Origin of the sequence: Comamonas faecalis, from assembly GCF_039538025.1 — a bacterium.
Taxonomy (GTDB): Bacteria; Pseudomonadota; Gammaproteobacteria; order Burkholderiales; family Burkholderiaceae_C; genus Comamonas_C; species Comamonas_C faecalis.
This window is the reverse complement of record NZ_BAABBP010000005.1, coordinates 1-57040: the sequence shown is the minus strand read 5'-3', so window position 1 is coordinate 57040 and position 57040 is coordinate 1. Positions and strand designations below refer to the sequence as shown.

Annotated in this window: 49 protein-coding genes (1 of these 49 cut by a window edge); 32 read left to right on the top strand and 17 right to left on the bottom strand. The window is 67.7% G+C overall.

Features of this window, described 5'->3' with window-relative positions; genetic code table 11:
• The 3 genes from mltA to gap all read left to right on the top strand — a co-directional run.
• Positions 1–401, top strand: the end of a protein-coding gene (gene mltA / locus ABD767_RS04240) for a murein transglycosylase A (RefSeq protein ID WP_344868485.1). It extends 811 nt beyond the left edge of the window; 401 of the gene's 1212 nt are visible here — the last part of the coding sequence; its start codon lies beyond the left edge, outside the window; its stop codon occupies positions 399–401.
• A 70-nt stretch (positions 402–471) separates the two neighbouring features.
• Positions 472–2511, top strand: coding sequence for a transketolase (tkt, locus tag ABD767_RS04235; protein ID WP_103044340.1), 2040 nt, complete (start codon positions 472–474; stop codon positions 2509–2511).
• A 42-nt stretch (positions 2512–2553) separates the two neighbouring features.
• The gene (gap, locus tag ABD767_RS04230; RefSeq protein WP_103044339.1) at positions 2554–3555 is read left to right on the top strand and encodes a type I glyceraldehyde-3-phosphate dehydrogenase; all 1002 of its coding nucleotides are present in this window, start codon (positions 2554–2556) and stop codon (positions 3553–3555) included.
• A 62-nt stretch (positions 3556–3617) separates the two neighbouring features.
• On the opposite strand, the gene ABD767_RS04225 is transcribed toward gap, so the two are convergent.
• A complete protein-coding gene (locus tag ABD767_RS04225) occupies positions 3618–5603 on the bottom strand; it encodes a monovalent cation:proton antiporter-2 (CPA2) family protein (RefSeq protein ID WP_103044338.1) in 1986 nt (661 codons plus the stop codon).
• Between the two features lie 96 nt (positions 5604–5699).
• Between ABD767_RS04225 and ABD767_RS04220 the strand changes: the two genes are divergently transcribed.
• From ABD767_RS04220 to ABD767_RS04205, 4 genes are read left to right on the top strand one after another with little or no spacing between them, the layout of a single operon-like run.
• Entirely contained in the window at positions 5700–6701 is a 1002-nt protein-coding gene (locus tag ABD767_RS04220) for a KpsF/GutQ family sugar-phosphate isomerase (RefSeq protein ID WP_103044337.1), read from the top strand.
• Complete coding sequence (locus ABD767_RS04215; RefSeq protein ID WP_103044336.1) at positions 6701–7267, top strand: HAD hydrolase family protein; 567 nt, start codon at positions 6701–6703, stop codon at positions 7265–7267. Before ABD767_RS04220 ends, ABD767_RS04215 begins: the two co-directional genes overlap by 1 nt.
• Positions 7264–7905 (top strand): LPS export ABC transporter periplasmic protein LptC, encoded by a 642-nt coding sequence (lptC, locus tag ABD767_RS04210; protein WP_103044335.1) that lies wholly within the window; start codon positions 7264–7266, stop codon positions 7903–7905. Before ABD767_RS04215 ends, lptC begins: the two co-directional genes overlap by 4 nt.
• A gap of 1 nt (position 7906) precedes the next feature.
• Positions 7907–8728 (top strand): SDR family oxidoreductase, encoded by an 822-nt coding sequence (locus ABD767_RS04205; protein ID WP_103044334.1) that lies wholly within the window; start codon positions 7907–7909, stop codon positions 8726–8728.
• A 73-nt stretch (positions 8729–8801) separates the two neighbouring features.
• Here the strand turns inward: ABD767_RS04205 and ABD767_RS04200 are convergent, their stop codons facing one another.
• Positions 8802–9149: an HPF/RaiA family ribosome-associated protein gene (locus tag ABD767_RS04200; RefSeq protein WP_103044333.1), complete on the bottom strand. Its 348-nt coding sequence runs from the start codon at positions 9147–9149 to the stop codon at positions 8802–8804.
• 177 nt (positions 9150–9326) lie between these two features.
• Between ABD767_RS04200 and ABD767_RS04195 the strand changes: the two genes are divergently transcribed.
• Positions 9327–10202 (top strand): gamma-glutamyl-gamma-aminobutyrate hydrolase family protein, encoded by an 876-nt coding sequence (locus ABD767_RS04195; RefSeq protein WP_103044332.1) that lies wholly within the window; start codon positions 9327–9329, stop codon positions 10200–10202.
• Positions 10203–10314: 112 nt separating this feature from the next.
• Here the strand turns inward: ABD767_RS04195 and ABD767_RS04190 are convergent, their stop codons facing one another.
• Together ABD767_RS04190 and ABD767_RS04185 are read right to left on the bottom strand one after the other, a co-directional pair.
• Positions 10315–10785: a peptidylprolyl isomerase gene (locus ABD767_RS04190; RefSeq protein ID WP_103044331.1), complete on the bottom strand. Its 471-nt coding sequence runs from the start codon at positions 10783–10785 to the stop codon at positions 10315–10317.
• Between the two features lie 21 nt (positions 10786–10806).
• A complete protein-coding gene (locus tag ABD767_RS04185) occupies positions 10807–11904 on the bottom strand; it encodes a hypothetical protein (RefSeq protein ID WP_103044330.1) in 1098 nt (365 codons plus the stop codon).
• Positions 11905–12026: 122 nt separating this feature from the next.
• Here ABD767_RS04185 and ABD767_RS04180 point away from each other — a divergent pair, with 122 nt between their 5' ends.
• Positions 12027–12584 (top strand): adenine phosphoribosyltransferase, encoded by a 558-nt coding sequence (locus tag ABD767_RS04180; RefSeq protein ID WP_103044329.1) that lies wholly within the window; start codon positions 12027–12029, stop codon positions 12582–12584.
• Between the two features lie 212 nt (positions 12585–12796).
• On the opposite strand, the gene ABD767_RS04175 is transcribed toward ABD767_RS04180, so the two are convergent.
• The 7 genes from ABD767_RS04175 to rpmH form a co-directional block, all read right to left on the bottom strand.
• Positions 12797–13591: a hypothetical protein gene (locus tag ABD767_RS04175; protein ID WP_103044328.1), complete on the bottom strand. Its 795-nt coding sequence runs from the start codon at positions 13589–13591 to the stop codon at positions 12797–12799.
• Positions 13592–13704: 113 nt separating this feature from the next.
• On the bottom strand, positions 13705–15108 hold the full coding sequence (gene mnmE / locus ABD767_RS04170; RefSeq protein WP_103044327.1) for a tRNA uridine-5-carboxymethylaminomethyl(34) synthesis GTPase MnmE: 1404 nt from the start codon (positions 15106–15108) through the stop codon (positions 13705–13707).
• Positions 15109–15194: 86 nt separating this feature from the next.
• Positions 15195–16790 carry an ABC transporter substrate-binding protein gene (locus ABD767_RS04165; RefSeq protein WP_103044326.1) on the bottom strand — a complete coding sequence of 532 codons (1596 nt, stop codon included), beginning with the start codon at positions 16788–16790 and terminating at the stop codon, positions 15195–15197.
• A gap of 103 nt (positions 16791–16893) precedes the next feature.
• Complete coding sequence (gene yidC, locus ABD767_RS04160; protein ID WP_103044325.1) at positions 16894–18606, bottom strand: membrane protein insertase YidC; 1713 nt, start codon at positions 18604–18606, stop codon at positions 16894–16896.
• Complete coding sequence (gene yidD, locus ABD767_RS04155; protein ID WP_103044324.1) at positions 18603–18887, bottom strand: membrane protein insertion efficiency factor YidD; 285 nt, start codon at positions 18885–18887, stop codon at positions 18603–18605. Before yidD ends, yidC begins: the two co-directional genes overlap by 4 nt.
• Positions 18884–19342 carry a ribonuclease P protein component gene (locus tag ABD767_RS04150; protein WP_344868388.1) on the bottom strand — a complete coding sequence of 153 codons (459 nt, stop codon included), beginning with the start codon at positions 19340–19342 and terminating at the stop codon, positions 18884–18886. The genes yidD and ABD767_RS04150 overlap by 4 nt, the downstream gene beginning before the upstream one ends.
• Positions 19343–19368: 26 nt before the next feature.
• Positions 19369–19503, bottom strand: a complete 135-nt coding sequence (rpmH, locus tag ABD767_RS04145; protein ID WP_005798102.1) for a 50S ribosomal protein L34 — start codon at positions 19501–19503, stop codon at positions 19369–19371.
• Between the two features lie 328 nt (positions 19504–19831).
• Between rpmH and dnaA the strand changes: the two genes are divergently transcribed.
• From dnaA to ABD767_RS04120, 5 genes are all read left to right on the top strand, one after another.
• Entirely contained in the window at positions 19832–21265 is a 1434-nt protein-coding gene (gene dnaA / locus ABD767_RS04140; protein ID WP_344868385.1) for a chromosomal replication initiator protein DnaA, read from the top strand.
• 118 nt (positions 21266–21383) lie between these two features.
• Positions 21384–22490: a DNA polymerase III subunit beta gene (dnaN, locus tag ABD767_RS04135; protein WP_103044321.1), complete on the top strand. Its 1107-nt coding sequence runs from the start codon at positions 21384–21386 to the stop codon at positions 22488–22490.
• 112 nt (positions 22491–22602) lie between these two features.
• The gene (gene gyrB, locus ABD767_RS04130; protein ID WP_103044320.1) at positions 22603–25191 is read left to right on the top strand and encodes a DNA topoisomerase (ATP-hydrolyzing) subunit B; all 2589 of its coding nucleotides are present in this window, start codon (positions 22603–22605) and stop codon (positions 25189–25191) included.
• A 156-nt stretch (positions 25192–25347) separates the two neighbouring features.
• Entirely contained in the window at positions 25348–25848 is a 501-nt protein-coding gene (locus ABD767_RS04125; RefSeq protein ID WP_103044319.1) for an SRPBCC domain-containing protein, read from the top strand.
• Positions 25849–25870: 22 nt separating this feature from the next.
• Complete coding sequence (locus tag ABD767_RS04120; RefSeq protein WP_103044318.1) at positions 25871–26467, top strand: redoxin domain-containing protein; 597 nt, start codon at positions 25871–25873, stop codon at positions 26465–26467.
• A gap of 61 nt (positions 26468–26528) precedes the next feature.
• On the opposite strand, the gene ABD767_RS04115 is transcribed toward ABD767_RS04120, so the two are convergent.
• Complete coding sequence (locus ABD767_RS04115; RefSeq protein WP_103044317.1) at positions 26529–27749, bottom strand: YbfB/YjiJ family MFS transporter; 1221 nt, start codon at positions 27747–27749, stop codon at positions 26529–26531.
• A gap of 45 nt (positions 27750–27794) precedes the next feature.
• On the opposite strand from ABD767_RS04115, the gene ABD767_RS04110 reads away from it, so the two are divergent.
• The 4 genes from ABD767_RS04110 (at position 27795) to ABD767_RS04095 (ending at position 34714) form a co-directional block, all read left to right on the top strand.
• Complete coding sequence (locus ABD767_RS04110) at positions 27795–28706, top strand: LysR substrate-binding domain-containing protein (RefSeq protein ID WP_103044316.1); 912 nt, start codon at positions 27795–27797, stop codon at positions 28704–28706.
• 5 nt (positions 28707–28711) lie between these two features.
• Complete coding sequence (locus tag ABD767_RS04105; protein ID WP_103044342.1) at positions 28712–29767, top strand: nitronate monooxygenase; 1056 nt, start codon at positions 28712–28714, stop codon at positions 29765–29767.
• A gap of 223 nt (positions 29768–29990) precedes the next feature.
• Positions 29991–33722 carry an MHYT domain-containing protein gene (locus ABD767_RS04100; protein WP_103044315.1) on the top strand — a complete coding sequence of 1244 codons (3732 nt, stop codon included), beginning with the start codon at positions 29991–29993 and terminating at the stop codon, positions 33720–33722.
• A complete protein-coding gene (locus ABD767_RS04095) occupies positions 33719–34714 on the top strand; it encodes an HD domain-containing phosphohydrolase (RefSeq protein WP_103044314.1) in 996 nt (331 codons plus the stop codon). The genes ABD767_RS04100 and ABD767_RS04095 overlap by 4 nt, the downstream gene beginning before the upstream one ends.
• Before the next feature lie 49 nt (positions 34715–34763).
• Here ABD767_RS04095 and ABD767_RS04090 read toward each other — a convergent pair whose 3' ends face one another.
• Positions 34764–35552: an alpha/beta fold hydrolase gene (locus ABD767_RS04090; RefSeq protein WP_103044313.1), complete on the bottom strand. Its 789-nt coding sequence runs from the start codon at positions 35550–35552 to the stop codon at positions 34764–34766.
• Between the two features lie 372 nt (positions 35553–35924).
• Here ABD767_RS04090 and ABD767_RS04085 point away from each other — a divergent pair, with 372 nt between their 5' ends.
• The 8 genes from ABD767_RS04085 to ABD767_RS04050 all read left to right on the top strand — a co-directional run bounded on the left by ABD767_RS04085 (position 35925) and on the right by ABD767_RS04050 (position 48398).
• Positions 35925–37397: a TolC family outer membrane protein gene (locus ABD767_RS04085; RefSeq protein WP_103044312.1), complete on the top strand. Its 1473-nt coding sequence runs from the start codon at positions 35925–35927 to the stop codon at positions 37395–37397.
• 13 nt (positions 37398–37410) lie between these two features.
• Positions 37411–37659, top strand: a complete 249-nt coding sequence (locus ABD767_RS04080) for a hypothetical protein (protein ID WP_103044311.1) — start codon at positions 37411–37413, stop codon at positions 37657–37659.
• 31 nt (positions 37660–37690) lie between these two features.
• Positions 37691–39883, top strand: coding sequence for a type I secretion system permease/ATPase (locus ABD767_RS04075; protein ID WP_103044310.1), 2193 nt, complete (start codon positions 37691–37693; stop codon positions 39881–39883).
• Positions 39883–41193, top strand: coding sequence for an HlyD family type I secretion periplasmic adaptor subunit (locus tag ABD767_RS04070; RefSeq protein ID WP_103044309.1), 1311 nt, complete (start codon positions 39883–39885; stop codon positions 41191–41193). The genes ABD767_RS04075 and ABD767_RS04070 overlap by 1 nt, the downstream gene beginning before the upstream one ends.
• A 25-nt stretch (positions 41194–41218) precedes the next feature.
• Positions 41219–41857, top strand: a complete 639-nt coding sequence (locus ABD767_RS04065) for a LuxR C-terminal-related transcriptional regulator (RefSeq protein WP_103044308.1) — start codon at positions 41219–41221, stop codon at positions 41855–41857.
• Positions 41858–42089: 232 nt separating this feature from the next.
• Positions 42090–45539 carry a retention module-containing protein gene (locus tag ABD767_RS04060; RefSeq protein WP_344868374.1) on the top strand — a complete coding sequence of 1150 codons (3450 nt, stop codon included), beginning with the start codon at positions 42090–42092 and terminating at the stop codon, positions 45537–45539.
• 74 nt (positions 45540–45613) lie between these two features.
• Positions 45614–46363 (top strand): transglutaminase-like cysteine peptidase, encoded by a 750-nt coding sequence (locus ABD767_RS04055; protein WP_103046588.1) that lies wholly within the window; start codon positions 45614–45616, stop codon positions 46361–46363.
• Between the two features lie 58 nt (positions 46364–46421).
• The gene (locus ABD767_RS04050; protein ID WP_103046587.1) at positions 46422–48398 is read left to right on the top strand and encodes a LapD/MoxY N-terminal periplasmic domain-containing protein; all 1977 of its coding nucleotides are present in this window, start codon (positions 46422–46424) and stop codon (positions 48396–48398) included.
• A 149-nt stretch (positions 48399–48547) separates the two neighbouring features.
• Here the strand turns inward: ABD767_RS04050 and ABD767_RS04045 are convergent, their stop codons facing one another.
• From ABD767_RS04045 to ABD767_RS04035, 3 genes are all read right to left on the bottom strand, one after another.
• Positions 48548–49762 carry an ATP-binding protein gene (locus tag ABD767_RS04045; RefSeq protein ID WP_103046477.1) on the bottom strand — a complete coding sequence of 405 codons (1215 nt, stop codon included), beginning with the start codon at positions 49760–49762 and terminating at the stop codon, positions 48548–48550.
• A gap of 24 nt (positions 49763–49786) precedes the next feature.
• Positions 49787–50503 carry a response regulator gene (locus ABD767_RS04040; protein WP_103046476.1) on the bottom strand — a complete coding sequence of 239 codons (717 nt, stop codon included), beginning with the start codon at positions 50501–50503 and terminating at the stop codon, positions 49787–49789.
• 131 nt (positions 50504–50634) lie between these two features.
• Positions 50635–51975: an AmpG family muropeptide MFS transporter gene (locus ABD767_RS04035; protein ID WP_103046475.1), complete on the bottom strand. Its 1341-nt coding sequence runs from the start codon at positions 51973–51975 to the stop codon at positions 50635–50637.
• Positions 51976–52178: 203 nt separating this feature from the next.
• Here ABD767_RS04035 and ABD767_RS04030 point away from each other — a divergent pair, with 203 nt between their 5' ends.
• From ABD767_RS04030 to ABD767_RS04005, 6 genes are all read left to right on the top strand, one after another.
• Positions 52179–52658, top strand: a complete 480-nt coding sequence (locus tag ABD767_RS04030; RefSeq protein ID WP_103046474.1) for a glycerate kinase — start codon at positions 52179–52181, stop codon at positions 52656–52658.
• A gap of 9 nt (positions 52659–52667) precedes the next feature.
• Positions 52668–53606, top strand: a complete 939-nt coding sequence (locus tag ABD767_RS04025; RefSeq protein WP_103046473.1) for a branched-chain amino acid transaminase — start codon at positions 52668–52670, stop codon at positions 53604–53606.
• A gap of 5 nt (positions 53607–53611) precedes the next feature.
• Positions 53612–53815 carry a zinc-finger domain-containing protein gene (locus tag ABD767_RS04020; protein WP_103046472.1) on the top strand — a complete coding sequence of 68 codons (204 nt, stop codon included), beginning with the start codon at positions 53612–53614 and terminating at the stop codon, positions 53813–53815.
• 78 nt (positions 53816–53893) lie between these two features.
• Positions 53894–54688, top strand: a complete 795-nt coding sequence (locus ABD767_RS04015) for a glycosyltransferase (RefSeq protein ID WP_103046471.1) — start codon at positions 53894–53896, stop codon at positions 54686–54688.
• Positions 54685–55977, top strand: a complete 1293-nt coding sequence (locus ABD767_RS04010; protein WP_344868364.1) for an O-antigen ligase family protein — start codon at positions 54685–54687, stop codon at positions 55975–55977. The genes ABD767_RS04015 and ABD767_RS04010 overlap by 4 nt, the downstream gene beginning before the upstream one ends.
• Positions 55978–56115: 138 nt before the next feature.
• Positions 56116–56388, top strand: a complete 273-nt coding sequence (locus ABD767_RS04005) for a hypothetical protein (RefSeq protein WP_344868362.1) — start codon at positions 56116–56118, stop codon at positions 56386–56388.
• Between the two features lie 22 nt (positions 56389–56410).
• Here ABD767_RS04005 and ABD767_RS04000 read toward each other — a convergent pair.
• Positions 56411–57040 (bottom strand): transposase (locus ABD767_RS04000; RefSeq protein ID WP_344868360.1); only part of this gene is annotated, 630 nt, incomplete at its 5' end.

Below are 57040 nucleotides of genomic sequence, written 5' to 3'. Positions count from 1 at the left end.
TGCGCGACGCCACCTGGCCCGGGATCAGCGCCTGGGTGGCCGCCAACCCGCAGCGCGTGCAGGAGATGCTGTGGTCCAACCCGCGCTACGTGTTCTTTCGCGAGGAGCCGCTAGACGACCTGGACGCCAGCTTCGGCCCGCGCGGCGCGCAGGGCGTGGCGCTCACCCCTGGACGCTCGATCGCGGTCGATCGCCTGAGCATTCCCTACGGCACGCCGGTGTGGCTGGCGTCGACCGGTCCGGCCACGCAGTTGGCGCGCCTGGTGATGGCGCAGGACACGGGCAGCGCCATCGTCGGCGCGGTGCGGGCCGATTTTTTCACCGGCTGGGACGACGCGGCGGCCGACCTGGCCGGGCGCCTGAAGCAGGGATTGCGCCTGTGGGCACTGTGGCCTAAGTGAGCGCATTGGGCTTTGCCGGGCGAGCTCGGTAAAATCCCTGGTTTACCTGCAATCTCCGGAGCCGCCTTTCATGGCCAACCCTCAGAACATGGCGAACGCCATCCGCGCACTTGCAATGGATGCGGTGCAACAAGCCAATTCCGGCCACCCCGGCGCGCCAATGGGCATGGCCGACATGGCCGTCGCCCTGTGGGGCCGCCACCTGGCCCACAACCCGGCCAATCCGCACTGGGCCAACCGCGACCGCTTCGTGCTCTCCAACGGCCACGGCTCGATGCTGATCTATGCATTGCTGCACCTGACGGGTTATGACCTGCCCATGCAGGAGCTCAAGAACTTTCGCCAGCTGCACAGCAAGACCGCAGGCCACCCCGAAGTGGGCGTGACCCCGGGCGTCGAGACGACGACCGGCCCGCTGGGCCAGGGCCTGACCAACGCCGTCGGCATGGCGCTGGCCGAAAAACTGCTGGCCAGCGAGTTCAACCGTGACGGCCACGCCATCGTCGACCACCACACTTACGTCTTCCTGGGCGACGGCTGCCTGATGGAAGGCATCAGCCACGAGGCCTGCGCGCTGGCCGGCGCCTGGAAGCTCGACAAGCTGATCGCGCTGTACGACGACAACGGCATCAGCATCGACGGCCAGGTTGCGCCCTGGTACGTGGACGACGTGGCCCAGCGCTTCAACGCCTACCAGTGGAACGTAATCGGCCCGATCGACGGCCATGACCCCGACAAGGTCGACCGCGCCATTGCCCAGGCCAAGGCATCGCAGGACGGGCGCCCCACGCTCATCATCTGCAAGACGCACATCGGCAAGGGCAGCCCCAACCGTGTGAACACCGCCAAGGCCCACGGCGAGCCGCTGGGCTTTGATGAGATTGCGCTGACGCGCGCCGCGCTGGGCTGGGAGTACGGCCCATTCGAGATTCCGGCCGAGGTCTACGCCGACTGGGACGCCAAGGCCGCGGGCGCCGAGCGCGAGGCCGCGTGGGACGAGCGCTTTGCCGCCTACACCGCCGCCCACCCCGAACTGGCCGCGGAATTTACCCGCCGCATGACCGGCGACCTGCCCAGGCACTTTGCCCAGGTGGCCGTGGACACCGTCGTCGCCGCGCACACCAAGGCAGAGACCGTGGCCAGCCGCAAGGCCAGCCAGCTGGCGCTGGAAGAATTCACCGCCAAATTGCCCGAGCTGCTGGGCGGCAGCGCCGACCTGACCGGCTCCAACCTCACCAACACCAAGAGCACGTCCAACCTGCGCTTCGACCGCCAGGGCGCCGTGGTCAAGAACGAGGACGGCGTCGGCGGGCGCCACATCAACTACGGCGTGCGCGAGTTCGGCATGGCCGCCATCATGAATGGCATTGCGCTGCACGGCGGCTTCATCCCCTACGGCGGCACCTTCATGACGTTCAGCGACTACAGCCGCAACGCCATCCGCATGGCCGCGCTGATGAAGCAGCGCGTGATCCATGTCTTCACGCACGACTCCATCGGCCTGGGCGAGGACGGCCCGACGCACCAGCCCGTCGAGCACGCGGCCAGCCTGCGCCTGATCCCGGGCCTGGACGTCTGGCGCCCGGCCGACACCGCCGAGACGGCCGTTGCCTGGAGCGTGGCGCTGTCCAACCGCACCATGCCCACGGCGCTGCTGCTGTCGCGCCAGGGCCTGCCCTACGCACCCAAGCGCGACCTGGGCGACATCTCGCGCGGCGCCTACATCCTGTCCGAGCCGGCCGACGTTGGTATGAGGAAAAAGGCGCAGGCGGTCATCATCGCCACTGGCTCCGAAGTGGCGTTGGCGCTGACCGCGCAAAAGCAGCTGGCCGAGAAAAAAATCGCGGTGCGCGTGGTCTCCATGCCCAGCACGACGACCTTTGACCGCGAGGACGTGAAGTACAAGAAGCTGGTGCTGCCCGCCGGCCTGCCGCGCATCGCGGTCGAAATGGGCGTCACCGACTTCTGGTGGAAATACGGCTGCGCCGCCGTCGTCGGCATCGACAGCTTCGGCGAGTCGGCCCCGGCCGGCGTGCTGTTCAAGCACTTTGGCTTCACCGCCGAGAACGTGGCCGACACGGTGCGCATGGCACTTTCGCGCAAGCGCTGAAGCCATCCGATTTTCTTTGCAACCATCCCAAGAGGCTCAACCATGACCATCAAGATTGGCATCAACGGCTTCGGCCGCATCGGCCGCAACGTGCTGCGCTCGGCGCTGCAGAACTTCTCCGACATCGAAGTCGTTGCGATCAACGACCTGCTGGAGCCCGACTATCTGGCCTATATGCTGCGCTACGACAGCGTGCACGGCCGCTTCCGTGGAGAGGTGTCGGTCGACGGCAACACGCTGATCGTCAACGGCAAGAAGATCCGCCTGACGCAGGAGCGCGACCCGGCCAACCTGAAGTGGAACGAGGTCGGCGCCGACATCGTGATCGAGTCCACCGGCCTGTTCCTGACCAAGGAAGCCGCCGAGAAGCACATTGCCGCTGGCGCCAAGAAGGTGATGATGTCGGCACCGTCGAAGGACGACACGCCGATGTTCGTCTTTGGCGTGAACCACAAGACCTACGCCGGCCAGCCCATCATCAGCAATGCGTCGTGCACCACCAACTGCCTGGCGCCCGTGGCCAAGGTGCTGCATGACAAGTGGGGCATCAAGCGCGGCCTGATGACCACCGTGCACGCCGCCACCGCCACGCAAAAGACCGTCGACGGCCCTTCCAACAAGGACTGGCGCGGCGGCCGCGGCATTCTGGAGAACATCATTCCCAGCAGCACCGGCGCCGCCAAGGCCGTGGGCGTGGTGATCCCCGAGCTGAACAAGAAGCTGACCGGCATGTCGTTCCGCGTGCCGACGTCGGACGTGTCGGTCGTCGACCTGACAGTTGAGCTGGAAAAGGAAGCCAGCTACGACGAGATCAAGGCCGAGATGAAGGCCCAGTCGCAGGGCGCGCTCAAGGGCGTGCTGGCTTACACCGAGGACAAGGTCGTCGCCACCGACTTCGTCGGCGAGACGCATACCTCGGTGTTCGACGCCGACGCCGGCATCGCGCTGGACAAGACCTTCGTCAAGGTCGTCGCCTGGTACGACAACGAGTGGGGCTACTCCAACAAGTGCCTGGAGATGGTGCGCGTGATGGCCGGTCAATAAACGGCGGCTTTATCTCTCCTTCAAAAACGCGCCTTTCGGCGCGTTTTGCTTTGAATACGTTCTTACCCCCGCAGCAGCTTCTCCCGCGCCAGCTCCAGCGCCTGCGGATGGGCGCGCAGTACCAGGGTGTCGCCCTCGGCCAGCGGCATGGGGTCGTCGGGCTCGGACAGCCTGCCGCCGGCGCGGCGCACGTGGATCAGGTGCACGCCCATGGCCGGCAGCGTCAGCGAGTCGATGCTGCGGCCGATCGTCGCCGCGTCGGGCGCCAGCGTGATCGAGGCCAGGCGCTCCTGGTCGCGTTCGCTGGCGGTGTCGTCGTCGGCGCCGTGAAAGTAGCCGCGCAGCAGGCCGTAGCGCGCGCTGCGCTGCTCCTGCACCATGCGCACCACGCGGCGCACCGGCACGCCCACCAGTGCCAGCGCCTGGCTGGCCAGCATCAGCGAGCCCTCGATGGCCTGGGGCACGACCTCGGTGGCGCCCGCGGCCTGCAGGCGCTCCAGGTGGGTGTCGTCCTGCGTGCGCACCAGCACCGGCACCTGTGGCGCATGCGCGCGCGCCAGCGCCAGCACCTTGAGTGCGGCGGGCGTGTCCAGCGGCGTGATGACGACGGCCGCCGCGCGCGCCAGGCCCGCGGCCATCAGCGCCTGCAGCCGCGTGGCGTCGCCAAACACCACCGAGTTGCCGGCCGCCGCCGCCTGGCGCACGCGGTCGGGATCCAGATCCAGCGCCAGGTAGCCAATGCCCTCGTGCTCCAGCAGCCGCGCCAGGTTCTGGCCGCAGCGCCCGTAGCCGCAGATCAGCACATGGCCGCTGGTGTTGATGGACTGGCGCGCGATCTGCGTGACCTGCAGCGACTGCTGCAGCCAGTCGCTGGCGACCAGCCGGGTGACGATGGCGTTGCTGTACTGGATGAGAAAGGGCGTGGCCAGCATCGACAGCACCATGGCCGCCAGCAGCGGGTTCATCAGCGCCGGCGCGATCAGCTCGTGCATGTTCATCAGCGCCAGCAGCACGAAGCCGAACTCGCCCGCCTGCGCCACATACAGGCCGGTGCGCAGCGATACACCGGCGCTGCCCCCGCGCCCGTAGGACAGCACAAAGATGATGGCCGTCTTCAGCAGCAGCGGCCCGAGCAGCAGCACCAGCACCATGGCCCAGCGCTCCAGCAGGATGTGCCAGTCCAGCATCATCCCCACGGTGATGAAGAACAGGCCCAGCAGCACGTCGTGGAAGGGACGGATGTCGGTGTCCACCTGGTGGCGGAATTCGGTCTCGGCCACCAGCACGCCGGCAATGAAGGCGCCCAGCGCCAGCGACAGGCCGGCCAGCTCGGTCAGCCAGGCCAGGCCCAGCGTGACCAGCAGCAGGTTGAGCATGAACAGCTCCTCGCTCTTGCGCCGCGCCACCAGCGTCAGCCACCAGCGCATCACGCGCTGGCCGCCGGCCAGCAGCACCGTGACCAGCAGCGTGGCCTTGAGCAGCGCCAGGCCCAGCGCCAGCAGCAGCGCGTCGGGCTCCGAGCCCAGCGCCGGAATCAGCACCAGCAGCGGCACGACGGCCAGGTCTTGGAACAGCAGAATGCCCAGCACGCGCCGCCCGTGCTCGCTCTCCAGCTCGGCGCGCTCGGTCAGCAGCTTGACGACGATGGCCGTGCTGCTCATCGCCAGCAGCCCGCCCAGCGCCAGCGCGCTCTGCCAGCCCATGTCCCACACGCCGCCCACCCAGCGCGACAGCAGCAGCGCCAGCGTGGTGAACGCCGCCATCGACCCCACCACCTGCAGCAGTCCCAGGCCGAACACGAAGCGGCGCATCGCGCGCAGCTTGGGCAGGCTGAATTCCAGACCGATGGCGAACATCAGAAACACCACGCCGAACTCGCCCAGGTGGCGCACGCCCTCGGAGTTGCTGGCCAGCGCCAGCGCGTGCGGGCCGATCAGAATGCCCGCGGCCAGGTAACCCATCATCGGCGGCAGGCGCAGCATGCGACAGGCCACGACGCCGAGCACTGCGGACAGCAGATAGAGCAGGGTCAGGGCCAGCGATGACATGACCGGTGATGGTAAAGGCTGCATGGGCTGTGCCGGTACGGGCCATCGGGGCGGGCCGGCCGTGCGGTCATGCGCGCGCCGATAAAATCCCCTCCCATGCTCACCGCCTCTGCCGCTGCCACCGCCTTTGACGCCGACCAGGCCCTGCGCCTGGGGCGCGAAACCTTCGAGATCGAGGCCCACGCGCTCTCCGACCTGGCCGCGCGCCTGGACGACGCCTTCGTGCAGGCCGTGCAGCTGCTGCTGGGCGTGCGTGCGCGCGTCGTCGTGATGGGCATGGGCAAGAGCGGCCACGTCGGGCGCAAGATCGCCGCGACGCTCGCCTCCACCGGCACGCCCGCCTTCTTCGTTCACCCGGCCGAGGCCAGCCACGGCGACCTGGGCATGGTCACGCCGCAGGATGTGGTGCTGGCCATCTCCAACAGCGGCGAGAGCCACGAGCTCACCGTGCTGCTGCCCGTGCTCAAGCGCCAGGGCGTGCCGCTGCTGGCGCTCACGGGCAAGCCCCAGTCCACGCTGGCGCGCCATGCCGACGTGGTGCTCGACTGCAGCGTCACGCGCGAGGCCTGCCCGCTGAACCTGGCGCCCACGACCAGCACCACCGCGCAGCTGGCCATGGGCGACGCGCTGGCCGTCGCGCTGCTGGACGCGCGCGGCTTTCGCGCCGAGGACTTTGCCCGCTCCCACCCTGGCGGCGCGCTGGGCCGGCGCCTGCTCACCCATGTGCGCGACGTGATGCGCACCGGCGACGACGTGCCGCGCGTCGCGCCCCAGGCCGACTTCAGCACGCTGATGCGCGAGATGAGCGCCAAGTGCGTGGGCGCGGCGGCCATCGTCGACGCCGCAGGCCACCCCATCGGCATCTTCACCGACGGCGACCTGCGCCGGCGCATCGAGTCGGGCGCCGACGTGCGCGCGATGGACGCGCAGGCGCTGATGCACGCCCACCCGCGCACCCTGGCCGCCGACGCGCTGGCCGCCGACGCCGCGCTGGTGATGGAGCGCCACGCCATCACCAGCGTGCTCGTCACCGACGCGGCCGGCGTGCTGGTCGGCATCGTGCACATCGGCGACCTGATGCGCGCCAAGGTAATCTGATGGCCACGCCCCTGCCCGAGCTGCAGCCCGCGCTGCACTTCTCCCCCGAGCTGCTGCTGCGCGCCCAGGACGTGCGCGTGGCCTTCTTCGACGTCGACGGCGTGCTCACCGACGGCGGGCTGTATTTCTCCGAGTCCGGCGAGGCGCTCAAGCGCTTTCACACGCTGGACGGCCACGGCATCAAGCTGCTGGCGCGCGCCGGCATCACGCCGGCCGTGGTCACTGGACGCGACAGCGCCGCGCTGCGACTGCGCCTGTCGGCGCTGGGCGTGGTGCACGCGCGCTTTGGCACCGAAGACAAGCGCCCCGCGGCCGAGTCCATCCTGGCCGAGCTGGGCCTGGGCTGGCACCAGGCCGCGGCCATGGGCGACGACTGGCCTGACCTGCCCATGCTGCGCCGCGCGCAGCTCGCCTGCGTGCCGCCCGCCGCCCACGCCGAGGTGCGCGCCGTCGCCCACTACACGACGTGCGCCGCAGGCGGCCAGGGCGCGGCGCGCGAGTTCTGCGACCTGCTGCTGGTGGCCAGCGGCCGCTACCGCCAGCTGCTGCAGGATTACGCGCAATGACGTCGCGCCGCGCCGCCGACCGCCTGGGCGCCTACCTGCCCATCGCGCTGATGGGCGTGCTGGCGCTGGGCACCTGGTGGCTGGTGCGCAACGCCCCGCAGCCGCAGCCGGTAGCCGCGCCCAAGCCGCCCGCGCATGTGCCCGACTACACGATGCACGGCTTTTCCGTCAAAAGCTTTGATGCCAGCGGCCGCCAGACCAGCGACGTGCGCGGCACGCTGGCCAGCCACTACCCCGACACCGACACCACCGAGATCGAGCAGGTGCAGCTGCGTTCGGTGCACGAGGACGGCAGCGTGCTGACGGCGACCGCCAAGCGCGCGCTGAGCAACGCCGACGGCTCCGAGGTACAGCTGCTGGACGACGCCGTCGTCACGCGCACGCCCGCGCCGGCGGCCACGGCCAGCGCAGCGCGCCAGAAGCCGGTCATGCAGTTTCGCGGCGATTTCCTGCATGTCTGGGTCAACGAGGAGCGCGTGCGCTCGCACCTGCCGGTCACGCTGATTCGCGGCAAGGATCGCTTCACCGCCGACGCGATGGACTACGACGACCTGGCCCAGGTGCTGCAGTTGCACGGCCAGGTGCGCGGCGAACTGGCGCCCCAGTCCCCGGCGGCCGCGCCGGCGCGCGCCCGCTGACATGAATCACGCTGGCGCGCCCCTGGCCTACATCACCGGCGCGTCCAGCGGCATCGGCCAGGCGCTGGCGCAGCGCTACCTCGACGCCGGCTGGCGCCTTGCGCTGTCGGCGCGCCGCGCCGACCTGCTGCACGACTGGGCGCGGCAACAGGGCGTGGACGATGACCGCATCGGCATCTACCCGGCCGACGTCAGCGACAGCGCCCAGGCCATGGCTGCCGGGCGGCAATGCCTGCAGCAGCAGGGCCTGCCCGACGTGGTGATCGCCAACGCCGGCATCAGCGTTGGCGTGGACACGTCGATTGCCGCCGACCTGGCCGTGATGCAGCGCGTGCTGGCCACCAACGTGACCGGGCTTGCCGCCACCTTCCAGCCCTTCATCACGCCGATGGCCGCGCGCGGCAGCGGCCGCCTGGTGGGCGTGGCCAGCGTGGCCGGCGTGCGCGGCCTGCCGGGCCATGGGGCGTACTGCGCCAGCAAAGCGGCGGCGATTGCCTATTGCGAGAGCCTGCGCGGCGAGCTGCGCGCCAGCGGCGTGCGCGTGGTGACGCTGGCGCCCGGCTATGTCGACACGCCGCTGACCCGTGCCAATCGCTACGCCATGCCGTTTTTGATGCAGCCCGAGGACTTTGCCGCGCGCGCGGTGCGCGCGATCGACGCGGGCGACTCCTGGCGCGTCATTCCCTGGCAGATGGGCGTGGCCGCAGCGGTGTTGCGCCAGCTGCCCAACGCCTGGTTCGACCGGCTGCTGGTTGGGCGCGCGCGCAAGCACCGCGACGGCGGCCCGGGCGCGGCGCCAGACGAACCGGGCGGGCGCCCATGAAAAACGGCGGCTGCCGTCAGGGCAGTCGCCGTCGTCGATTCCGTTGGTGAGGCTGCGGCTCAGCCGTGCAGCATCACTCCTCGCTGGTGCGGATCGTGTCGCGCCCGCTCTTGTCGCGCACGCGGCCCATGTCGGCGTCCAGTGCGCGCACCAGCTTGTCGCAGGCGCCGGTGAAGGCGTCGGCCAGCTTGTCGGCGTCGGCGGTCACCGAGACGGGCTGGCGGCCCGCCGGGCGCGCCTCCAGGCGGCAGCGCTTGTCGTTGGCGCCCGATTTGCTGGCGTCCTCGTCGGACAGAAAGACCTCGACGCGCGTCACCCATTCGCGAAAACGCGCCAGGCGGGCCAGCGTCTCTTGCTGCACCCATTGGGCCAGCGACTCACCACCCTGGATCTTCTTGTCGGTATGCACTTGAACTTGCATGGTCTTCCTTTCTCAGCGTCGCGCCGGCCGGTAACCGGCAATTCCTTGAATGTTGACGTCTACATCATCCCAGATTTCCCATCGCATTTTCACAAGCGCTTGCGCGGCGCCCCCACCGGCGGCGCATGCGTGCGCGCCCGCGCTGCGCGACCCTGCATTCGGTGCTACAACCGCCGCATGACTGCGCAACAACGTCTGAAAATCGGCCTGTCGGCCTGCTTCTCGCACGCCGACCCGCAGCGCCCGCTGTTCACCGGCAAGACGCTGCAGTACGTGGAGCAGTCGGTGGCGCACTGGATCATGTCGGCCGGCGCGCTGGTGGTGATGGTGCCCTGCCCGACGGGCGAGACCGCGCGCGGCGACGTGACGCTGACGCACTATGCGCAGTGGCTGGACGGCGTCGTCATGCATGGCGGCTCCGACGTCTGGCCCGGCAGCTACGGCGAGCAACCGCTGCGCCCCGACTGGATGGGTGACCGCGTGCGCGACCTGTACGACCTGGCCGTCGTCGAGGCCTTCGAACAGCAGGGCAAGCCCATCTTCGGCATCTGCCGCGGCCTGCAGCTGATCAACGTCGCGTTTGGCGGAACGCTGTACCAGGACATCGAGATGCAGCACCCGGGCGCGCACCGCCACCGCGACCCCGTCACCTACGACCAGCACTTCCACGGCGTCGACATCGTGCCCGGCACGCGCATGGCGCGGCTGTATCCGGGGCAGGGCCGCGTCACGGTCAACAGCATCCACCACCAGGGCGTCAAGAACCTGGCGCCAGGTTTTGACGTCGAGGCCTGGAGCTGGCCCGACGCCGTGCCCGAGGCCATCCGGCGCAACCCCAGCCAGGGCGGCGGCTATGTGGCCGCGACGCAGTGGCACCCCGAGTTCGGCGCCAAGACCGGAGCCATCCTGGACGCCACGCCGCTCTTGAACGACTTCCTGTCCGCCTGCCAGCGCGCCCGCGAGCGTCCCCGCCCGGGCGCCAGCCCGCTGCAGGTGCGCGACCGCGCCGCGCGCCTGCTGCGCCAGGCGCTGCTGCGGCTGGAGGCGCGGTAGGAGAGCAGGACTGCTGCGGCGCGCCGTGGTCGCCCGGCCCGGCCTCGTCGATGGCCTGTTATCCAGGCGCCAGACGCAGGCGCTTCAGCCTAGAACCGTTTCTAGGTTCAATTCAATGGTGGTGGCCGTGGCCGCCGTGCACGTGGCGGTGGGCGACTTCTTCGGCCGTCGCGGAGCGCACCTCGGTCACCTTGCAGGCGAAGCGCAGCGCCTGGCCGGCCAGCGGGTGGTTGCCGTCCAGGTGCACCTCGGCCCCCTTGATCTTGACCACGCGGTACATCTGCGGCTGGCCGTCCGGCCCCGGGCCTTGCAGTTGGCCGCCCACCTTGACGCCCGGCGGAAAGTCGCTCTTGGCGATGGTGCGCACCAGCGCCTCGTCGCGCTCGCCAAAAGCGTCCTGCACCGACAGGTCGATCGTCGTGGCAAAGCCCGGCTCCTGGCCTTCAAGGGCGGCCTCGACTTTGGGGAACAGGTTGTCGTAGCCGCCGTGCAGGTAGGCGGTGTGGCCGCTGTCCAGCGGCTTGCCCTGGGGGCTGGTGACCTTGTAGCTGAGGGTGACGGCGGTGTCCTGGGTGATTTTCATGATGGGGAATCGGTGTGGTGGTCAGTCAAAGTCGCTGGTCTGCGGCTGGTCGAAGTAGCGGCTGGGTGGTTGCGGGTGTTCGGCGTCGCCCGCCGTGGGGCGGGCCGGTATCTGCTTGGACAGGTCGCCAGCCTTCTTGCGGTAGGCGCGGATGAAGAAGGGGTGGAATTTGAGCGGGTGGGCGTCGGTCGGGGCATCGCCAAACCCGACCGATTCGCTGCCCTGCGTCCTGGGGCGCCAGCCGGCCCAGGGCGTACCGTCGAACAGGCCGATGGCCTGCTCGGTGCGAATGCCGATCAGCTGGTCGATGCGACGGTAGTCGGCAAACGGCAGGCCCGAGCGGTTGAGCGGCTGGCCCAGCGGGAAAAAGTTGCCGGCCACGCGGCTGTGGCCCATGCCTGCGGCGCGTGCGTGCGCGATCAATCCGTCCGTATAGCGGCGGGACAGGGCCGAGAACGCCTGCGCCTGCGGGCCCAGCGTCCAGCCCGTCGGGGCCACGCCATCAAGGGCCAGGCCGGGCGTACCGGGGCTGGCCACGACGGTGTAGGGCATGGTGGCGGCCAGATTGGTGACGATGATGAACACGGTCGCGCCAAAGCCGCGCGCGCCTTCGCAGGGCTGGTCGTCCTCGTCGTACTGGCGTGCATGCAGTTCGGTCTCGAAGCGCAGCGCCAGGCGGTCGGCAATGTCGATGGTCGGCACGAAATAGACCAGCAGCCGCTCGGGCTGATCCAGAAAGCCGCTGCACAGCTGCTCCCAGTATTCGGCGCGCTCTTCGTCGAACGGCGACGCCGACCAGATCCACAGCTCGCGGTGCTGGGCAAACAGTTGCGCGGGGCTGCAGCGGTCGCCGGTCGCTGGCACGGCGACGGTCAGCGCCAAGCCCAGCCGCTGGCTGGCAAAGGCACGCAGCCGCTCGGCCACGGCCAGGCTGCGCGCGCTGCCAATGGCCAGCAGTGTGCGGTGCAGCGTGCGCAGGGTGTGCGAGTCCTGGGCGAGGGCATTCAGATCGATGGCTTCGTCGCCGGGCGATGCGCCGCGCAGCGTGGCCAGTTCGGCGGCCGTGAGATCCAGCGCCGTGAGCAGCTCGTGTGCCATGGGCGCCTGGTGGGTAAGCATGGAGGGTGTTGTTCTTGTCAGCAAAGGGTCAGATTTTAGAGGCTGGCCGCAAACCTGCAGCAAGTGGCGCGCTTGGCTTGCCTTACCATCCGAGGTTTGCCCCCAGTTGCACTGCACCCGCCATGCCCCATCTGTTCAGCGCCAACGACTATCTGCGCCAGCACATTCGCACCGTGCCCGACTGGCCGGCGCCGGGCGTGCAGTTTCGCGACATCACGCCGCTGCTGCAAAACCCCAAAGTGTTTCGCGTGATGATCGACGCCTTCGTGCACCGCTACATGGATGACGGCATGCGCCCCGACGTGGTGGCCGGGCTGGACGCGCGCGGCTTCATCCTGGGCGCGGTACTCGCGTACGAGCTCAACGTCGGCTTCGTGCCGATCCGCAAGAAAGGCAAGCTGCCGTTCACCACGGTGGAGGAAACCTACGAATTGGAATACGGCAGCGCCACGGTGGAACTGCACAGCGACGCGGTGCGCCCGGGCGACAAGGTGCTGCTGGTCGACGACCTGATCGCTACCGGCGGCACGATGATGGCGGGCAAGAAGCTGCTGGAGAAACTGGGCGCACAGGTCATGGAGGGCGCGGCCATCGTCGACCTGCCCGAGCTGGGTGGCTCCGAGCGCCTGCGCGCTGCGGGCCTGCCGCTATTCACCTTGGTGGCGTTCGACGGGCACTGAAATGGCTTGAAGCCGCGCGTGGCCTAGTCTTGGCGCGTGTTTACGATTTCTGTTTGACCATTCTTTCTCGTCATGCCGGCGAAAGCCGGTATCCAGCCCTCGCTGTGAAGGAGGTGTCGCCGCTGGATTGCGGCTTTCGCTGCAATGACGGAGCAGGGAGTCCTGCCTTTGGTGGATAGAAAGCGAGCTGCGGAAAGATCGTAAACACGCTCTTAGCGCGGCTCGCCGTACATCGTGCTGCTGAGGGCGTCGGGGCGCTGGCGCTCTTGCACGTCGGGCATGACGGTGTCGGCAAACCCGCTGTCGGGTGTTTCGGCGCTGGTCGCAGAAGGTGGCAGCCTGGTGGCGCGGGCCTCGCTGGCGCGGGCTCTGGCCTTGGCCAGGGCTTGCCGGAACGCCGCCATTTCCGTCGCGTCGATCGGGTCGAATGCCGCTGCGTCGGTGCGGCCGTCCAGAGGCACGACTTTTTTCCGAGGCGCTGGCGGCGCCAGTGGTGCTGGTGCGCTCGCTGGTGTGGCCGTCAGGGGGGCGGGTGACGAGGTCAGCGCAGCGGGGCCGGAGGCCAGCGGCGCGGGCGTGGACACGGGCGCGCCCTGTGCGCCGGCGCTGTACCGCAGCCGGGGATTGACGCGCCAGTACACCGACTTGACCTCGATGCCCAGGCGGATCTGGGCCGAGCGGGTGATCCACGCCTCGGTGTCGCTCCACAGACCCACGTTGGCGCTGTATTCCTTGGCCACGTCGAGCATGACGATGAAGCGCTCGCCCTGTGTGTCCAGCATCAGCACCTTGAACGCGTAGTCGGCCGACAGCACGCCTGCGCGCGCCATGGCCTCGCGCACGACGCCGTAGAGCTGCTCACGCCGCTGCAGCCGGGCGGCCTGGTGGGTGGGAGGGCCGCTTTGGCTGGCGCGCGCAGACCGGCCGCGCACCGGAGTGACCGTCAGGGGCCCGGGTGCGCGCTGGTTGATTTTTGCGGTGGGAAACAGCCAGCCAAACAAGGACATGAAGAAAAATCGGGCCCAATAATCGTCAAAAGTGCGACCAAGTGTATCTGTGCCTCGCCGCTGCGGCGATAGGGCATTCGGCGCAGCGTTTGCTGCTTTTGCCGGTGTTGTGATTACTTCCCGATGCAGAAGCTGGAAAAAATCACGCCCAGCAGGTCGTCGGCGCCGAACTCGCCGGTGATGGTGTTGAGCGCGTTCTGCGCCAGGCGCAGTTCCTCGGCCAGCAGATCCAGCGCGGGGGCGGGGAGTTGCAGCAGTGCGGTGGCCTGCTCCACATGAGCGTCGACCTCGCGCAGCGCGGCGATGTGGCGCGCGCGGGCAATGTGCACGCCTTCGGCCGCGGGTTGCCAGCCGGCCAGCGTCAGCAGTTGCTGGCGCAGTGCGTCCAGGCCCTGGCCGGTGTGCGCCGATAGGCGCAGCTGCAGATGGTCGGTGGCGCTGGGCAGCAGTGCACCGGGTTCACCCTCGGCGTCGCACTTGTTCCACACATCGATCACCGGCACGCCTGCGGGCAGGCGGTCTTGCAGGGTTTCGGTGATCACCGCGTCGTTGGCGCGGTAGTCGGCGTCGTGCTGGCGCGTCAGGTCGTGCAGCAGCAGCACCGCGTCGGCGCGTTCGATCTCCTCCCAGGCGCGCGCGATGCCGATGCGCTCGACCTCATCGTTGCTTTCGCGCAGGCCGGCGGTGTCGATGACGTGCAGCGGCACGCCCTTGATCTGGATGGTTTGCTGCACCTTGTCGCGCGTGGTGCCGGCGATCGGCGTGACGATGGCCAGCTCGGCCCCCGCCAGCGCGTTGAGCAGCGAGCTTTTGCCCGCGTTGGGCTGGCCGGCGATCACCACGGTGATGCCGTCGCGCAGCAGTGCACCCTGGCGCGCGCGCTGCATCACCTGGGCGAGGTGTTGTTGCAACCGTATCAGTTGCCCCTGGGCGTCGCTGGCGCGCAGGAAGTCGATGTCTTCCTCGGGAAAGTCCAGCGTTGCCTCGACCAGCATGCGCAGGTGCACCAGCGCGTCGCGCAGCGCGTGGATTTCCTGCGAAAACGCGCCCGACAGCGAGCGCCCGGCGCTGCGTGCTGCGGCCTCGGTGCTGGCGTCGATCAGGTCGGCAATCGCCTCGGCCTGCGCCAGGTCGACCTTGTCGTTGAGGAACGCGCGCTCGGTGAACTCGCCCGGCTCGGCCAGGCGCAGGCGCGGCAGCGCGTCCTGCGCCACCTCCAGGCAGCGCGCCTGCAGCAGTTGCAACACCACCGGGCCGCCGTGGGCCTGCAGTTCCAGCACGTCCTCGCCGGTGTAGCTGTGCGGCGCGGGAAAAAACAGCGCCAGTCCCTGATCGATGGGCTGGCCCTGCGCGTCGGCAAACGGCAGGTAGTGCGCGTGGCGTGGTGTCAGGCTGCGGCCGAAGAAGGCCTGGACGAAGGGTTCGAGCGCCCGCCCCGAGATGCGCACCATGCCCACCGCGCCGCGCCCGGGAGCGGTGGCGATGGCGGCAATGGGGTCGAGGTGGCGTGCGTGCATGGCGGGATTATTGCCGCGCCTGGGTAGCGCATCAAAAAGGCCCGCGATGCGGGCCTGGGGGTGGAAGGGCTGATCAGGAAATGGAATTACTTGATCGTCGTCCAGTTGGGCATGGGCCGGTCGTCTGCGCGGTGCACGGTCTCGACGCCCTTGCGCATGGCCCAGGGACGGATCTGGTGGTGCAGCGGGATGTAGTAGTACTCGTCCTTGATGCGTTGCAGCGCGTCGTGGATGAGCTGGTCGCGCTTGGCAGAATCCATCTCGACCTTGATCTGGGCGATCATGCCGTCGAGCGCCGCGTCGCTGAAGCGCCCGCCGTTGTAGGTGCCAAGGCCTGCCTTCTCGTCCTTGGTGGCGGCCAGTGAATCGAGCGAGTACAGCGCGTCGAAGGTGGCGACGCCCCAGCCCAGCATGTAGGCGTTGGTCTCGCTGTTGAGCATGCGCGAGATGTACTGCGCCATCGGCGCGGCGGCCAGCGACGCCTTGACGCCGATGCGCGTCCACATGGCGGTGACGGCCTGGCAGATCGCCTCGTCGTTGACGTAGCGGTCGTTGGGGCATTCGAGCTTGATGGCAAAGCCGTTGGGGTAGCCGGCGTCGGCCAGCAGCTTCTTGGCGGCTTCGACGTCGTACTTGGACGCGCGCTCGTCCAGCTGCTTGGTCCAGCCATGCACCATGGGCGCGATCATCGTGCCGGCGTTGACCGACAGGCCGCGCATGGTGCTGCGGTGGATGGCGCCGATGTCGATGGCCTGGTACAGCGCCTGGCGCACGCGCTTGTCCTTGAGCGGGTTCTTGCCCGGCGTGCCGGCGCCGGGCAGCTCGTCGCGGTATTGGTCCAGGCCCAGGAACATGGTGCGGTTCTCGGCGCCTTCGATCAGCTTGAGCGCGCTGTCGGCCTTCATGCGGCCCAGGTCTTGCGGCGGCGGGTCGGGCACGAAGTCGACCTGGCCCGAGATCAGCGCCGCGGTGCGCGTGGCGGCCGACTTGATCGGCGTGAAGACCACTTCGTCGACGTTGCCCTTGGGCTTGTCCCACCAGTCGGCGTTTTTCTTGAGCACGACCTTCACGTCGGGTTGCCAGCTCTCCAGGACGAAGGGGCCGGTGCCGTTGGCGTTGCGCGAGGCGTAGTTCTCCTCCTTGCCCGCGTAGTCCTGCGACTTGGTCGCATTGTGCTTTTCGGCCCAGGCCTTGTTCATGATGCGCGCCTCGGTGATCTCGCGCAGCAGGATGGGGTTGGGGCCCTTGAGGATGAGGTCGACCGTGTGGTCGTCCACCTTCTTGACTTCCTTGACGCTTTGCGCGGCCACCATCATGTTGGACGGCGGTGTCATCACGCGGGTGAAGGAGAACACCACGTCGTCGGCAGTGAACGGCGAGCCGTCGTGGAATTTGACGCCTTCGCGCAGCGTGAAGCGCACCTGCGTGGGGCTGATCTGCTCCCATTTGGTGGCCAGCGCGGGCTCGATCTGGAACTTGTCGTTGTAGCGCACCAGGCTCTCGTAGACCTGCTGCAAAAAGGCGTGCGTGGTCTGGTGGTTCTGCGCGTGCGGGTCGGTGGTCAGGATGTCGTTGGCGCCTGCCCAGCGCAGCGTGGCGGCCTGGGCGGCAGTGGTGGCGCCCAGGGCGAGCAGGGCGGCCGCGGCCAGCGTGGCCAGGCGCAGGCGTGTGCGTGTGTGCATTCGGAAAATCTCCTTGTTGGTTATCGATGCAAGCCTGCCATCCTACCCAAAACGACCACGGCCGCATATGCGGCCGTGGTGGGGTTTGCGTGCGCTGGCGCGGTCAGCGGAACTTGGGCAGGTTGAACTGCGGCGGCACGCCCATGCGCGTATTGATGAGCCACTGCTGCGCAATCGACAGCAGGTTGTTGGTCAGCCAGTACAGCACCAGGCCGGCCGGGAACATGAAGAACATCACGCTGAACATCAGCGGCATGATCCACATCATCTTGGCCTGCATCGGGTCGGGCGGCGCGGGGTTGAGCGCGGTCTGCAAGAGCGTGGACAGCGTCATCAGCAGCGGCAGGATGAAGTACGGATCCTTGGTCGACAGGTCATGGATCCAGCCGATCCACGGCGCCTGGCGCATCTCCACGGTGGACAGCAGCACCCAGTACAGCGCGATGAACACCGGGATCTGGATCATGATGGGCAGGCAGCCGCCCAGCGGATTGACCTTCTCCTCGCGGTAGATGCGCATCATCTCCTGCTGCATCTGCTGGGGCTTGTCCTTCAGGCGCGTGCGCATGTCCTGGATGCGCGGATTCAGCGCCTTCATCTTGGCCATGCTCGAATACGCCTTGGCGTTGAGCCAGTAGAAGGCGATCTTGAGCAGCAGCACCAGGCCGACGATGGACCAGCCCCAGTTGCCCAGCAGGCTGTGGATCTTGTCGAGCAGCCAGTACAGCGGCTTGGCCAGAATGGTCAGCCAGCCGTAGTCCTTGACCAGCTCCAGGCCGGGGGCCAGCGCCTCCAGCGTCTTCTCCAGCTGCGGGCCGGTGAACAGGCGCGCCTCCACCGCCTTGGTCTGGCCGGGGGCGATCTCGCCCAGAGGGGCGATGGCCTGCACGCGGTAGCAGCAGTCGGGGGCGCTGGCGCCAATGTCGGCCGCGTCCACGCGCAGCGCGCGGCGCATGCCCTCGGGCAGCAGCCAGGCACTGGTGAAGTAGTGTTGCACCATGGCGATGTAGCCGGTGGTGCTCTCCGCCGGAATGTCGACCTTGCCGGCCTTGATGTCCTTGAAGGTGAGCTTCTGGTACTTCTTCTCGTCGGTGTAGACCGCCGGGCCGGTGAAGGTGGAATAGAACGGCGTGGTGCCAGCCGGCTCGTTGCCGTCGCGCACCAACTGCAGGTACAGCTGTGGGCTGACCGGCGCGCTGCCGGTGTTGACCACCTCGTGGCGCACGCCGATGTCGTAGGCGCCGCGCTTGAGCGTGAAGGTCTTGACCAGCTTGATGCCGCCCAGGTCGGGCGACTCCAGGCGCAGCTGCACCTCGTTGTCGCCGTCGGCAAGCGCACGCGCGCCGGGCACCACATGCATGACAGTCTTGTGCGTCGGGAAGTTGCCGCCGATCAGGCCAGTCTGTGCCAGGTAGACGTGGCTGGCGCTGTCGTCCATCAGCACCAGCGGCTCGGTGTCGCCCTGGTGCTCGGTGTAGCGCAGCAGTTCGCTCTTGATCAGCGATCCGCCTTCGCTGTCGAACGTCAGCCGCAGCACGTCGTTGCTGACCGTGACGCGTTCGCGCGGCGCGGTGGGTGCGTCCGGTGCCGTGGGTGTGTCGACTTGCGTCAGCGCGGCGGCTGCGTCCTGCGGTGCGTCGGGTACGGCCGCGGGCAGTTCCTGCGATGCGGCAGGCGCACCGCTTCCGGCCGTCTGCGTTTGCGGTGCCGGGAAGAAGGTGGCCTTGTGCCCGTTATGAACCTGCCATTTGTCCCACAGCATGACCAGCGAGAAGGCAAAGATCACCCACAAAATGGTGCGGCGAATGTCGTTCATGGATTCTTCTTCGGTGAGGAATGGGGGGCTTGCGGTGCCATCCAGCGGGTGAAAAGCCGGGGGCGCTCCTGCGGCACGGGGTCGCAGCCGCCGTCGCACCAGGGCTGGCAGCGTGCCAGGCGTTTGAGCGTCAGATAGCTGCCCGCGGCAGCTCCATGTCGCTCCAGCGCCTGCAGCGCGTAGGCGGAACAGGTGGGCTCAAAGCGGCAGCTCGACCCCAGCCAGGGACTGAGCAGCAGCCGGTAGGCGCGCACCAGCGCCATCAGCGGCCGGCGCATCATGGCGCGGTGCCGCCGCGGCGTGCCGCCGCGGCAAACAGCTGCTGCAACTCGCCGCGCACCGCCAGGCGCAGCGGCTCGGACCAGGCGCTGGGGTAGCGCTTGCGGTCAAAGCCCGCGCGCAGGCGCACCACATGCGCGGCGCCGGGCAGCGGCAGGCCTGCGGTCAGTGCGTAAATCTGGCGCTTGATGGCGTTGCGCGTGACGGCGCGGCGCGCCCAGCGCTTGGGCACCATGGCGCCCATCCATGGCGCCGCAAGCTGAGCTGCCCCTGCAACGCCGAACAGGGCCTGCGGCTCCTGGCGTTGTGCCGGGGAGTCGGGCCCTGTATCGGGGTGGCAGGTGGCTGCGAGCATGGCGTCCAGCGCAAGGCGGTGCAAGGCGAAATGCGCCGTTCGTGCAACCGTGCCGGCGGCCAGGACTGCCTGGAACTGGGGGCGCGTCTTCAGCCGATGCATTGCAGCAGCGGCCTGCGGCGGCGCACTCAGACGGCCAGGCGCTTGCGGCCCTTGGCGCGGCGCGCGTTGATGACGGCGCGGCCACCGCGCGTCTTCATGCGCACGAGAAAGCCGTGGGTGCGGGCGCGGCGGGTCTTGGAAGGCTGGTAAGTACGTTTCATGGTCGTTCCTTGAGGGTCAATGTCCGAAGATGACTGCGATCGGCCATCTTCAGTGGCGCGGCGCGCCGCCCATCTGCATCCACCCTGGACGGCCTGCTGCCATGCCGGGTGGGCAGGGCAGGAGGTGCGCCGCCCATCTGTGTTCGCCCATCGGCGTCATGCGCCTTCTAGGGAAACCTGCAATTATTGCAATTTTTATGAGGTGTTGCAATGGCCTGGCGCGGGCGAGCCGCTTGCGGTCGCTGGCCGAGATTGTGGATAAGGTCTGGAAAAGCTACAATCGCAGCCTCCTGAACGTTCCTCCTGTCCACAAATACAACGATTCCCAATGCACGAGGAACCGATCACTTTTCTCTCCTCCCAAGACGATGCCGACCCGGGCCAGAGCCTGTGGCAGGCGTGCACCGAGCAACTGGCGCGCGAGATGCCCGAGCAGTTGCTCAACACCTGGATCAAGCCTTTGAGCGCGCAGGCCGCGCCCGACCTGTCGCGCCTGACACTGACGGTGCCCAACCGTTTCAAGCTCAACTGGGTGCGCTCGCAGTACGCCGGGCGCATTGCGCAGCTGCTCGAACAGCTGTGCGGCCAGCCAGTGGTTCTGGAGTTAGCGGTCACTCAGCGTGAAAATCCCGCCAGAACTCATATTCGTTCAGAATCTGTCGCCTCCGCCTCGCCTGTGAACGTGGGCCGTATGGCCGATCCGGCAGCGCCCGCCGAGCCTCAGGCCCAACCCCAGGAGCAGCGCTCGCGGCTCAATCCGGCTCTGACCTTCGAGACCCTGGTCGAGGGCACGGCCAACCGCATGGCGCGCTCGGCCGCGATGCACGTGGCCGGCTCCCCCGGGCAGATGTACAACCCGCTGTTCATCTACGGCGGCGTCGGCCTGGGCAAGACCCACCTGGTGCATGCAGTGGGCAACCAGCTGCTGGCCGACCGGCCCGACGCCAAGGTTCTCTACATCCATGCGGAGCAGTTCGTCTCGGATGTGGTCAAGTCGTACCAAAGGCGCACCTTCGACGAGTTCAAGGCGCGCTACCACTCGCTTGATCTGCTGTTGATCGACGACGTGCAGTTCTTTGCCAACAAGGATCGCACGCAGGAGGAGTTCTTCAACGCCTTCGAGGCGTTGCTGGCCAAGAAGAGCCATTTGGTGATGACCAGCGACACCTATCCCAAGGGTCTGGCAAACATCCATGAGCGCCTGGTCTCGCGCTTCGACTCGGGCCTGACGGTGGCGATCGAGCCGCCAGAGCTTGAGATGCGCGTTGCCATTTTGATCAACAAGGCGCGCGCCGAAGGCGCCGAGATGCCCGAGGAGGTGGCCTTCTTCGTCGCCAAGAACGTGCGCTCCAACGTGCGCGAGCTCGAAGGCGCGCTACGCAAAATCCTGGCCTATAGCCGCTTCAACCTCAAGCCCGTGTCCATCCAGCTGGCGCGCGAGGCGTTGCGCGACCTGCTGTCCATCCAGAACCGCCAGATCAGCGTCGAGAACATCCAGAAAACGGTGGCCGATTACTACAAGATCAAGGTGGCCGACATGTATAGCAAAAAGCGTCCGGCCAGCATTGCCCGCCCGCGCCAGATCGCCATGTACCTGGCCAAGGAGCTGACGCAAAAAAGCCTGCCCGAGATTGGCGAGCTGTTTGGCGGACGCGACCATACGACGGTGTTGCACGCGGTGCGCAAGATCGGCGGCGAACGCCAGCAGCTCACCGAGCTGAACCAGCAGCTGCACGTGCTGGAGCAGACGCTCAAGGGCTGATGCCCGACGGGCAGCGACAGATGCCAGGCATGGTGGTGCAGCATTCGCAGGCACAATGTCAGGTTGGGCGGGAGAGCGCCCGCCCCCCTATCGTCACATCATTCAAGGTTCATACCCCATGATCGTCCTGAAGGCTCCTCAAGAGAAAGTCATTGCCGTGCTGCAAGCGGTGTCGGGCATCGTCGAGCGCCGCCACACCGTGCCCATTCTTGCCAACGTACTGATTCGCAAGACCGGCAACGCACTGCAGTTCACGACGAGCGACCAGGAGATCCAGATTCGCACCGTGGCCGAGCTGGGCGGCGACGTGGGCGACTTCACGACCACCGTCGGCGCGCGCAAGCTCATCGACATCCTGAAGACCATGCCCGGCGACCAGACGGTGAGCCTGGAGAGCAGCCAGTCCAAGCTGATCTTGAAGGGCGGCAAGAGCCGGTTCACGCTGCAAACGCTGCCGGCAGAGGACTTCCCGCTGGTGCAGGAGTCGGCGCAGTTCGGCCCCGCGTTCAGCGTGCCGCAGAAGACGCTCAAGACGCTGCTGGCGCAGGTCTCGTTCGCCATGGCGGTGCAGGACATCCGCTACTACCTCAACGGCATCCTGTTCGTTGCCGAGGGCAAGACGCTGTCGCTGGTGGCCACCGACGGCCACCGCCTGGCGTTTGCCAGCAGCGAGCTGGACGTCGAAGTGCCCAAGCAGGAGGTAATCCTGCCGCGCAAGACCGTGCTTGAGCTGCAACGCCTGCTGTCGGATGCCGAGGGCGCCATCGAGATGCAGTTCGCCAGCAACCAGGCCAAGTTCCGTTTTGGCGGCATGGAGTTCGTCACCAAGCTGATCGAGGGCAAGTTCCCCGACTACAACCGCGTAATCCCCACCACGCACCGCAACAGCGTCACGCTGGGGCGCGCGCCGTTGCTGGCCAGCCTGCAGCGCACCGCCATCATGACCAGCGACAAATTCAAGGGCGTGCGCCTGAACATCGAGCCCGGCTCGCTGCGCGTGGCGGCCAACAACGCCGAGCAGGAAGAGGCCGTCGACGAGCTCGACATCGACTACGGCGGCGACGAGATCGAGATCGGCTTCAACGTCACCTACCTGATCGACGCGCTTGGCAGCATGCACCAGGACATGGTGCGCATCGACATGGCCGACGGCAACAGCTCGGCCCTGTTCATGATCCCCGAGGACGCCAACTTCAAATACGTCGTGATGCCAATGCGCATCTGACCCTGACCCAGACCCTGGGCGCGCGGCCACAAGCCGGCGCCCGGGGCTTTTTACCGATTGAACGGCTGCGGCGCACCGACCCGGAACCCGCCGCAGCGCCCAAGGCTTTTGCATGACCGTCGACCACCAGCCCGATTCCCCCGCACCCGCACCCCAGCCCGACGCTGGCGGCTACGGCGCCGGCGCCATCCAGATCCTTGAAGGCCTGGAGGCAGTGCGCAAGCGCCCGGGCATGTACATCGGCGACACGTCCGACGGCACCGGCCTGCACCACCTGGTCTTCGAGGTGGTCGACAACTCCATCGACGAGGCGCTGGCCGGCTACTGCGACGACATCGTCGTCACCATCCACGGCGACAACGCGCTGTCCGTCAAGGACAACGGCCGCGGCATTCCCGTCGGCGTCAAGCTGGACGACAAGCACGAGCCCAAGCGCTCGGCCGCCGAGATCGCGCTCACCGAGCTGCACGCCGGCGGCAAGTTCAACCAGAACAGCTACAAGGTCTCGGGCGGCCTGCACGGCGTGGGCGTGTCCTGCGTCAACGCGCTGTCCAAAACGCTGCGCCTGACGGTGCGCCGCGGAGGCAAGGTGTACCAGCTCGACTTCTCGCGCGGCGTGGTGCAAGACCGGCTGATCGAATTGGTGGACGGCGAGGAGACCTCGCCGATGAAGGTCGTCGGCGACACCCAGGAGCGCGGCACCGAGGTGCGCTTTCTGCCCGACACCGAGATCTTCAAGGAAAACCACGTCTTCCAGTACGAGGTGCTGGCCAAGCGCTTGCGCGAGCTCTCGTTTTTGAACAACGGCGTGCGCATTCGACTGGTCGACGAGCGCACCGGCCGCGAGGACGACTTCTCGGGCGCTGGCGGCGTGCTCGGCTTCGTCAAGTTCGTCAACGCCAACAAGCGCGTGCTGCACCCCACGGCCTTCTACGCCAGCGGCTCGCGCCCGGCAGAAACCTATGGCGGGATTCCCGGCACCGAGATCGGCGTCGAAGTGGCCATGCAGTGGAACGACGGCTACAACGAGCAGGTGCTCTGCTTCACCAACAACATCCCGCAGCGCGATGGCGGCACCCACCTGACCGGCCTGCGCGCGGCGATGACGCGCGTCATCGGCAAATACATTGCCGACAACGAGCTGGCCAAAAAGGCCAAGGTGGACGTGACCGGCGACGACATGCGCGAAGGCCTGTGCTGCGTGCTCTCGGTCAAGGTGCCCGAGCCCAAGTTCAGCAGCCAGACCAAGGACAAGCTGGTCTCCAGCGAAGTGCGCGCGCCGGTCGAAGACATCGTCGGCAAGCTGCTGGCCGACTACCTGGAAGAGAAACCCAACGACGCCAAGATTCTGTGCGGCAAGATCGTCGAAGCCGCCCGCGCCCGAGAAGCCGCGCGCAAGGCCCGTGAGATGACGCGCAGGAAGGGCGTGCTCGACGGCATGGGCCTGCCCGGCAAACTGGCCGACTGCCAGGAAAAAGACCCGGCGCTGTGCGAGATCTACATCGTCGAGGGCGACTCCGCCGGCGGCTCCGCCAAGCAGGGGCGCGACCGCAAGTTCCAGGCCATCCTGCCGCTGCGCGGCAAGATCCTGAACGTCGAAAAAGCGCGCTATGAAAAACTGCTGTCCAGCCAGGAAATCATCACGCTGATCACGGCGCTTGGCACCGGCATCGGCAAGACCAGCATCGACGAAGGCAGCGGCAACGGCAAAAGTGGCGCCGACGACTTCGACGCCGCCAAGCTGCGCTACCACCGCATCATCATCATGACCGACGCCGACGTCGACGGCGCCCACATCCGCACGCTGCTGCTCACGTTCTTCTACCGCCAGATGCCCGAACTGGTCGAGCGCGGCCACATCTACATTGCCCAGCCGCCGCTGTACAAGGTCAAAAACGGCAAGGAAGAGCTGTACCTGAAGGACGGCCCGGCGCTGGATCAATACCTGCTGCGCATCGCGCTCAACCATGCCAGCGTCATCACCGGCGGCGACAACCCGCAAACGCTCACCGGCGACACGCTGGCCGAGCTTGCGCGCAAGCACCAGGCGGCCGAGGCCATCATCGAGCGCCTGTCCGCCTATCTCGACCAGGAGGCGCTGCGCGCCATCGCCGACGGCGTGCCGGTGCAGTTGGACAGCATCGAGCAGGCCCGGCACAGCGCCGACCAGATGCAGGCGCGCCTGCGCGCCATACACACCAAGGGCGTGGCCGCCGAGGTGAGCGCCGAGATCGACCCGCGCAGTGAAAAACCCATTCTGCGCATCAGCCGCCACCATCACGGCAACATCAAGAGCAGCCTGCTGACGCAGGACTTCGTCGCCAGCGAAGACTACGCCGCGCTGGCCGAGGCGGCGCAAACCTTCCACGGCCTGCTGGGCGAAGGCGCCAAGGCCGTGCGCGGCGAGGGCGACAAGGCCAAGGAAGAAAAAGTGGCCGACTTCCGCTCCGCCATGCAATGGCTGATCCGCGAGGCCGAGCGCACCACCAGCCGCCAGCGCTACAAGGGCCTGGGCGAAATGAACCCTGAGCAGCTGTGGGAAACCACCATGGATCCGGCCGTGCGCCGCCTGCTGCGCGTGCAGATCGACGACGCCATCGAAGCCGACCGCGTGTTCACCATGCTGATGGGCGACGAAGTGGAGCCGCGCCGGGACTTCATCGAAACCAACGCGCTGCGGGCGGGCAATATCGACGTGTGATGGCAGTCGTCGATGGATCCATGAAGTGAGAAAGAATATAAAAAGACCGTGAGCCGGCCGGCAGCCACAATGTCCATGCTGTCTTTGCGCGGGCCGCGGCGGTGCATCTGCTACAACAGGGCGATCGACGTTTCTCATACACGACAAGGACAGACCATGACTGCACCCGCCGCCGACGTCGGCACGCTCAAGCGCACCACTGACGGCTTTGAAGGCGTTCTCACGCGCCAGTTCGACCATGACGGCGCCGCCGTCTGGCGCATGCTCACCGACCCGCCATCGATGGCGCAGTGGCTGGCGTCCGGCAGCATCGAGCTGCGCGAGGGTGGCGCGGTGCGCATCGATTTCGCCGACAGCGGCATCCTGATCGACAGCCGCGTCACCGCATTCGAAGACCAGCGCGTGCTGGCCTACTCCTGGAGCAGCGGCAGCGAGCCCGAGCGCCCGCTGCGCTTCGAGCTCGTCCCCCAGGACGGCGGTACGCAGCTGACGCTGACGGTGCGCGTGCCCGCCAGCGAAGACGCGGCCAAGGCCTGCGCCGGCTTCGAGGGCCACCTGGACATGCTGGCTGCCGCGCTGGAGGGCGTGCCGATCAAGTTCCCGTTCGAGCGCTTTCTACAGGCACGCGCCGCCTACAAGGAACAGCTGGGCGCCTGAAACACTCCCAGCCGCGCACGCCATGGCCAGCACCACCTACCACCCCGGCGCGCCGCCCCTGCAGGTGGCGCAGTGGTTCAACACGCGCGAGCCGTTGACGCTGGAGGATCTGCGCGGGCGCGTGGTACTGCTGCACGCCTTCCAGATGCTGTGCCCGGGCTGCGTCGAGCACGGCATCCCGCAGGCGCGGCGCGTGCATGAGGCCTTTCCCAGCGCCGACGTCGTGGTCATCGGCCTGCACAGCGTGTTCGAGCACCACGCGGTGCAGGGCACACCCGAGGCGCTGCAAGCCTTCATCCACGAATACCGGCTGCGCTTTCCGATCGCGCTGGATCGCCACGAGGGCGACGGCTCCATCCCTCTGACGATGCGCAGTCTGTCGCTCAGCGGCACGCCCAGTCTGGTGCTGCTGGATCGCCAGGGGCGCATCCGCCTGCACCATTTCGGCCACCTGGACGACCTGCGCGTGGGTGCAGTGCTGGGCCAGCTCTTGACCGAACCGACGCCTGAACCGCTGCCCGATGCTGCGGCTGGCACCAGTGCGGCGCCCAGCGGGCCAGCTGGCTGCGACGCCAACGGCTGCCCACTGCCAGACGACACCCCGGACGCAATGCACTGATCGTTTCTTTCCACCGTCATTCCGGTGGAATGACGGCGTGCAGGGGAATAGCCAGGCCGCCCTACCGCCAGCGCAACGCTGCAAACGCATACATCAGCGCCCCGGCCACCAGCGCCGCTGCGGCCAGCGACAACCCCCAGGCAAAGCCCTCGGCCTGCGTGCCGCGCCCCAGCAGCCAGGCGACCATCGGTGGGCCGATGATCTGGCCCAGACCGTAGACCGCGGTGATCAGGCTGGTGTTGCTGTCGGCCGAGCTCGGCCAGATGCGGCGCGCCTCCTGCAGCCCGTAGAAGGTGATTGCGGTGAACGGCAGGCCCAGCAGCAGGCTGCTTGCCGCAAAGCCCGCGGGCGTGGGCCACCACAGGCCCACGCCAATGCCCAGCGCCTGCATCAGATAGGCCAGCATCAGCAGCCAGCGCCTGTCCCAGGCCATCGGTGCACGCGTGCTCAGCGCCGCACCCACGGCCACGCCGGCGCCAAAGATCGGCCAGAACAGGTCGGGCCAGGGCGACCCGGCGGGCAGAGCGGTGCGCGCGATCACCGGCAAGAACGTGGCCGTGACGATGTAGCCCAGCCCGGCCAGCCCGTAGGCCAGCGCATGCAGCGCGCGCGCTGGCACGCTGGCATCCTCGCTCGCCCCCTGGGCATGGCGCGCCGGCGCGGTGGGCAGCGTCTTGGCGGCTCGTCCCTGAACCACGGGCCAGACCAACAGGCACAGCAGCACCGACAGCACGCCGAACACCGCCCAGGCCGTTGCCGCGCGCCAGTCAAGCGCCACCATGGCGCTGGCCGCCAGGCCGGTCAGCACGATGCCCACGCCCGGCCCGCTGAAAATCAACCCGCCCAGCGCCGGCTGGCCCAGCACCGTGAGCCTCACCATGCACCAGGACGCCACGTTCAGCAGCACCACGGCGCTGGCCACGCCCGCGGCAAAGCGCAGCGTGGGCCAGGTGGCCTGCAGCGGCGCGGCCATGGCCACTGTCAGCACCACCGTGGCCACCAGGCCAACGCGCGCCAGCCGCGCCGGGTGCCAGCACCGGTACAGCGCCGGCGCCACCCAGGGAAACGCCATGCAGGCCAGCGCCCCCACCAGATAGCCGATGTAGTTGGCCGTGGCCAGCCAGCTGCCGCTGGTGAGCGTGACCACGCCGTCGTCCATCATCATCGGCAGCAACGGCGTGAAGGCGAAACGCCCCACGCCCATGGCGACGGCCAGTGCCAGCATGCCGGCCAGCGCCACGGCATACGGGCGGTCTCCCCAGGACTGGGTGTGCGATGTCATAATCAGTATTGAAGATTGTTATTTACAAAATCATCGCATAAACAGATGATTACCGACCTGGTTGCACTCGATATTTTTCGCACCGTCGCGCAAGAGGGCAGCGTCACACGCGCGGCCGAGCGGCTGGGCCGCGCGCAGTCGGGCGTGACCACGCGCATTCAGCAGCTCGAAGAACAGCTGGGCTGCACGCTGTTCGTGCGCGAAGGCCGGCGCCTGGCACTCAGCCCCGCCGGCAGCACGCTGCTCACCTATGCCGAGCAGCTGCTCGCGCTGGCCGAGCAGGCCCGCCAGGCGCTGCATCCAAGCCAGCCCCAGGGGCGGCTGCGCCTGGGCGCGATGGAGAGCACCGCCGCCGCGCGCCTGCCCCAGCCGCTGGCGCAGCTGCATGCGCGCTGGCCGCAGCTGGTCATCGAGCTGCGCACCGCGCCGTCGGCCCCACTGGTCGAGCAGGTGCTGGCGCACCAACTGGACGCCGCGCTGGTCGCGTGGCCGCCGCCCGGCCTGGACGACGACGCCGGCCTGGTGCGCACACCCGTTTTCGACGAAGAGCTGCTGCTGGCGCTGCCCGCGACCCACGCGCCGCTGCGCCGCCCGGGCGACCTGCAGCTGGACACGCTGGCCGCCTTCAGCCACGGCTGCACCTACCGCCGCCTGGGCGAGGACTGGATGCGCCAGGCGCGCGGCGCGCCGCCCCAGGTGCTGGAGCTGGCCTCCTACCCCGCCATCCTGGCCTGCGTGGCCGCCGGGCGCTGTGCCGGCGTGGTGCCGCGCGCCATGGTCGAGCAGTTGCGCGAGCCGCCCGCGCTGCAGTGGGTGGCGCTGGGGCGCTGCACCACCGAACTGGTGGCCCGCGCGGGCCACGACACCCCGGCGCTTCAGGCGCTGCGCGCCGCGCTGCTGGCGCTGGCGGGCAGCGTAGGCGCGCCGGCTTCTTTGACCGACGACGACAGGACTTGACCACCATGACGACCACCAACCTGCTGCAACGCCTGGGCATCGCGCTGCCCATCTTCCAGGCACCGATGACCGGCTCGGACACGCCGGCGCTGGCCGCTGCCGTCTCGGCCGCCGGGGGCCTGGGGCAGCTGGGCTGCGGCATGCGCAGCCCGCAGGCCATGCGTGATGCCGCCGCCGCGCTGCGTGCCGCCACCGACAAGCCGTTCGGCATGAATCTCTTCGTGCTCTCCACGCCCGCGCCAGACGACGCCACCGTGCAAGCGGCGCTGGCGCGGCTGGCGCCGCTGTACCAGTATTTCAATCTGCCGCTACAGCCACCCGCGCGCTGGTGCGAGGACTTCGACGCGCAGTTCCAGGCGCTGCTTGAGCTGCGCCCGGCGCTGGCCAGCTTCACCTTCGGCATCTTGAGCCGCGGCCAGGTCGCGCAGTTGCACGCCGCCGGCTGCCTGGTCATGGGCACTGCGACGACGGTGGCCGAGGCGCTGGCCTGGCAGGGCGTGGGCGCCGACGTCGTCTGCGCCAGCGGCGTCGAGGGCGGCGGCCACCGCGGCACCTTTCTGAGCGACTGGGAGGCCAGCCACATCGGCACGCTGGCGCTGGTGAGCGCCTGCGCCGACGCGCTCACCATCCCCGTCGTCGCGGCCGGCGCCATCATGGACGGGCGCGGCATTGCCGCGGTGCGGACGCTGGGCGCACAGGCCGCGCAGCTGGGCACGGCCTTTCTGGTCTGCCCGGAGTCGGCCATCGGCCCCGCCTACCGCGCCGCGCTGGCACGCGCCGGCGGCAGCGACACGCGGCTCACGCGCAGCTTCTCCGGGCGGTGGGCGCGCGGCATCGACAACGCCATGATGCGCACGCTGGCGCCGTTGCAGGACGCGATTCCCGCCTACCCCATCCAGAACGCGCTGATGGGCCCGGTGCGCCGCGCCGCCGCCCAGGCGGGCGACGCCGAGCACATCGCGCTGTGGGCCGGCCAGGGCGTGGGCGCGGCGCGCGCGCTTCCTGCCGCGCAGCTGGTGCAGGTGCTGGCACAGGAATGGCGCGCCGCACGCGCGGCCTGAAGACCGGGGCGCCAGGCCACGCGAGGGCGGCGCTGGCAGGCGGCGCCATCCGTTCGGGCTATTGGCAGCCACTTTTTGAAGCAACGTGTCACAATTTGCGACGTTCTTGTAACTTTTGTGGCGTCGCCGTGACTTCCTGCCCGCTCGCCATCGTCCTGCCCCCACCGTTGCCGGCCGCCATGCCCTGCGGCCGCGCTGCGAGCTGACACCGCCGCACCACGCCATGTTCGATCACTTATTCGTCTCCCACCTGGCCGCCGACCCCCTGCTGTGGCGGGAACACAACCCCTGGCTGGTGGCGCTGTCGCTGCTGGTGTCGGTGGGTGCGGCGGCGGTGGCGCTGCACATGGCGCAGTTGGCCGCCAGCGCCACGGCGGCGCGCACGCGCCAGATGGCACTGGGCTCTGGCGCGCTGGCGTTGGGCAGCGGCATCTGGACCATGCACTACATCGGCATGCTGGCCTTCTCGGTCTGCGGCCAGTCGGGCTTCAACCCGTGGATGACGCTGGCCTCGGTCATACCTGCCCTTGGCGCGTCGTGGGTGGCGCTGCAGTTGCTGGCGCGCCCGCAGGTGGGCGCTGCTCGGCTGCTCGGCTCGGGCCTGCTCGTGGGCGGGGGCATTGGCGCGATGCATTACCTGGGCATGGCCGCGTCCGACCTGGCGCCGCAGATGCGCTATGACCTGCGCGGCTTCGTGCTGTCCATCGTCGTGGCCGTGGCGCTGGCGGTACTGGCGCTGTGGATCCGCTACGGCCTGCGCAGCCTGCTGCGCCTGGGTGCAACCGCCAACACACTGCTGGCCGGCGCGGTGATGGGCCTGGCCATTGCCGGCATGCACTACACCGGCATGGCGGCGCTGCGCTTTGACACCGCGCTCGACGCGCTGCCGCGCACGGGCGGCACGGTGCCGGTGCAGACCACGGTGTCGCTGGCCATTGCCGTCGTCACCGTGGCGCTCACGCTGCTGCTTCTGGCCGTCAACGCCAGCCTGCGCGCGCGCCGCCTGCTCGACCAGGTGCAGCGCAGCGAGTCGCTGCAGCGCGCGATGCGCGACACCGCGGTCGACGCCATCATCACCATCGACGGCAAGGGCGTGGTGCAGTCGGCCAACCCGGCCACCGAGCGCCTTTTCGGCCGCCCGGCGGCGCGCATCGTCGGGCGCAGCATCACGCGCCTGATTCCCGGCCCTGGCCACTTGCAGCACGACGCCGAGCTGTACCACCTGCTGACCACCGGCCAATCGCCCGCGCTCGGCCAGGGGCGCCAGACCAGCGGCCTGCACAAGAGCGGCGCCGTCGTGCCGCTGCGCATGGCCATCAGCGGCGTGGACCGGCCGGGCGCGCCACTGTTCATGTGCTTCATCACCGACCTGTCGCACTACAAGGCGCTGGAGGCCGAGCGCGAGCGCGGCGAGCAGATGCTGCGCTCGCTGGTCTCCAACCTGCCGGGCATTGCGTTTCGCTGCGGCACCGAGCCGCCCTGGCCCATGGCCTTCATCAGCGATACCGCGCGCCAGATCACGGGCTGGAATGCCGCCGACTTCCTGGAAGGCCGGGTGAACTTCGGCGAGCTGATCCACACCGAGGACGCCTCGCAGATCGAGCCCGAGATCGACTACGCGCTCAAGCACGGCCTGCCCTACCACGTCGAGTACCGTATCACCACGCGCGACGGGCGCACGCGCTGGATGTCCGAATACGGGCGCGGCGCGCCGGCCGAGGACGGCCGCGTGCGCTGGCTCGACGGCGTGATCCTGGACATCACACAGTCGAAGGAGCGCAACGCCGAATTCGCCGGCACGCTGGCCGCGCTCGATCGCTCGCAGGCCATGGCCGAATTCAACCTGCAGGGCCACCTGGTGCATGCCAACGCCAACTTCCTGGCGATGATGGGCTACACGCTGGACGACGTGATCGGCCGCCATCACAGCTTTTTCTGTCAGCCGCAGACGGCCGCGAGCGCCGCATACCGGGCGTTCTGGAAGGCGCTCGCTGACGGCCAGGTGCAGTCGGACGAATACCTGCGCCTGGGCCGGGACGGGCGCGAGATCTGGCTGCTGGCCACCTACAACCCCATTTTTGGCGCCGACGGCAAGGTCATCAAGATCGTCGAGCTGGCCTCCGACCTGAGCCAGCGCCGCGCGATGGAGCAGCAGCTGCGCCACGCCAAGGACGACGCCGAGAAGGCGGCCGCCGCGCGCGCGAGCTTTCTGGCCAACATGAGCCACGAGATCCGCACGCCGATGAACGCCATCATCGGCTTCTCGGAGGCGCTGGCCGACTCGCCGCTGGAGGCCGCGCAGCGGCGCCAGATCACGCTGGTGCAGCGCGCCGGCCAGACGCTGCTGCGCCTGCTCAACGACATCCTGGACACGGCCAAGCTCGACCGCGGCGCCATGGAGCTGGAGGAGCGCGACTTCTCGCTGCGCGAGCTGTGCCAGCAGGTGCTCGACTCGATGCAGGTTGGCGCCACCCAGAAGAAACTTGCGCTGGTGCTGGACTATCCCGAAAGCGTGCCCAGCTTCATGCGCGGTGACGCGCTGCGCGTGCAGCAAATCCTGGTCAACCTGGTGAGCAACGCGATCAAGTTCACCGAGCGCGGCCAGGTGCAGCTGCGCGTGGCCTACGCCGACGGCCAGCTGCTGCTGCAGGTGCGCGACACCGGCATCGGCATGGACGCGGCGCAGCTGGCGCGCATCTTCGAGCCGTTCACCCAGGCCGATGCATCGACCACGCGCCGCTTCGGCGGCACCGGACTGGGCACGACCATCGCACGCCAGCTCGCCGAGCTGATGCGCGGGCGCATCGAAGCACAGAGCACCCCGGGCCAGGGCAGCACCTTCAGCGTGCACCTGCCGCTGCCCGTCGGCAGTGCGCCGGCGCCCGGCGTCCAGCCCGCGGCCGCGATGCTGGCGCCGCTGCGCATCCTGGCCGTCGACGACATGGAGCACAACCTGGAGCTGCTGCAGGTCACGCTCTCACGCGCCGGCCATCGCCTGGTGCTGGCGCGCGGCGGCGAGGCGGCGGTGCAGCAATCCCAGGCGCAGGCCTTCGACCTGGTGCTGATGGACTTGCAGATGCCCGACGTCGACGGCTGCGAGGCCACGCGCCGCATCCGCGCCGACGAGCAGGCCAGCGGCCGCGCCAGCGTGCCCATCATCGCGCTGTCGGCCAGTGTGCTGGCCGAGGATCAGCGCCGCGCGCTGGCCGCGGGTATGAACGGCTTTGCCAACAAGCCGCTGGACCTGGCGCAGCTCAACACCGAAATCGCCCGCGTGCTGGGCCTGCCGGGCGGTGCCACATCCGCGCCGGATCCAGCTGCCGCGCCACCGGCGGCGCCCCCGCCGCCCCAGGCGCGCAGCGCCCCGGCCATCGACTGGGCGCGCGGCACCGCGCTGTGGGGCAGCCAGGGCCGGCTGCACGACACCATTGCGCGCTGGACGGGCGAGAACGTCACGCTGATCTCGCGCCTGCGCACGCTGCACGCCCAGGGCCAGAGCGAGCCACTCGCCGCGCTGGCGCACAAGAGCGCCGGCGTAGCCGGCAACATGGCGCTGCCCACACTGCACGCGCTGCTGCAGCGCATCGACCTGGGCGCGCGCGAGGGTGATTCGCCAGCCGTGGCCACGGCGCTGCAGGCCCTGCCCGCCGCCTGGAGCGCAGTGGCGCTGGCGCTGCAGGTGCACGCGCGCAAAACAGCGGGCGCGCCCGTGGCCAGCGCAGTGCGCCGGCGCCTGGACGGCCCACGGCGCGCGCGCGCGCTGCAGGCCATGGCCCACGCGCGCCAGACCCTGGCACAGGGCGAGCTGCCCGACACCGCCATGGGCCAGCTCGACACGCTGCTGCCGCCCGAAACGCTGGCGCCGCTGCGCGCGACGCTGGAGGAATTCGCCTTTGACCGCGCCCTGCAGCAGCTCGACGCGCTGCAGGCGCAAATCGACCTGTCCGCCCCATGAGCACCGCCCTGCAAGACCTGCGCCCGCGCCTGCTGCTGGTCGATGATGAGCCGCTGAACCTGCAGGTGCTGCGCCAGGTGCTGCAGCAGCAGTGGCGCCTGCTGTTCGCCACCGACGGAGAGCGTGCGCTGCAGCTGGCGCGCCAGGAAAAGCCCGACCTGATCCTGCTGGACGTGATGATGCCCGGCATGGACGGCTACGCCGTCTGCACCGCGCTCAAGGCCGACGCGCAGACCGCCGCCATCCCGGTGATCTTCGTCACCGCGCTGTCGGACACCCAGGACGAGACGCGCGGCTTCGACGTGGGCGGAGTGGACTACATCACCAAGCCCATCAGCGCGCCGGTGGTGCGCGCGCGTGTGCGCACCCATTTGTCGCTGGTGCGCGTCGACGAGCTGGTCGAGACGCGCCTGCAGATCGTGCAGCGCCTGGGGCGCGCCGCCGAGTTCAAGGACGACGAGACCGGCATGCACGTCATTCGCATGAGCCATTTCGCGCGCCTGCTGGCGCTGGCGGCTGGCAGCGGCGACGACTGGGCCGACGACCTGTTTCACGCCGCGCCGATGCACGACGTGGGCAAGATCGGCATCCCCGACGCCATCCTGCAAAAGCCGGGCAAACTCACTCCCGACGAGTGGGCCACCATGCAGCGCCACCCGGTGATCGGCGCCCAGATCATCGGCGAGCATGCCGCCGGCATGCTGAAAATGGCGCACACCGTCGCGCTGGGCCACCACGAGAAATGGAACGGCCAGGGCTACCCTGCCGGCCTGGCCGGCACCGCCATCGCGCTGGAGGCGCGCATCGTCGCCCTGGCCGACGTGTTCGACGCGCTCACCAGCGTGCGCCCCTACAAGCGTGCCTGGGATCCGCAGGAGGCGATGAACTACATCGCCAGCGAGGCTGGCCAGCACTTCGACCCGGAGCTGGTGGCGCACTTCGTGCCGCTGCTGCCGCAGTTGCTGGAAATCCGCCAGCGCTGGGCGGATTGACGCCCGCTGCCCGCAGTGGGCAGCGATTCGCCGATCGGGCGCGGGAATCTCAAGTCAGCCGATCCAGAAATCCGGCCATCGCCACATTGACCGGCTCCGGATGCGTCAGGTTGGCCGCGTGCCCGGCGCCAGGCACGACCACCATCTCGGCCCGGGGCAGCGCGTCGGCCATGGCCTGGGCGCGGTCGAGCGTGATGGCGGCGTCCTGCGCGCCGTGGATGACCAGCGCCGGCGCGGCGATGCGCGCCACGTCCTGGCTGATATCGTCGCGCGCGCCCAGCGTGGTGAAGCAGGCCATCAGGTCGCCCGGCTGCATGCGCTTCCACTTGGCGTGCCAGGCCGGCGCACCCGGCCAGCCCTGGCCCAGGATGATGTGCTCTATGGTCTGCGCCATCGCGTCCGACAGCCCGTGCTGCAGCCATTGCTGCACCAGCGCCTCATGGCCCGCCATCTTGGCCGGGTCTTCCGTCATGGCCTGGGTGTCGATCAGCACCAGAGCGCGCACCGCGTCCGGGTGGCGCAGCGCGGCGCGCAGCGACAGATAGCCGCCTTGCGACATGCCGACGAACACCGCGCGCTCGACGCCCAGGTGGCGCAGCAGCGCCACCGCGTCGTCGGCCGAGTCGTAATAGGTAAATGGTGTGCACTGGCCGCTGGCAGTCCGGCCGTGGCCGCGCTCGTCCCAGCTGATGCAGCGCCAGCGCCCGGCAAGCGCCTGCACCTGCGGCGCAAACATGCTCCCGTCCATCAGCAGGCCGTGCGAGAACAGCAGCACCGGGCCGCTGCCGCCGGTGTCTTCGTAGTGGATGCGTTGGCCGTTGATGTCTGCAAAAGGCATGGTGTCTCCTGGAAGATGGAAGTCGATCCGTTCGCGCCATTGCGCACCGCATGCAGCCGCCTGTCCGCCCATCCATCAGCGCGGCAATCGCCCGAAAGTGTCAACGAGTTGATACACAAAACAGCGATATGCACGCTGCATCAACATGCTCCACGCCCGGCTGTCGGTACGCAACAACTTGCGTGACAGCCCTTTCGGACTAATCACATCACCGTCGCCCCAGGCGCCGCACGATGAACGACTGTCAAATCGTTTGACGCCGTCGAAAATCCCGGGAAAATCCTTAGGCCTTGCGCAAGCTGCAAAATTGCAACCAAATACTGCCATGCGCATCCAAGAGTTCACCTTTGCGCCCAGTCCGGAGCCGTCGTCATGAAGAAGAAATTTATCGCCACCTGCATCGCCTCGCTGGGTTGCGCCGTCGTTGCCGGCTCGGCCTGGGCGCAGGGCGCAGCCGGCACCGCGCCTGCGTCCATGCCCACAGGCGGTGCCAGCAACCTGGCCACGCTGGTCAACCACGCGCTCAACACCCACCCCGAGGTACAGGCGCGCTTTCATGACTTCGTCTCCTCGCTGGAAGACCAGAACATCGCGACCGGCGGCCTGCGCCCGCAGGCCAACGCCCAGGCCTGGTACGGCCACGAGTGGCGCAGCCAGACAAGCCCATCGCCCTCGTTCGACTGGCGCCGCCCGGGCTGGGAGCTGTCGCTCACGCAACTGCTGTACGACGGCAGCGCCACCTTCAACGAGATCGACCGCTTCGGCTTCGAGAAGCTCTCACGCTACTACGACCTGCGCGCCACCTCCAACGCGCTGGCCGACCAGGTGACCGAGGCCTATCTGGACGTGCAGCGCTACCGCCAGATGCGCCTGCTCGCCCAGGACAACTACCAGGTGCACCAAGATACTCTGGGCCATCTGCGCGAGCGCCAGCAGTCGGGTGTGGGCCGCGGCGTCGACCTGGAGCAGGCCAACGGCCGCCTGGCGCTGGCGCAGGTCAACCTGATGACCGAGAGCAACAACCTCAACGACGTCACCCAGCGCTTTCACCGCGTGGTCGGCCAGTACCCGGCGGCCACGCTCGACCCGGTGCCGCCGCTGCAAGACGGCCTGCTGCCCACGCCGGGCACGACGCATGATTTCGAGGCGCAGCTGCGCGGCAGCCCCACGCTGCTGTCCAAGCAGGCGCTGGTGCAGGCGGCCGAGGCGGCCCAGGAGCGCGCCACCGCGCTGCACAAGCCGACCGTGGAGCTGCGCCTGGCCACCGGGCGCGACCGCGAGAAGACCTTCTCGATGGGCCCGACCAGCAACTACCAGAGCACCAGCCTGCAGGTGCTGATGAACTACAACCTGTACCGCGGCGGTGCCGACGAGGCGCGCATCCGCCAGACGATTGCCCAGCACTACGCCGCGCAGGACGTGCGCGACTACACCTGCCGCAATGCGCAGCAGGATCTGTCGGTGGCGTGGAACAACATCGTTCGCTTGCGCGAGCAGCTGCCCTTCCTGCGCGAGCACGAACTGGCCACTTCCAAGGTGCGCACCGCGTTCATGCAGCAGTTCCAGATCGGCCAGCGCACGCTGCTGGACTTGCTGGACACCGAGAACGAGCTGTTCGAGGCGCGCCGCGCACTGGTCAACGCCGAATACGACCTGCGTAAATACGAGTTCCAGTGGCTCACCCAGGCCAACCTGGTGATGCCGGCGCTGGGCCTGGCCAAGTCGCCGCATGAGGACGCGCTGCCTGAAGAGCAGAACGCGCTGGCGCTGCCCGACGAGGTGCTGCAGGCGTGCAAGACGCCGCTGCCCGACACCAGCAACCTGGCGCCGGTGGCCGCCCGCTGAGCGCGCCAGCGCGATGGATGAGCCGCAGCCCGCACCGGCCGCCAGCGACGACGCCCAGGCGTCGCGCGCGCAGCTGACGCGGCTCGATGCCGACTTCATCCGTGTTCTCGAAGACCTGATCGACGCGCTGCTGGCCAACGGTACGCTGCGCCTGACCGACCTGCCCGCGCAGGCGCTGGACAAGCTGGCGCAGCGGCGCAAGACCCGCGAGCGCCTGCGCGACGCGCTCGACCTGATCGGCGACGACGAGCCCCTGCTCTGACCGGCGCTCCCGCTAGCGCACAATTCGTTTCATGTCTGCCACGCCCTTTGCCGCCTCCGTCGACACTTCCGCCGACGCCGACTGGCGCATCCCTTCTCACCTGACGCACGACGATCCGCTGCTGGGCTGCCTGGTCGAGCTCACGCGCCTGCATGGCACGCCGGCCACCGCCCAGGCGCTGAGCAACGGCCTGCCGCTGGTCAACCAGCGGCTGACGCCGGCGCTGTTGGCACGTGCCGCCGCCCGCGCGCACATGGGCACGCGCAACGTGCGCCGCCCGCTGGCCGGCGTACCCGCCGCGCTGCTGCCGGCCATTGCGCTGCTCAAGGGCCAGCGCGCCTGCCTGCTGCTGGAAGACCGCGGCGACGCGGGCTGGCTGGTGCACTACCCCGAGTCGGCCAGCCCCACGCTGGTGCCGCGCGAGACGCTGGAGCAGTCCTACGCCGGCACGCTGTGCTTCGTACGCCCCGAATTTCGCTTCGAGCGCCGCGCCGGGCACGACAGCCAGGCGCCGCGCCACGAGCATTGGTTCTGGGCGGCCATCCTGGCCAACCGGCGGCTGTACCGCGACGCCATGGTCGCCGCGGTGCTGATCAACCTGTTCGCGCTGGCCATTCCGCTGTTCAACATGAACGTGTACGACCGCGTCGTGCCCAACAACGCCATCGACACGCTGTGGGTGCTGGCCATCGGCATCGCGCTGGTGCTGGTGTTCAACCTGGTGCTGACCACGGCGCGCGCCTACGTGGTCGACGTGGCCAGCAAGCGCGTGGACGTGCAGCTGTCGGCGCGGATCATGGAGCGTGTGCTCGACCTGCGCATGGAGGCGCGCCCGGCCTCGGTCGGCTCGTTCGCGTCCAACCTGCGCTCGTTCGAGTCGGTGCGCGACTTCATCGCCTCGGCCAGCCTGACCACCATGGTCGACCTGCCCTTCGTGCTGATGTTTCTGCTGGTGCTGGCCTGGATCTCGCCGTGGATGCTGATTCCGCCGGTCATCGCCATCGCGCTGGCGCTGGCGCTGTCCTACTTCGCCCAGGCGCGCATGGAGGAGCTCACGCTCAAGACCTTCAAGGCCTCGTCGCAGCGCAATGCGCTGCTGGTCGAGTCGCTCACCAACCTGGAAGCGGTCAAGACGCTCAACGCCCAAAGCGACGTGCAGCGCAAGTGGGAGCGCTCGACCGAATACCTGGCGCGCATCGGCGCGCAGCTCAAGCTGATCTCGGCGTCCACCGTCGGCTCGGTCGTCGCGCTGCAGCAAATCGTGTCCATCTCGGTCATCATCATCGGCGTCTACCAGGTGCAGGAGGCGGCGATGTCCATGGGCGGCATCATCGCCGCGTCGATGATTGCCAGCCGCTGTCTGGCGCCGCTGTCGCAGGTGGCCGGGCTGATGATGCAGTTTCACCACGCGCGCGTGTCGCTGGAGTCGATAGACCATTACATGCGCATGCCCGTCGAGCACGAGCGCAGCCAGGAATACGTAGCGCGCCCGCGCCTGCAGGGGGCGCTGGAGTTTCGCGGCGTGCACTTCAGCTATCCCGAAAGCGGCCAGGAAAGCCTCGCTGGCCTGAACTTCCGCCTGGCACCGGGCGAGAAGGTCGGCATCATCGGGCGCATCGGCTCGGGCAAGACGACACTGCAAAAGCTGGCGCTGGGCCTGTACCAGCCCACGCAGGGCGCGGTGCTGGTTGACGGCATCGATCTGCGCCAGGTCGACCCCATCGACCTGCGCCGTGCAATGGGCCACGTGGCGCAGGACGCCATGCTGTTCTACGGCAGCCTCAAGCACAACCTGCTGGCCGGTGCGCCCCACGCCAGCGAGGCCGACATGCTGCACGCCGCACGCATTGCCGGCGTGGACGAATTCGCCGCCCGCCATCCCCAGGGCTACGACATGGCGATCGGCGAGCGCGGCGAGTCGCTGTCGGGCGGCCAGCGCCAATCGATCGCCGTGGCGCGCGCGCTGATCAACGACCCGCCCATCCTGCTGCTGGACGAACCCAGCAGCAACCTGGACAACCAAAGCGAGCTGCAGCTGCGCCAGCGCCTGCGCCAGGCCTGCACCGACAAGACGGTGCTGCTGGTCACGCACCGCACCGCGATGCTGGAGCTGGTCGACCGCCTGATCGTGCTCGACGGCGGGAAAATGGTCGCCGACGGGCCCAAGGAGCAGGTCATCGAAGCGCTGCGCCAGGGCCGCATCGGCCGCGCCGGAGGCCATTGATGGCACGCTGGAAACTGCCCGAATTCACCCCCGACCTGCACTGGGCGCGTGGCAACGAAGGCGCGCACGGCTCGCGCGTGCTGGTCTGGGCCAGCGTGCTGGCGGTGCTGGTGCTGCTGCTGTGGGCAAGCCTCGGGCAGATCGACGAGGTGGTGCGCGGCATGGGCAAGGTCGTGCCGTCGCAGCAGGTGCAGGTGGTGCAGAGCCTGGACGGCGGCGTGGTGCAGGACATTCTGGTGCGCCCGGGCGAGCAGGTGCAAAAAGGCCAGGTGCTGCTGCGCATCGACCCCACGCGCTACAGCGCGTCGCTGGGCGAGAACCGCGCCGAGCGCGGCGCGCTGCGCGCCAAGGCCGCGCGGCTGCAGGCGCTGGCCAGCGGCGACCCTTTTGCCGCGCCCGCCGACCTGGAGCGCGAGGCGCCCGAGCTCGTCGCGATGGAGCGGCGCATGTGGCAGGCGCGCAGCCAGGAGATGGCCACCACGATCAACATCGCCCGCGACCAGCTGCGCCAGCGCCAGCAGGAGCTGTCGGAGACGCGCGCCAACCGCGACCGCGCCAACGACAGCTGCCAGCTCACCTCGCAGGAGCTCACCGTGACCCGGCCTCTGCTCAAGAGCGGCGCGGTCTCCGAGGTCGACCTGCTGCGCCTGCAGCGCGACGTGTCGCGCTTTTGCGGTGAGGCCAAGGCCGCCGGCGCGCAGATCGGCCGCATCCAGGCGTCCATCCAGGAGGCCGAACGCAAGATCCGCGAGACCGAGCTGAACGCGCGCAACCAGGCGGGCGTGGAGCTGTCGGACACCCGCGCAAAACTCGCCACGCTGGAGCAGGGCCAGCTTGCGCTGGCCGACCGCGTCAAGCTGGCCGAGGTGCGCTCGCCGGTGCGCGGCACCATCAACACGCTGATGGCCAACACCGTCGGCGGCGTGGTGCAGCCGGGCAAGGAGATTCTGGACATCGTCCCCACCGACGACACGCTGCTGCTGGAGGTGCAGGTCAGCCCGCGCGACATCGGCTTTCTGCACTTCGGCCAGGAAGCACAGGTCAAGTTCACCGCCTACGACTTCGTCGTCTACGGCGGCCTCAAGGGCCATGTCGAGCAGATCGGCGCCAACACCGTCACCGACGAGCGCGGCAACGCCTTCTACATCGTCAAGGTGCGCACGCAGGAGGCGCACGTGGGCGACGACAGCCGCCCCATCATGCCCGGCATGCAGGCCGAGGTGCATGTCCTGACCGGCAAGCGCTCGCTGATGCACTACCTGCTCAAACCCATCCTGCGCGCCAAGTCCAACGCGCTGCGCGAGCGCTGAACCACAAATGGAGCCCCCCGCCGCCATGGATCGCCCCCTGCTGCTGCTGACCCGCGACGATGCCCTGTGGCAGCACTGGCGCCAGTTGGGCGCCGCAGGCTGGGCGCCGCACCGCGCCGCCCGCCTGGCCGACGCCCGGGCGTGGCGCGAGCAGGGCCGGGAATGGCTGATCGCCGATGCAGCATTGGTCGAGCCGTCGCCCCCCGCCGCCGGCGCAGCCGTCTTTGACGGACTGAAGGCGCTGGTGCTCAGCACCCAGCCCGGCGACGTCCAGGGCCGCGCCGCATTTGCCCAGGGCGCCAGCGGCTACGCCCACGCCTGGAGCGCGCCCGAGCAACTGGCCACCATCTTGCAGACCATCGCCAGCGGCAGCATCTGGACCGGGCGCGGCCTGCTGCAGCAGCTGCTGGCCGACGTCGGCGCGCGCCTGCCCCGGCCCGCTGCCGCGACTGCCGGGCAGCCGCCCGCCTGGGCCGCCACCCTGACCCCGCGCGAGCAGGCGGTCGCGCAGCTGGCAGCGCTCGGGCACAGCAACCAGGACATCGCCCAGGCGCTGGACATCACCGAGCGCACCGTGCGCGCCCACCTGTCGGCCAGCTTCGAGAAGCTGCAGGTCGGCGACCGGCTGATGCTGGCGCTCAAAGTCCACGGCATTAGCGGCTGATTTCATTTCTATATTGATCGAGTACGCGAAGGTGAAGCGCAGACAGTGCTGTAGCACGACAAGCGAAACCGACAAAGTAATCGGTTGATATAGAAATGGAATGACCCGCCGGCATTGGCCGCGGCGCCAATAGACCCGAGCAGGTACGCGCCCTAGCATCGACGCACTCCTCAATTTCGTCTGAAATTCCGGTGGCTGCGGCGCAGCCGCCCTTGCAGAAACGACACACACCATGGCCATCTCCACCGCAACCATCACCCACCTCACCGGCCAGGCCTGGATCCGCAGCAGCGACGGTGACCTGATCGCTCTGCACGAAGGCATGCGCATCCCGGCAGACGCTCACGTCGTCACAGCCACCGGCGCCAGCGTGCAGCTGCAGGCCGACGGCGGCGCGCCCATCACCATCGGCGCAGGCCAGGACGTCGCGCTGACCGCCGACCTGCTCGCTCCGCCCGCGCCGCAGGAAGCAGCGCTGACGCCTCCCGCCGACGCCACGGTCAACCAGCTGATCGCCGCGATCAACGCCGGACAGGATCCGCTCGACCAACTCGACCCCACCGAGGCCGTGCTCACTGGCGGCGCGGGCGGCGACCACAGCTTCGTGCGCCTGAGCAGCATCGTCGAGCTGACCACCCCGCTGGCGCTGGCCTACCCCGAGCCGGGCACCGAACCCATCATCCGCCGCATCATCGGCGGCGAAGCCATTCCCTTTGGTGCGCAAGAGCCAGCACCCGAGCCCGGCCCGCAAAACCCCACCGCGTCGATCACGATCGACCCGATCACCGGTGACGACGTGATCAACGCCGAGGAAGCGGGCAAGCCTGTCACCATCACCGGCACAGTGGGCGGTGACGTCAAGCCTGGCGACACCGTGACGGTGACCATCAATGGCAAGGACTACACAACCACCGTTCAGCCCGACCTGAGCTGGAGCGTCGAGGTTCCTGGCTCTGAACTGGTTGACGACCCCGACCACAAGATCGAGGCCAGCGTCACGACCACCGACGATGCTGGCAACAGCGCGACGGCGGACGCCGACCGCGGCTATGACGTCGACACCGATGCACCTCAGGCGTCGATCACGATCGACCCGATCACCGGTGACGACGTGATCAACGCCGAGGAAGCGGGCAAGCCTGTCACCATCACCGGCACAGTGGGCGGTGACGCCAAGCCCGGCGATACCGTCATCGTCACGATCAACGGCAAGGACTACACAACCACCGTTCAGCCCGACCTGAGCTGGAGCGTCGAGGTTCCTGGCTCTGAATTGGTTGACGACCCCGACCACAAGATCGAGGCCAGCGTCACGACGACCGACGACGCCGGCAACAGCGCGACGGCGGACGCCGACCGCGGCTACGACGTCGACACCGATGCACCCGAGGCCACCATCACCATAGACACGATTGCCGGCGACAACGTGGTCGACCACACCGAGGCCGAGGGGCCGGTGACACTGTCGGGCACGGTGGGCGGCGACGTGAAGGCCGGCGACACGGTGACCGTGACGCTCAATGGCAAGGACTACACGACCACGGTCAATGCCGACGGCAAGACCTGGAGCGTCGAGGTCGATGGCAAGGAACTGGTCAACGACGCCGACCACAAGATCGAGGCCAGCGTGACGACGACCGACGACGCCGGAAACAGCGCGACGGCCGACGCCGAGCGACCCTACGGCGTCGACCTGAACCAGCTCATCATCGACCCCAACACTTCTGGCAACGTCGGCGGCGGCATGGGCGACGACATCATCCTGGGCGACAAGGGCGGCATCACGTTCCAGGACGGCCACAACTACAACCTGGCGCTGATCATCGACACCTCGGGCAGCATGGACGACGCCTCGGGCACCCCGGGGCTGACGCGCATGCAGTTGGCCATTGACGCGCTGACCAACCTGGCCAGCGGCCTGGCGGGCCACCCGGGCATCGTCAACGTGGCGCTGATCGGCTTTGGCACCAGTGCGCAAACGCTGCTGACGCTCAACAACCTGACGGCCGACAACCTGCCCGACCTGATCGCCAAGATCCAGGCACTGACCGCCGCAGGCGAGACCAACTACGAAGCGGCGTTCAACGAGGCGGTGTCCTGGTTCAACGGCCAGGGCGCCGACCAGGCCGGCGGCAGTGCGGTGTTCGAGAACGTCACCTACTTCCTGACCGACGGCGACCCCAACGTGCACAACGGCCCGCAGGGCGATCCGATCACCGGCAGCGTCACGACCGACTACGCCGACATCAAGGCCGCGGTCGACGCCTTTGGGCCGCTGAGCGATCTGAGCCAGGTGCACGCCATCGGTATTGGCAAGGACGTGAGCGACGAGTACCTGAAGTTCTTCGACAACACCGGGGTGGCCAACCCGGGCGGCAGCATCGACTTCCCGGGCGACGACATGCAGTCCCTGCTGGATTTCGACCTCAAACCCAATCTGTCCGGCTGGACGGAGACGGGAGCTGGGACGAAGGGTTTCGCAGAGTATGTCGTCGGCGCTACTACCTACTACGGGCTGCTGCTGGCCGACACGGGCGCCAATGACGGCGCCTACCAGGTCACCGGCTCGCAGATCGAACTGGACAGCTCCGGCGTCATCGGCCTGGCGTTCGCCACCCAGCACTTCAATGCCGGCGACAGCTTCACCTGGACGCTGCAGCGCTGGGACGGATCCGCCTGGGTGGACGCCGCCACCGGCAGCAAGACCAGCGACTACAGCGGCTCGATCGACATCGACGTCGACGCCGCGGGCAGCTACCGCTTCGTGTTCGACCTGAACGACGCCAGTGCCGGCAGCGACCAGGCTTCTGCGTTGCTCAAGGAAGTAACCTTTATCCCCAACGACACCGTCACCGGCCCGGTGGGCGAGGCCGAGAACGTCGACACCGCCGACGAGCTCAATGCCGCGCTCGACCCTGGCGCCGGCCCCGGCACGCTCGACCCGGTGGGCGGCGACACCATCCACGGCCACGATGGCAACGACATCATTTTTGGCGACGTCATCAACACCGACGACGGTGTGCTGCCCTGGGATACGGTGGGCGGACGCCCCGGCGACCTGCCCAACGGCTCGGGCGTCGCGGCGCTGGAGAAGTTCCTGGAGCTGCGCGACGGCCTGACCGCCGGCACGCCCGAGATGAACAAGGCGATGTATGACTACATCCAGGCCAACCACGGCGACTTCAACGCCGCCGGAGACGGGCGCGGCGGCAACGACACGCTGTACGGCGACGGCGGCAACGACATCCTGTATGGCCAGGGCGGCAACGACATCCTGTACGGCGGCGCGGGCGACGACATCCTGTATGGCGGCGCGGGCGACGACACCTTTGCCTGGGCCGCGGGCGACCAGGGCAGCGCCGACGCACCGGCGCACGACGTGGTCAAGGACTTCGGCATGGGCGGCGCCGACGCCAACGGCAAGGACAAGCTCGACCTGAGCGACCTGCTGCAGGACGTGGACGCCGGCTCCGACCTGACGCAGTACCTGCACGTCGAGCAATCGGGCAGCGACACGGTGATCAAGGTCTCCAGCAGCGGCAATCTGGCCAGCGGCGGCGCGGGCGCCGACCAGGTCATCACGCTGGAAGGAGTCGACCTGGTGGCCGGCGGCACCGACCAGCACGACATCATCAACGCACTGATCGCGCAGTCCAAGCTGTACGTCGGCGACGGCCACTGAGCGGCGGCGGCAATGGGCGGCGGCAATGGGCCGCTGTGGCGCACGCAGGTGCGATGATCGGGCACCGCCGCACCATGGACTCGCCCGCCCCCGTGACCGCCCACCCCAGCCCACCCCAAGCCCAGCCCCCCGCCCGGGGGCCGAGCCGCAGGCGCTGGCTGCTGGCGCTGGGCGCTGCCGGCATCTGCGCGCTGCAACGTCGCCCCCTGGCACAAGGGCAGGCACAGCCACTGGCGTGGGACGAGGCGCGCCTGCTGCGCACCATGCAGCAGCACTACGGCGCACCGGGCGTCAAGACGCTGCAGGCCTGGCTTGCACTGCTGCAGGCCCAGGCGGGTCAGCCGCTGGCGCAGCAGCTGCGCGCGGTCAACGACTTCTGGAACACCACGGTGCTGGCCTCAGACGACCCCACCATCTGGGGCCAGGCCGATTACTGGGCCACGCCGCTGCAGACGCTGGGACGGCGCGCCGGCGACTGCGAAGACTTCGTGATCGGCAAGTATTTCTCGCTGTTGCGCCTGGGTGTGCCCGCCGCGCAGCTGCGCCTGATCTACGTGCGCGCGCGCATGGGCGGGCTGGGCAGCAACGTGAGCGTGGCGCACATGGTGCTGGGCCACTACGCCAGCGCCGACGGCGAGCCGCTGGTGCTGGACAACCTGGCCGGCACGATTGCACCGGCCAGCCAGCGCCCGGACCTGACCCCGGTGTTCAGCTTCAACGGCGCGGGCATCTACATTCCCGGCGCGCGCACCACGCCCACCGAGCGCATCGCCCGCTGGCCCGACCTGCTGGCGCGCATGCGCCAGGAGGGGTTCGCGCCCTGACCACGCCATCCTCGCCCGCCACGCACCACATCCATTTTTTCCCTGAAAGGCCGCCCCCATGTCTTTGCTTTCCCGCCTGCTGCTCAGTGTGACGGTGGCGATCGCTGTCATCCTGGCCGGAACGCTGGCCTGGAGCGTGGTTGCCGCGCGCCAGTACCTGGACGCGCAACTGCAGTCGCAGGCCGACAACGCCGCCTCGGCGCTGGCGCTGGCGCTGTCGCAGCCGGGCAACCAGGACTCGGTCACGCGCGAACTCCTGATGATGGCGCTGTTCGACAGCGGCCAGTTCGACGCGATCACGCTGACCGCGCCCCAGGGCGCGCGCCTGTTCGCGCGCGAGCAACCCCCGCAGGCGCGCCAGCCAGGCCAGGCGCCCGCCTGGTTCGTGCGGCTGCTGCCGCTGCGCCAGGCCCGCGTGGAGCGCGCGGTCAGCAGCGGCTGGAGCCAGGTGGGCCAACTGCAGCTCGCCGTGGGCAACCGCTTTGCCTACGACGCGCTGTGGCGCAGCAGCACGCGCATGGGCGCGCTGGTGCTGGTCGCCGGGCTGGCATGGGCGCTGTTCGTCGCGCTGCTGCTGCGCTGGTTTCGCCGCGTGCTGCGCCGAGAGGTGCAGGCGCAGGTGCTGGCCATCGGCGCGCCGGCGCACCCGTCCGCCGGCCACGCCGCCACCGCCTTCACCGAGCTGCAGCCGGTGCTCAGCGCCATCCAGAGCACGCGCGAGCGCGTGCGCGCCACGGCCGAGGAGCGCGAGCTGCGCATAGAGTCGCTGCAGCTGGAGCTGCACACCGACGCCGTCACCGGCATGGCCAACCGGCGCTACCTCCTCAACGAGCTGCGCCGCGCGCTCGATGGTGCGGCAGGCGGCACCCGTGCCACGCCCGGCCACGCGCTGCTGTTTCGCCAGCGCGACCTGGCGGCGCTGAACGCCCACACCAACCACGCCGACGTCGACCTGTGGCTGGCCAGCGTCGGCCAGCGCTGCCAGGCCGTGCTGCAGGCGGCGCAGTCGCGCCTGCCGCAGGGCGCGCAGCCGCTGCTGGGGCGGCTCAACGGCTCGGACTTCGCGCTGCTGCTGCCCACGCTGCCCGGCCCCCAGGCCATGGCGCTGGTCGACCAGCTGCACCAGGTGCTGCAGGCGCTGCGCCTGCCGCTGGGCGGCACGCAGTACTCGCGCTGGGCCTGCGCGCTGACCGACTACCTGCCGGGCCAGCCGGTCGGCGAGGTGCTCTCGCGCCTGGACCAGGCGCTGCTGCGCGCCGAGAGCGCCGGCCGTTGCGAGGTGGAGTTCCTGGCGCACGACGAGGGACAGCAAGCCGCCCAGCCCCACGGCGCCGGCCATTGGCAGCAGCTGTTGCACGGCGCGCTGCAGCAGCCGGGCGCGCTGGCGCTGCACACGCAGGTGCTGGCCTGCAGCGGCCCGCACGGGCAGCGCCGCCAGCACGAGGCATCGCTGGCGCTGCTGGATACGGACAGCGGCACGCAACTGGCGGGCGCGCTGTTTCTGCCCGCCGCGGTGCGCCTGGGCCTGTCGGGCGACTTTGACCTGCAGGCGCTGCAACTGGGCCTGCAGTGGCTGCAGGAGCACCCGGGCGAGCACCTGGTGCTGCGCATCTCCCAGCCCTCGCTGGTGCAGGCCGGCTTTCTGCGCCAGCTGTGCACTGCGCTGCAGCAGGTACACCCGGCGCTGCTGGCCAGCCTGACGCTGGAGCTCGACGCCTACGCGCTGCAGGCCAGCCCCGAGGAAGTGGGCGAGCTTGCCACCGCCGTCTACGCCCGCGGCGCGCGCGTGGGCCTGCGCCGGCTCGACCAGTCGCCCATGGCGCTGGCGCAGCTGCACCAGCTGCCGCTGCGCTACGCCAAGCTGGGCGGCGACTTTGCCGAGCAGGCGCTGGCCAGCCCCGGTGGCGAGCAACTGCTCATCGCCATGCTGCAGACCGCGCAGGCGCTGAAGATCGAGCTGCTCGTCTCTTCCCCGGTCACCGCGCAGGCCGCGGCGTTGCTGCAGCGCTACGGCGCCTGCCTGCCGGCGGCATGAGCGCGGCGCCTTCGCCGCAATGAATGCCGCGCAAGGCGATGAGCCTTATTCCATTTCTATATCAACCGATTACTTTGTCGGCTTCGCTTGCCGTGCTATAGCACTGTCTGCGCTTCACCTTCGCGTACTCGATCGATATAGAAATGGAATTACTGCAGCGGCAGGCGCAGCACGAAGCAGGCACCCGGCGCGCCGTCGGGGCGCGGCTGGCAGTGCACGCTGCCGTGGTGACGCTGGGCGATGGAGCGCACCAGCGCCAGGCCCAGGCCCACGCCGCCGCTGCGCTCGCTGGCGCCGGGCAGGCGGTAGAACTTCTCGAAGATGCGCTCGCGCTGGTCGGCGGCCACGCCCGGGCCGTGGTCGCAGATGCTGACGACGGCGTCGCCGCCCTCGTGCGCCAGCTCCAGCGTGATGGCGCCCTGGCTGTAGCGGCGCGCGTTCTCCAGCAGGTTGCGCAACGCGCGACGCAGCAGGCGGGAAATGCCGGGCACTTCCTGGAACCGCGCGGCGTCCCGGTCGTCCATTTGCAGTTCGGCGTCCACGCGTGCGCATTCCTCGGCGGCCAGGCCCAGCAGGTCGACGCGCTCGATGTCACCCACGTCGGCCACGCCAGAGTCCAGGCGGCTCGACAACAGGATCTCGTCGACCAGCTGGTCGAGCTCGGCGATGTTGCGCTCGATCTCGGCGTGCGCCGTGGGCGCGGCGCGGCCGTCCTGCATCAGCGCCAGCCCCATGCGGATGCGCGCCAGCGGCGAGCGCAGCTCGTGCGAGGCGTTGGCCAGCAGCGACTTGTGCGATTGCACCAGCGCCTCGATGCGCTCGGCCGCCGCGTTGAACTGGCGCGCCAGCTGCGCCACTTCGTCCTGGCCCTGCTCGGCGGCGCGCACTGCCAGGTCGCCCTGGCCAAAGCGCTGCACGCTTGCCTGCAGCTGCTCCAGGCGCTGCAGCAGCCGGCGGATGATGGGAAACACGCCCAGCGTGACCGCCAGGCCGACGAGCGCCAGCATCCAGATGAAGCCGTAGGGCGGCTGCAGCCAGAACGGCCCGGGCCGGTGGCTGGGCGGGCGTGGGCGCGCTGACATGCGCAGGGTCAGCACCCGGCCGTCCGGCTGGTCGATGCGGTATTCCACGCCCTGCTCCCAGTCGCCGGGCAGGCGCGTGGCCATGCCTTCGAGCAGCACCCGGCCCTGCGCGTCGGCCAGCTCCAGCTGGCGCGGAGGAGGGGCATTGCGAACCTGGTCGTTGTGCTCGGCGGCCACGCGCCAGGCGTAGCCGACGATGAGCGCGAACACCGCCATGGTGGCCACGGTGGCCAGCCAGATGCGCAGGTACAGGCGGCGCGAGAAGGGGCTGAAGACGGACATGGGACAGCGTTTTCTCAATCTGCTTCAGTCTTGCTGCTTGGCAAAGACATAGCCCACGCCGCGCACGGTGAGGATGCGCTTGGGGTTTTTCACGTCCTGCTCGATGGCCGCGCGGATGCGGCCCATGTGTACGTCGATGGAGCGGTCGAAGGCTTCGAGCTCTCTGCCGCGCACCGCCTCCATGATCTGCTCGCGCGTGAGCACGCGCCCGGCGCGCTCGGCCAGGGCGACGAGCAGGTCGAACTGGTAGGAGGTGAGCTCGGCCGGGCTGCCGGCGACGCTGACGGTGCGTGCGTCGCGGTCGATCTCCAGCGTGCCGAACTGCAGCAGGTTGCTGGCTGGCTGCGCGCCGCCTTCGCGCCGGCGCAGGATGGCGCGGATGCGCGCCAGCAGCTCGCGCGGCTCGTAGGGCTTGGGCAGGTAGTCGTCGGCGCCCACCTCCAGGCCGATCACGCGATCCATCGGGTCGCCCTTGGCCGTCAGCATCAGGATGGGCACGCGCGCGGCGTTGCCGGGCAATGCGCGGATGCGCCGGCACACTTCCAGCCCGTCCATGTCGGGCAGCATCAAGTCCAGGATGACCAGGTCGGGCAGCGCCGCGCCCTGGCCCTGCGTGAGCAGCTGCAGGCCGGCCGCCGCGTGATCCACGTGCTGCACCTGCAGGCCCGACTGGCCCAGGTACTCGGTCACCATCTGCGCCAGGCGGTGGTCGTCCTCGATCATCAGCAATTCGGTTTTCATGGGTCTTGGTGTTCCGTCATGTGGCGGTTTGTGTCATGGGCCAGCATGCCGCATGGCCGTCTCGGTGCGTTGTCGTGAAGGTAAAGCGGGGGTAAAGCGCAGAGGCCGGCATTGGAGCGGGCGCGCGGCAGTCAAGGCGCGTCGTGGCCGGCCAGGGGCTGGGCGCGCGCGGCCAGCGCTACCAGCACCAGTACCGGCAGGCCCAGCGCGGCGGTGGCGGTGAAGAAGCTGGCGTAGCCGTGGGCGTCGACATACTGGCCGGAAAACCCCGCCAGCCACTTAGGGGCAAGCAGCATCATCGAGCTGAACAGCGCGTACTGCGTGGCCGAGTACTGCACGTTGGTCAGGCCCGACAGGTAGGCGATGAACGCGGCCGAGGCAATGCCGCCGGCCAGGTTGTCGGCGCTCACCACGCCGATCAGCCCGTACAGCTGGTGGCCCTGCGTGGACAGCCAGGCAAACAGCAGGTTGCTGGCGGCCGACAGCACCGCGCCCAGCATCAGCACGCGCATCACGCCCAGGCGCATCGACAGCACGCCGCCGACGAAGGCGCCCGCCAGCGTCATGACCACGCCGAAGACCTTGGTGACCGCGGCGACCTCGTCCTTGCTATAGCCCATGTCGACATAGAACGGGTTGGCCATGATGCCCATGACCACGTCGCTGATGCGGTAGGTGGCGATCAGCGCCAGCACCAGCGCCGCCTGCCAGCGGTAGCGGCGCATGAAGTCGGCAAAGGGCTCGACCACCGCGCCGCGCAGCCACTGGGCGACGCCCTGTGCGGGCGCCAGCGCGCGCGGCGCGGGCTCGGGCGAGAGCACCACGGTGAGCACGCCCACCAGCATCGATGCGCTCATCACCAGGTAGGCGCCGCGCCAGGCGGCCAGCTGGTAGCTGCCGGCGCCGGCAACTTCGGCGCGCGCGGCCAGCCATAGCACGCCGGCGCCGGCCCAGATCATCGCCAGGCGGTAGCCCGTCTGGTAGGTGGCCGCCAGCGCGGCCTGGCGGTCGGCGTCGGCCGACTCGATGCGGAACGCGTCCAGCGCAATGTCCTGCGTGGCCGAGCCGAAGGCGACCAGCAGCGCCCACCAGACCATCGTGCGCAAGTCCTCGCGCGGGTCGGCCAGCGCCATGCCGACCAACCCCGCCATGACGGCCAGCTGCGCCAGCAGCAGCCAGCTGCGCCGCCGCCCCAGCCGGCGCGTGGCCCAGGGCAGGGGCAGGCGGTCGACCAGCGGCGACCAGACCCACTTGAACGCGTAGGCCAGGCCAACCCACGACAGATAGCCAATGGTGGTGCGGTCGATGCCCGCCTCGCGCAGGCGAAACGACAGCGTGCCCAGCACCAGCAGCAGCGGCAACCCGGCGGAGAAGCCCAGCGCCAGCATGCGCAGGCTGGCCGGCTCGCGGTAGACCCGCCAGGACTGACGCCAGCTGGGGTGGGATGCGGGGGAGGAAGCGGAGGAGGCCATGGGCGGGGTATCGGCAGAAAAACGGTATTGGTAGGAGGCCAACCGGGAGCGCCGGCGTCTCGCCGGCATGCAGCCATCGCGGCGGGGCGCCGCTCCCACAAACCAAGGCGCTGCGCCAAGCGAGGCGCCATTATCCGGGCCGCGCAGCCGACATACGCAGCAACCACAGACAGGCGGCAGGCGCGACGTTGGACAATGCATGCATGAACTGGCGCAACCTCCTGATTCCCGTCGGCATCGCCGTCCTCGTATTTGCCGCCTACCGCGGCGCCGGCCTGCAAGGGTTGGTGCTGGTGGGCGGTGGCCTGTTGATGTGGGCGCTGCTGCACTTCACCCGCATCATGAACGTGATGAAAAAAGCGGCCAACCGTCCAATAGGCCATGTGGGCAGCGCCGTCATGCTCAACGCACGGCTCAAGCCCGGCGTCAACCTGGTGCACGTCGTGGCGCTCACGCGCTCGCTGGGCCTGTTGCAGAGCACGCAGGGCGAGCAGCCCGAACGCTATTTGTGGCGCGACGCCAGCGGCTCCAGCGTCAGCTGCGAGTTCTTGCACGGCAAGCTGCAGCGCTGGGAGCTGACGCGCCCCGTGCAGGATGCACCCGTGGAGGATGCGGACGGGCCGGGCGGGCAGGCGGCAGTCGTAGAATGCCCGGTTCAGGATCCACAGCATTCGCATTCGTAGAGGAAACCCATGAGCCCCGTAGTTCCTTCACTGGCCGACCGTGACGGCAAAATCTGGATGGACGGCCAGCTGGTCGAATGGCGCGACGCCAAGATCCACGTACTGACGCACACGCTGCACTACGGCTGCGGCGCCTTCGAGGGCGTGCGGGCCTACGAGACTGCGGACGGCACGGCTGTCTTCCGCCTGGAAGACCATACCAACCGCCTGTTCAACAGCGCCAAGATCCTGCGCATGAACATCCCCTTCAGCAAGGAGGAGATCAATGAGGCGCAGAAAGCGGTGTTGCGCGCCAACGGCCTGAAGTCGGGCTACCTGCGCCCGCTGGTGTGGATCGGATCGCACAAGCTGGGCGTGTCGCCCAAGGGCAACCAGATCCACACCATAGTCGCCGCCTGGGCCTGGGGCGCCTACCTGGGCGAGGAGGGCATGACGCGCGGTATTCGCGTCAAGACCAGCAGCTACACCCGCCACCACGTCAACATCACGATGACGCAGGCCAAGGCGGTGAGCAACTACACCAACTCCATCCTGGCCAACATGGAAGCCACCGACGACGGCTACGACGAGGCGCTGCTGCTGGATGCGGCCGGCTTCGTCAGCGAAGGCTCGGGCGAGAACGTGTTCGTCGTCAAGGACGGCGTGGTCTACACGCCCGACCTGTCGGCCGGCGCGCTCAACGGTATCACGCGCAACACCGTGCTGCACATCTGCGAAGACCTGGGCCTGAAGCTGGTGCAAAAGCGCATCACGCGCGACGAAATCTACATTGCCGACGAGGCTTTCTTCAGCGGCACGGCCGCCGAAATCACGCCGATCCGCGAGCTTGACCGCGTTGAAATCGGTAGCGGCAGCCGAGGTCCCATCACCGAGAAGATCCAGAGCGCGTTCTTCGACATCGCCCACGGCCGCAACGCCAAGTACGCCCACTGGTTGGCCAAGGTTTGAATGCCATGACACAGAAAATCGTCGAACTGCGCGCCGCCGACCTGGATGGCAACGGCGGCGTGCACTGCCCCAGCGCCTTGGCTGACATGAAGCTGTGGAATAGCCACCCACGGGTGTTCCTGGAAATTGCCCGCCAGCACCAGGCGCAGTGCCCGTATTGCAGCACGGTGTATCGGTTGAAGGAGGGGGAGGTGGTGGGGGGGCACTGAGCTTTTCTTTCCTCTTTCCCCCTCTATATATAGACAGGCCAGCTTGAACAAGCTGGCCTTTGTTTCTTGACGGATGCAATGACGATGACACAAGACGCGCGGCCGACTCTGACCGTAGTGGTGCTGACGCTCAATGAAGAACATTGCATAGAGCAATGCCTCAAAAGCGCAGCTTTTGCCGATCAGTTGCTCGTCATCGACAGTGGCAGCACCGATGCCACCGTGGCATTGGTCCAGGGGCAAGGTGCCGAAGTACAGGTGTATGCGGACTGGCGAGGTTTTGGTGTGCAACGCACAAGAGCCTTGCAGCACGTGCGAGGCGACTACATTTTTTTCCTCGACGCCGATGAAGTCATGACACCGGCATTTGCCCAGGAGTTGAAAGCGGTTGTCGCAACGGAAGAAAAAGCTGTCTGGAAAATTCGCTGGCGCATTGTGGCGTTTGGCCAGGAACTGCGTTATTTCCGCGCAACTACCGAAGTTGAACGGTTATTTCGTCGAGATCAGCTTCAGGAATATACGGGTGTGGTGCATGAAGAAGCGGTATTGCGTGAAAAAAATGTCCCCCGACACTCGATTTGTGAGCCTCTTCTGCACCATACTCGGCCTAGTGTGCGAGCTGGTTTGGAAAAAATGACGCAGTACGCAATATTAGGAGCCGCAAAGCGAATCGAGTTGAATAAAAAAGGTGGGGTGATTCGTGGTTTGGCTGCGGGGATGGTAATGTTCGTTCGATTTTATTTTTTTCGACTTGGGTTTTTGTGCGGGGGGGCGGGATTTCTGTATTGCTTTTTTGTTGCGTTGGAAGCGTTTTTCCGTTATGCCGCCTTGCAATTCGACAGAGAAGCTTTGACTGATGAAATCCGTAGATGAATAATATGAAAACAAATATTGATCGAATAAATATTGAACATCATGATTCCCTTGCATCCAATGCAGTGGCTTTTATGGTTCCGGGTTTTGCATTGGGATTGCCATCAGGCTATTCTTGGGGTGCAATAGTTTTGCTTTTGACGAGCCTAGTGGCATGGCGAGCGTGGTGGCTACGCCCTTGTAAGCCGTTAACCTATTGGTGGTCTGGATCCATATTTTTAATGGGCATGGTTTGGTCACTTGATGCTCATGTCGGCTTGGGTTGGAGCAGCTTGGATCGAACATCTAAATATTTATTAGTGCTGCCCGGGCTGTTTTATTTGATGGCGCGACCACCGTCTTTGGCTGCTCTGCGCTGGGGTGTTGCGATAGGCGGGCTGGGGGCGGGTACAGTCGCACTTTATCAGATGTTTGTATTAAATATTGGTAGGCCAGAGGGTTTTACCAATGCAATTCAATTTGGCAACATAAGTTTGCTTCTTGCTCTGATGGGAGGGTTGTGGTTGGCTCTTCGGGCGGATGGAATGAATTGGAAGGTTTCTTTTTTATTGGGTTTCGGTGTATTGTTTGGTGTTTTGGGGTCTATGTTATCTCAATCTCGTGGCGGTTGGTTGGCATTAGGTGCATCGTTGCCACTGTGGATTGGTTTGCTTTGGTATTGGGGGCGTCATAGATTGGTGGCGTATACCCTTGTGGGGTTGTGCACTGTAACGGTGTTTGCAGCAGGCGCTGTAGGCGGAATTTTTAAAGAACGTATTTTGCAAGCGTATCAGGAATCCAGCATTTACATGAATCGATCCGATGAAGAGCGAGCGAATTCTTCGGTTGGTCTGCGACTTGATTATTGGAAATTGGCATGGGCCATGGGTAAGGAGCGTCCGTGGTTAGGTTGGGGCGATGAATATACGCAAGAAAAACAACGCCGAGTCGCCGCAGGAGAGGCGCACCCTCGTGTTCTTGAGTTGGGGCATGCGCACAACGAGTTTTTGGATATGTTTTCCAAGCGAGGCTTGATAGGAGTAGGAGCTCTTTTGCTTTTCTATGGAGTTCCCATGGCCTTGTTTTGGCCAAGCAAGCGACGTTGTAACGGGGGGCGTGACGCGATAGATCGCGATGCACTAGCGTTGTGTTTTGTTGGCTTGTCGATCCCTGTGTTGTATTTGGGTTTTGGTTGGACGCAAGTATTTTTTGCGCATAACAGTGGGAATCTTTTTTATTTGCTGATGATTTCTATTGTCTATGCTGCCTTGCAGATATACGCGGGAGATCATGATTCCACTAAGAAATGATAATTTCACTTGGGATTATTGGAAGGTGGTGTCAGATTTTGTAATTTTGCATTGAATCTTGAGATGTCTTTGGGCAAGGTTCGGTAATTCATTTGATTTTTTCGTGTCATTCTCTTCATTTCTTGGTGAGTTATTAAATTGCATCAAACCCATGTTGAAAAAAAACGTTTCTACGCTGCTTGCGTATTCACGCTCTGTGAGCGACTCGGCGTTGCTGTTGCCATTGCAACTGGTGGAGCTGCAATGTATTGGTATGGTCATCAGCTAGGGGTGTTGATGGGATTTGTATTTATAACGATTGGCATGCTTGTAATATTTTTTGGTTTTTCCATGTCGATCTGTAGCAGTGGCATGTTTTTGCAGGATTGTTTTGGCAAGAATCTGTCTAGAATAAAAATTTTTTTTACTTAGTCCGCCCTGAACAATTCTGTTTTTAGCCGTAGGCGGGCCGGCGGTCATCGGGCGGGACGAGCAGCGCAGCGATAACCGCCTGAATCGTCAACCCGAATCGGGCGCAACAAAGCCGCAGCGCGGCCAGGATCATTCGCAGGTTGTGCCCTGCGCCGCACATGACCGCATGGATGGCATCTCCCAACTGGCCCTTGAGCGGGTTCCGGGCTAATCTGCCGTCCATCTTCATATGCCCAATCGCCGGCTCAATGGCGCTTCTTCTTTTGATCATCGCCTTCAGCGCCCTGGTGATGCCTCGCTTCTGGCCTGATCTGAGGATGCGCACCCCTTTGATCTCCACCCCCCGGTAGCCCTTGTCCACAATCGCCGTGGCAGGCGGCCTGTCCGTGCCGGTGAGGATGCCCACCTGCTCCAGGGCCTCGGCCAGGGTGTGTCCGTCGTAGGGGTTGCCCGGCATGGAGCGCATGCCCACCACCAGGCCTTCCTTCAGTGTGGTAGCAATGCTGACCTTCACGCCGAACTCGTAGGGTGTCCTGGCCTTGCCCTTGCTAATGCATTCGACCTCGGGCGCGTGCAGGGCGTACAGCTTGTTCTTGTCTTTCGTGCGCTGGGTGAGGATGCGGCCGGTGCGCTGCAGCAGCTCCTGCACCTT

What these genes read in the sequence shown, in the direction of transcription:
- yidD (WP_103044324.1), bottom strand. Translation starts at nt 18,887, where the DNA reads ATGATGCGCCGGCCGCTGATGGCGCTGGTGCGCGCCTACCGGCTGCTG.
- dnaA (WP_344868385.1), top strand. Translation starts at nt 19,832, where the DNA reads ATGCACGAGGAACCGATCACTTTTCTCTCCTCCCAAGACGATGCCGAC.
- ABD767_RS04015 (WP_103046471.1), top strand. Translation starts at nt 53,894, where the DNA reads ATGACGATGACACAAGACGCGCGGCCGACTCTGACCGTAGTGGTGCTG.
- ABD767_RS04080 (WP_103044311.1), top strand. Translation starts at nt 37,411, where the DNA reads ATGGATGAGCCGCAGCCCGCACCGGCCGCCAGCGACGACGCCCAGGCG.
- ABD767_RS04040 (WP_103046476.1), bottom strand. Translation starts at nt 50,503, where the DNA reads ATGAAAACCGAATTGCTGATGATCGAGGACGACCACCGCCTGGCGCAG.
- ABD767_RS04215 (WP_103044336.1), top strand. Translation starts at nt 6,701, where the DNA reads ATGGCCACGCCCCTGCCCGAGCTGCAGCCCGCGCTGCACTTCTCCCCC.
- gyrB (WP_103044320.1), top strand. Translation starts at nt 22,603, where the DNA reads ATGACCGTCGACCACCAGCCCGATTCCCCCGCACCCGCACCCCAGCCC.
- ABD767_RS04110 (WP_103044316.1), top strand. Translation starts at nt 27,795, where the DNA reads ATGATTACCGACCTGGTTGCACTCGATATTTTTCGCACCGTCGCGCAA.
- ABD767_RS04190 (WP_103044331.1), bottom strand. Translation starts at nt 10,785, where the DNA reads ATGAAAATCACCCAGGACACCGCCGTCACCCTCAGCTACAAGGTCACC.
- lptC (WP_103044335.1), top strand. Translation starts at nt 7,264, where the DNA reads ATGACGTCGCGCCGCGCCGCCGACCGCCTGGGCGCCTACCTGCCCATC.
- ABD767_RS04055 (WP_103046588.1), top strand. Translation starts at nt 45,614, where the DNA reads ATGGACTCGCCCGCCCCCGTGACCGCCCACCCCAGCCCACCCCAAGCC.
- ABD767_RS04165 (WP_103044326.1), bottom strand. Translation starts at nt 16,790, where the DNA reads ATGCACACACGCACACGCCTGCGCCTGGCCACGCTGGCCGCGGCCGCC.
- ABD767_RS04150 (WP_344868388.1), bottom strand. Translation starts at nt 19,342, where the DNA reads ATGCATCGGCTGAAGACGCGCCCCCAGTTCCAGGCAGTCCTGGCCGCC.
- ABD767_RS04175 (WP_103044328.1), bottom strand. Translation starts at nt 13,591, where the DNA reads ATGTCCTTGTTTGGCTGGCTGTTTCCCACCGCAAAAATCAACCAGCGC.
- ABD767_RS04095 (WP_103044314.1), top strand. Translation starts at nt 33,719, where the DNA reads ATGAGCACCGCCCTGCAAGACCTGCGCCCGCGCCTGCTGCTGGTCGAT.
- ABD767_RS04045 (WP_103046477.1), bottom strand. Translation starts at nt 49,762, where the DNA reads ATGTCCGTCTTCAGCCCCTTCTCGCGCCGCCTGTACCTGCGCATCTGG.
- dnaN (WP_103044321.1), top strand. Translation starts at nt 21,384, where the DNA reads ATGATCGTCCTGAAGGCTCCTCAAGAGAAAGTCATTGCCGTGCTGCAA.
- ABD767_RS04125 (WP_103044319.1), top strand. Translation starts at nt 25,348, where the DNA reads ATGACTGCACCCGCCGCCGACGTCGGCACGCTCAAGCGCACCACTGAC.
- ABD767_RS04180 (WP_103044329.1), top strand. Translation starts at nt 12,027, where the DNA reads ATGCCCCATCTGTTCAGCGCCAACGACTATCTGCGCCAGCACATTCGC.
- ABD767_RS04205 (WP_103044334.1), top strand. Translation starts at nt 7,907, where the DNA reads ATGAATCACGCTGGCGCGCCCCTGGCCTACATCACCGGCGCGTCCAGC.
- ABD767_RS04050 (WP_103046587.1), top strand. Translation starts at nt 46,422, where the DNA reads ATGTCTTTGCTTTCCCGCCTGCTGCTCAGTGTGACGGTGGCGATCGCT.
- ABD767_RS04120 (WP_103044318.1), top strand. Translation starts at nt 25,871, where the DNA reads ATGGCCAGCACCACCTACCACCCCGGCGCGCCGCCCCTGCAGGTGGCG.
- ABD767_RS04060 (WP_344868374.1), top strand. Translation starts at nt 42,090, where the DNA reads ATGGCCATCTCCACCGCAACCATCACCCACCTCACCGGCCAGGCCTGG.
- ABD767_RS04105 (WP_103044342.1), top strand. Translation starts at nt 28,712, where the DNA reads ATGACGACCACCAACCTGCTGCAACGCCTGGGCATCGCGCTGCCCATC.
- ABD767_RS04030 (WP_103046474.1), top strand. Translation starts at nt 52,179, where the DNA reads ATGAACTGGCGCAACCTCCTGATTCCCGTCGGCATCGCCGTCCTCGTA.
- ABD767_RS04185 (WP_103044330.1), bottom strand. Translation starts at nt 11,904, where the DNA reads ATGCTTACCCACCAGGCGCCCATGGCACACGAGCTGCTCACGGCGCTG.
- ABD767_RS04100 (WP_103044315.1), top strand. Translation starts at nt 29,991, where the DNA reads ATGTTCGATCACTTATTCGTCTCCCACCTGGCCGCCGACCCCCTGCTG.
- ABD767_RS04065 (WP_103044308.1), top strand. Translation starts at nt 41,219, where the DNA reads ATGGATCGCCCCCTGCTGCTGCTGACCCGCGACGATGCCCTGTGGCAG.
- tkt (WP_103044340.1), top strand. Translation starts at nt 472, where the DNA reads ATGGCCAACCCTCAGAACATGGCGAACGCCATCCGCGCACTTGCAATG.
- ABD767_RS04090 (WP_103044313.1), bottom strand. Translation starts at nt 35,552, where the DNA reads ATGCCTTTTGCAGACATCAACGGCCAACGCATCCACTACGAAGACACC.
- ABD767_RS04035 (WP_103046475.1), bottom strand. Translation starts at nt 51,975, where the DNA reads ATGGCCTCCTCCGCTTCCTCCCCCGCATCCCACCCCAGCTGGCGTCAG.
- ABD767_RS04200 (WP_103044333.1), bottom strand. Translation starts at nt 9,149, where the DNA reads ATGCAAGTTCAAGTGCATACCGACAAGAAGATCCAGGGTGGTGAGTCG.
- ABD767_RS04115 (WP_103044317.1), bottom strand. Translation starts at nt 27,749, where the DNA reads ATGACATCGCACACCCAGTCCTGGGGAGACCGCCCGTATGCCGTGGCG.
- rpmH (WP_005798102.1), bottom strand. Translation starts at nt 19,503, where the DNA reads ATGAAACGTACTTACCAGCCTTCCAAGACCCGCCGCGCCCGCACCCAC.
- ABD767_RS04025 (WP_103046473.1), top strand. Translation starts at nt 52,668, where the DNA reads ATGAGCCCCGTAGTTCCTTCACTGGCCGACCGTGACGGCAAAATCTGG.
- ABD767_RS04085 (WP_103044312.1), top strand. Translation starts at nt 35,925, where the DNA reads ATGAAGAAGAAATTTATCGCCACCTGCATCGCCTCGCTGGGTTGCGCC.
- ABD767_RS04075 (WP_103044310.1), top strand. Translation starts at nt 37,691, where the DNA reads ATGTCTGCCACGCCCTTTGCCGCCTCCGTCGACACTTCCGCCGACGCC.
- ABD767_RS04020 (WP_103046472.1), top strand. Translation starts at nt 53,612, where the DNA reads ATGACACAGAAAATCGTCGAACTGCGCGCCGCCGACCTGGATGGCAAC.
- ABD767_RS04195 (WP_103044332.1), top strand. Translation starts at nt 9,327, where the DNA reads ATGACTGCGCAACAACGTCTGAAAATCGGCCTGTCGGCCTGCTTCTCG.
- ABD767_RS04225 (WP_103044338.1), bottom strand. Translation starts at nt 5,603, where the DNA reads ATGTCATCGCTGGCCCTGACCCTGCTCTATCTGCTGTCCGCAGTGCTC.
- ABD767_RS04220 (WP_103044337.1), top strand. Translation starts at nt 5,700, where the DNA reads ATGCTCACCGCCTCTGCCGCTGCCACCGCCTTTGACGCCGACCAGGCC.
- gap (WP_103044339.1), top strand. Translation starts at nt 2,554, where the DNA reads ATGACCATCAAGATTGGCATCAACGGCTTCGGCCGCATCGGCCGCAAC.
- ABD767_RS04010 (WP_344868364.1), top strand. Translation starts at nt 54,685, where the DNA reads ATGAATAATATGAAAACAAATATTGATCGAATAAATATTGAACATCAT.
- ABD767_RS04070 (WP_103044309.1), top strand. Translation starts at nt 39,883, where the DNA reads ATGGCACGCTGGAAACTGCCCGAATTCACCCCCGACCTGCACTGGGCG.
- mnmE (WP_103044327.1), bottom strand. Translation starts at nt 15,108, where the DNA reads ATGCACGCACGCCACCTCGACCCCATTGCCGCCATCGCCACCGCTCCC.
- yidC (WP_103044325.1), bottom strand. Translation starts at nt 18,606, where the DNA reads ATGAACGACATTCGCCGCACCATTTTGTGGGTGATCTTTGCCTTCTCG.